At 42.0% G+C, this 57,671-nt stretch carries 55 protein-coding genes and 2 other annotated features (2 of these 57 cut by a window edge); of the genes, 47 read left to right on the forward strand and 8 right to left on the reverse strand.

Annotated elements, in window-relative coordinates:
• The 3 genes from pbp4b to argH all read left to right on the forward strand — a co-directional run.
• On the forward strand, positions 1–817 hold the 3' portion of the coding sequence (pbp4b, locus tag AC3WTL_RS11035) for a penicillin binding protein PBP4B (protein WP_492369429.1). Its footprint begins 572 nt before the window's first position; the window shows 817 of its 1,389 coding nt (coding positions 573–1,389); its start codon lies beyond the left edge, outside the window; the stop codon is at positions 815–817.
• Between the two features lie 192 nt (positions 818–1,009).
• On the forward strand, positions 1,010–2,218 hold the full coding sequence (locus tag AC3WTL_RS11040) for an argininosuccinate synthase (protein WP_197213128.1): 1,209 nt from the start codon (positions 1,010–1,012) through the stop codon (positions 2,216–2,218).
• A complete protein-coding gene (gene argH / locus AC3WTL_RS11045) occupies positions 2,215–3,612 on the forward strand; it encodes an argininosuccinate lyase (RefSeq protein ID WP_197213130.1) in 1,398 nt (465 codons plus the stop codon). Before AC3WTL_RS11040 ends, argH begins: the two co-directional genes overlap by 4 nt.
• Positions 3,613–3,649: 37 nt before the next feature.
• Here the strand turns inward: argH and AC3WTL_RS11050 are convergent, their stop codons facing one another.
• Positions 3,650–4,102 (reverse strand): universal stress protein, encoded by a 453-nt coding sequence (locus AC3WTL_RS11050; RefSeq protein ID WP_048008351.1) that lies wholly within the window; start codon positions 4,100–4,102, stop codon positions 3,650–3,652.
• Positions 4,103–4,213: 111 nt separating this feature from the next.
• Between AC3WTL_RS11050 and AC3WTL_RS11055 the strand changes: the two genes are divergently transcribed.
• Both AC3WTL_RS11055 and ald read left to right on the forward strand, forming a co-directional pair.
• Positions 4,214–4,381, forward strand: coding sequence for a hypothetical protein (locus AC3WTL_RS11055; RefSeq protein WP_197087582.1), 168 nt, complete (start codon positions 4,214–4,216; stop codon positions 4,379–4,381).
• 142 nt (positions 4,382–4,523) lie between these two features.
• Positions 4,524–5,645 (forward strand): alanine dehydrogenase, encoded by a 1,122-nt coding sequence (ald, locus tag AC3WTL_RS11060; protein ID WP_248348255.1) that lies wholly within the window; start codon positions 4,524–4,526, stop codon positions 5,643–5,645.
• A 100-nt stretch (positions 5,646–5,745) separates the two neighbouring features.
• On the opposite strand, the gene AC3WTL_RS11065 is transcribed toward ald, so the two are convergent.
• Entirely contained in the window at positions 5,746–6,843 is a 1,098-nt protein-coding gene (locus tag AC3WTL_RS11065) for a M24 family metallopeptidase (protein ID WP_248348256.1), read from the reverse strand.
• Positions 6,844–7,237: 394 nt separating this feature from the next.
• Here AC3WTL_RS11065 and AC3WTL_RS11070 point away from each other — a divergent pair, with 394 nt between their 5' ends.
• The 3 genes from AC3WTL_RS11070 (at position 7,238) to AC3WTL_RS11080 (ending at position 9,674) form a co-directional block, all read left to right on the forward strand.
• A complete protein-coding gene (locus tag AC3WTL_RS11070) occupies positions 7,238–7,918 on the forward strand; it encodes a metal-dependent hydrolase (RefSeq protein ID WP_197213138.1) in 681 nt (226 codons plus the stop codon).
• Between the two features lie 105 nt (positions 7,919–8,023).
• A complete protein-coding gene (locus tag AC3WTL_RS11075; RefSeq protein ID WP_197213140.1) occupies positions 8,024–8,272 on the forward strand; it encodes a hypothetical protein in 249 nt (82 codons plus the stop codon).
• Between the two features lie 82 nt (positions 8,273–8,354).
• Positions 8,355–9,674: a CBS domain-containing protein gene (locus tag AC3WTL_RS11080; RefSeq protein WP_248348258.1), complete on the forward strand. Its 1,320-nt coding sequence runs from the start codon at positions 8,355–8,357 to the stop codon at positions 9,672–9,674.
• A gap of 432 nt (positions 9,675–10,106) precedes the next feature.
• Here AC3WTL_RS11080 and AC3WTL_RS11085 read toward each other — a convergent pair whose 3' ends face one another.
• Positions 10,107–10,412, reverse strand: coding sequence for a YtpI family protein (locus AC3WTL_RS11085; protein WP_048008358.1), 306 nt, complete (start codon positions 10,410–10,412; stop codon positions 10,107–10,109).
• Between the two features lie 138 nt (positions 10,413–10,550).
• On the opposite strand from AC3WTL_RS11085, the gene AC3WTL_RS11090 reads away from it, so the two are divergent.
• Positions 10,551–11,489, forward strand: coding sequence for a DHH family phosphoesterase (locus AC3WTL_RS11090; RefSeq protein WP_222497599.1), 939 nt, complete (start codon positions 10,551–10,553; stop codon positions 11,487–11,489).
• A gap of 30 nt (positions 11,490–11,519) precedes the next feature.
• On the opposite strand, the gene ytrI is transcribed toward AC3WTL_RS11090, so the two are convergent.
• Both ytrI and ytrH read right to left on the reverse strand, forming a co-directional pair.
• Positions 11,520–12,020 (reverse strand): sporulation membrane protein YtrI, encoded by a 501-nt coding sequence (gene ytrI / locus AC3WTL_RS11095; RefSeq protein WP_048008360.1) that lies wholly within the window; start codon positions 12,018–12,020, stop codon positions 11,520–11,522.
• Positions 12,017–12,412, reverse strand: a complete 396-nt coding sequence (gene ytrH / locus AC3WTL_RS11100; RefSeq protein ID WP_309229251.1) for a sporulation membrane protein YtrH — start codon at positions 12,410–12,412, stop codon at positions 12,017–12,019. The genes ytrI and ytrH overlap by 4 nt, the downstream gene beginning before the upstream one ends.
• Positions 12,413–12,527: 115 nt before the next feature.
• Between ytrH and dnaE the strand changes: the two genes are divergently transcribed.
• From dnaE to AC3WTL_RS11140, 8 genes are all read left to right on the forward strand, one after another.
• Positions 12,528–15,887, forward strand: a complete 3,360-nt coding sequence (dnaE, locus tag AC3WTL_RS11105) for a DNA polymerase III subunit alpha (protein WP_222497600.1) — start codon at positions 12,528–12,530, stop codon at positions 15,885–15,887.
• A 189-nt stretch (positions 15,888–16,076) separates the two neighbouring features.
• Positions 16,077–17,315 carry an NADP-dependent malic enzyme gene (gene ystJ / locus AC3WTL_RS11110; protein ID WP_048008362.1) on the forward strand — a complete coding sequence of 413 codons (1,239 nt, stop codon included), beginning with the start codon at positions 16,077–16,079 and terminating at the stop codon, positions 17,313–17,315.
• An 8-nt stretch (positions 17,316–17,323) separates the two neighbouring features.
• Positions 17,324–17,947 carry a FadR/GntR family transcriptional regulator gene (locus AC3WTL_RS11115; RefSeq protein ID WP_082138924.1) on the forward strand — a complete coding sequence of 208 codons (624 nt, stop codon included), beginning with the start codon at positions 17,324–17,326 and terminating at the stop codon, positions 17,945–17,947.
• Positions 17,948–18,109: 162 nt separating this feature from the next.
• A complete protein-coding gene (gene accD, locus AC3WTL_RS11120; RefSeq protein ID WP_048008363.1) occupies positions 18,110–18,988 on the forward strand; it encodes an acetyl-CoA carboxylase, carboxyltransferase subunit beta in 879 nt (292 codons plus the stop codon).
• Positions 18,973–19,950, forward strand: a complete 978-nt coding sequence (gene accA, locus AC3WTL_RS11125; protein WP_048008364.1) for an acetyl-CoA carboxylase carboxyl transferase subunit alpha — start codon at positions 18,973–18,975, stop codon at positions 19,948–19,950. Before accD ends, accA begins: the two co-directional genes overlap by 16 nt.
• A gap of 397 nt (positions 19,951–20,347) precedes the next feature.
• Positions 20,348–21,307 (forward strand): 6-phosphofructokinase, encoded by a 960-nt coding sequence (gene pfkA, locus AC3WTL_RS11130; protein ID WP_035330297.1) that lies wholly within the window; start codon positions 20,348–20,350, stop codon positions 21,305–21,307.
• An 86-nt stretch (positions 21,308–21,393) separates the two neighbouring features.
• Positions 21,394–23,154 (forward strand): pyruvate kinase, encoded by a 1,761-nt coding sequence (gene pyk / locus AC3WTL_RS11135; RefSeq protein WP_248348261.1) that lies wholly within the window; start codon positions 21,394–21,396, stop codon positions 23,152–23,154.
• 122 nt (positions 23,155–23,276) lie between these two features.
• Positions 23,277–23,663: an FxsA family protein gene (locus AC3WTL_RS11140; RefSeq protein WP_248348262.1), complete on the forward strand. Its 387-nt coding sequence runs from the start codon at positions 23,277–23,279 to the stop codon at positions 23,661–23,663.
• 157 nt (positions 23,664–23,820) lie between these two features.
• Here AC3WTL_RS11140 and ytvI read toward each other — a convergent pair whose 3' ends face one another.
• A complete protein-coding gene (gene ytvI, locus AC3WTL_RS11145) occupies positions 23,821–24,942 on the reverse strand; it encodes a sporulation integral membrane protein YtvI (protein ID WP_048008368.1) in 1,122 nt (373 codons plus the stop codon).
• A gap of 224 nt (positions 24,943–25,166) precedes the next feature.
• Between ytvI and AC3WTL_RS11150 the strand changes: the two genes are divergently transcribed.
• The 26 genes from AC3WTL_RS11150 (at position 25,167) to AC3WTL_RS11275 (ending at position 52,919) form a co-directional block, all read left to right on the forward strand.
• The gene (locus AC3WTL_RS11150; protein WP_048008369.1) at positions 25,167–25,628 is read left to right on the forward strand and encodes a DUF441 domain-containing protein; all 462 of its coding nucleotides are present in this window, start codon (positions 25,167–25,169) and stop codon (positions 25,626–25,628) included.
• Between the two features lie 547 nt (positions 25,629–26,175).
• Positions 26,176–27,297 (forward strand): citrate synthase, encoded by a 1,122-nt coding sequence (gene citZ / locus AC3WTL_RS11155; protein ID WP_248348263.1) that lies wholly within the window; start codon positions 26,176–26,178, stop codon positions 27,295–27,297.
• 212 nt (positions 27,298–27,509) lie between these two features.
• Positions 27,510–28,778, forward strand: coding sequence for an NADP-dependent isocitrate dehydrogenase (icd, locus tag AC3WTL_RS11160; protein WP_009333235.1), 1,269 nt, complete (start codon positions 27,510–27,512; stop codon positions 28,776–28,778).
• 209 nt (positions 28,779–28,987) lie between these two features.
• Positions 28,988–29,929 (forward strand): malate dehydrogenase, encoded by a 942-nt coding sequence (gene mdh, locus AC3WTL_RS11165; protein ID WP_222497607.1) that lies wholly within the window; start codon positions 28,988–28,990, stop codon positions 29,927–29,929.
• 184 nt (positions 29,930–30,113) lie between these two features.
• A complete protein-coding gene (locus tag AC3WTL_RS11170) occupies positions 30,114–30,590 on the forward strand; it encodes a MaoC/PaaZ C-terminal domain-containing protein (protein WP_048008373.1) in 477 nt (158 codons plus the stop codon).
• A gap of 214 nt (positions 30,591–30,804) precedes the next feature.
• Positions 30,805–31,521 carry a response regulator transcription factor gene (locus AC3WTL_RS11175; protein ID WP_248348264.1) on the forward strand — a complete coding sequence of 239 codons (717 nt, stop codon included), beginning with the start codon at positions 30,805–30,807 and terminating at the stop codon, positions 31,519–31,521.
• Positions 31,518–33,278 (forward strand): two-component system histidine kinase PnpS, encoded by a 1,761-nt coding sequence (gene pnpS, locus AC3WTL_RS11180; RefSeq protein WP_222497608.1) that lies wholly within the window; start codon positions 31,518–31,520, stop codon positions 33,276–33,278. The genes AC3WTL_RS11175 and pnpS overlap by 4 nt, the downstream gene beginning before the upstream one ends.
• Before the next feature lie 395 nt (positions 33,279–33,673).
• Positions 33,674–34,639: an FtsH protease activity modulator HflK gene (hflK, locus tag AC3WTL_RS11185; RefSeq protein ID WP_222497609.1), complete on the forward strand. Its 966-nt coding sequence runs from the start codon at positions 33,674–33,676 to the stop codon at positions 34,637–34,639.
• The gene (gene hflC / locus AC3WTL_RS11190) at positions 34,632–35,564 is read left to right on the forward strand and encodes a protease modulator HflC (RefSeq protein ID WP_222497610.1); all 933 of its coding nucleotides are present in this window, start codon (positions 34,632–34,634) and stop codon (positions 35,562–35,564) included. Before hflK ends, hflC begins: the two co-directional genes overlap by 8 nt.
• A gap of 201 nt (positions 35,565–35,765) precedes the next feature.
• The gene (gene polA / locus AC3WTL_RS11195) at positions 35,766–38,399 is read left to right on the forward strand and encodes a DNA polymerase I (protein ID WP_492369430.1); all 2,634 of its coding nucleotides are present in this window, start codon (positions 35,766–35,768) and stop codon (positions 38,397–38,399) included.
• Positions 38,400–38,451: 52 nt separating this feature from the next.
• A complete protein-coding gene (mutM, locus tag AC3WTL_RS11200) occupies positions 38,452–39,279 on the forward strand; it encodes a DNA-formamidopyrimidine glycosylase (protein WP_222497612.1) in 828 nt (275 codons plus the stop codon).
• Between the two features lie 94 nt (positions 39,280–39,373).
• Positions 39,374–40,012 carry a sporulation membrane protein YtaF gene (gene ytaF, locus AC3WTL_RS11205; protein WP_222497613.1) on the forward strand — a complete coding sequence of 213 codons (639 nt, stop codon included), beginning with the start codon at positions 39,374–39,376 and terminating at the stop codon, positions 40,010–40,012.
• Positions 40,013–40,036: 24 nt separating this feature from the next.
• Positions 40,037–40,636, forward strand: coding sequence for a dephospho-CoA kinase (gene coaE / locus AC3WTL_RS11210; RefSeq protein ID WP_197213164.1), 600 nt, complete (start codon positions 40,037–40,039; stop codon positions 40,634–40,636).
• A gap of 246 nt (positions 40,637–40,882) precedes the next feature.
• Positions 40,883–41,914 (forward strand): glyceraldehyde-3-phosphate dehydrogenase, encoded by a 1,032-nt coding sequence (locus tag AC3WTL_RS11215; protein ID WP_048008382.1) that lies wholly within the window; start codon positions 40,883–40,885, stop codon positions 41,912–41,914.
• Between the two features lie 323 nt (positions 41,915–42,237).
• A complete protein-coding gene (gene speD / locus AC3WTL_RS11220) occupies positions 42,238–42,612 on the forward strand; it encodes an adenosylmethionine decarboxylase (RefSeq protein WP_048008383.1) in 375 nt (124 codons plus the stop codon).
• Positions 42,613–42,745: 133 nt separating this feature from the next.
• Positions 42,746–43,150, forward strand: a complete 405-nt coding sequence (locus AC3WTL_RS11225; protein ID WP_163142239.1) for a hypothetical protein — start codon at positions 42,746–42,748, stop codon at positions 43,148–43,150.
• A 102-nt stretch (positions 43,151–43,252) separates the two neighbouring features.
• Positions 43,253–43,714 (forward strand): transcriptional regulator NrdR, encoded by a 462-nt coding sequence (gene nrdR / locus AC3WTL_RS11230; protein WP_048008385.1) that lies wholly within the window; start codon positions 43,253–43,255, stop codon positions 43,712–43,714.
• Positions 43,715–43,854: 140 nt separating this feature from the next.
• Entirely contained in the window at positions 43,855–45,285 is a 1,431-nt protein-coding gene (locus AC3WTL_RS11235) for a replication initiation and membrane attachment family protein (protein WP_222497615.1), read from the forward strand.
• Positions 45,285–46,214, forward strand: a complete 930-nt coding sequence (gene dnaI, locus AC3WTL_RS11240; RefSeq protein ID WP_159344871.1) for a primosomal protein DnaI — start codon at positions 45,285–45,287, stop codon at positions 46,212–46,214. Before AC3WTL_RS11235 ends, dnaI begins: the two co-directional genes overlap by 1 nt.
• A 371-nt stretch (positions 46,215–46,585) precedes the next feature.
• Positions 46,586–47,470 carry a putative sporulation protein YtxC gene (locus AC3WTL_RS11245; protein WP_492369431.1) on the forward strand — a complete coding sequence of 295 codons (885 nt, stop codon included), beginning with the start codon at positions 46,586–46,588 and terminating at the stop codon, positions 47,468–47,470.
• A gap of 465 nt (positions 47,471–47,935) precedes the next feature.
• Positions 47,936–49,867: a threonine--tRNA ligase gene (gene thrS, locus AC3WTL_RS11250; RefSeq protein WP_492369432.1), complete on the forward strand. Its 1,932-nt coding sequence runs from the start codon at positions 47,936–47,938 to the stop codon at positions 49,865–49,867.
• Between the two features lie 622 nt (positions 49,868–50,489).
• Positions 50,490–50,613 (forward strand) — a sequence feature (ribosomal protein L20 leader region).
• Between the two features lie 176 nt (positions 50,614–50,789).
• The gene (gene infC, locus AC3WTL_RS11255) at positions 50,790–51,293 is read left to right on the forward strand and encodes a translation initiation factor IF-3 (protein ID WP_048008086.1); all 504 of its coding nucleotides are present in this window, start codon (positions 50,790–50,792) and stop codon (positions 51,291–51,293) included.
• 15 nt (positions 51,294–51,308) lie between these two features.
• Positions 51,309–51,509 carry a 50S ribosomal protein L35 gene (rpmI, locus tag AC3WTL_RS11260; RefSeq protein WP_009333215.1) on the forward strand — a complete coding sequence of 67 codons (201 nt, stop codon included), beginning with the start codon at positions 51,309–51,311 and terminating at the stop codon, positions 51,507–51,509.
• Between the two features lie 26 nt (positions 51,510–51,535).
• On the forward strand, positions 51,536–51,895 hold the full coding sequence (rplT, locus tag AC3WTL_RS11265) for a 50S ribosomal protein L20 (protein ID WP_009333214.1): 360 nt from the start codon (positions 51,536–51,538) through the stop codon (positions 51,893–51,895).
• Positions 51,896–52,013: 118 nt separating this feature from the next.
• A complete protein-coding gene (locus tag AC3WTL_RS11270) occupies positions 52,014–52,286 on the forward strand; it encodes a DUF1294 domain-containing protein (RefSeq protein WP_197248338.1) in 273 nt (90 codons plus the stop codon).
• Between the two features lie 63 nt (positions 52,287–52,349).
• Complete coding sequence (locus AC3WTL_RS11275) at positions 52,350–52,919, forward strand: TVP38/TMEM64 family protein (RefSeq protein ID WP_135148158.1); 570 nt, start codon at positions 52,350–52,352, stop codon at positions 52,917–52,919.
• Positions 52,920–52,947: 28 nt separating this feature from the next.
• Here AC3WTL_RS11275 and AC3WTL_RS11280 read toward each other — a convergent pair whose 3' ends face one another.
• Positions 52,948–53,361, reverse strand: a complete 414-nt coding sequence (locus tag AC3WTL_RS11280; protein ID WP_048008089.1) for a hypothetical protein — start codon at positions 53,359–53,361, stop codon at positions 52,948–52,950.
• A gap of 141 nt (positions 53,362–53,502) precedes the next feature.
• Between AC3WTL_RS11280 and AC3WTL_RS11285 the strand changes: the two genes are divergently transcribed.
• Together AC3WTL_RS11285 and AC3WTL_RS11290 are read left to right on the forward strand one after the other, a co-directional pair.
• On the forward strand, positions 53,503–53,994 hold the full coding sequence (locus AC3WTL_RS11285) for a dUTP diphosphatase (protein WP_048008090.1): 492 nt from the start codon (positions 53,503–53,505) through the stop codon (positions 53,992–53,994).
• Positions 53,995–54,101: 107 nt separating this feature from the next.
• A complete protein-coding gene (locus tag AC3WTL_RS11290) occupies positions 54,102–55,187 on the forward strand; it encodes a M42 family metallopeptidase (RefSeq protein WP_197213174.1) in 1,086 nt (361 codons plus the stop codon).
• Positions 55,188–55,611: 424 nt separating this feature from the next.
• Here the strand turns inward: AC3WTL_RS11290 and sspI are convergent, their stop codons facing one another.
• Positions 55,612–55,818 carry a small acid-soluble spore protein SspI gene (sspI, locus tag AC3WTL_RS11295; RefSeq protein WP_035330267.1) on the reverse strand — a complete coding sequence of 69 codons (207 nt, stop codon included), beginning with the start codon at positions 55,816–55,818 and terminating at the stop codon, positions 55,612–55,614.
• A 141-nt stretch (positions 55,819–55,959) separates the two neighbouring features.
• On the opposite strand from sspI, the gene AC3WTL_RS11300 reads away from it, so the two are divergent.
• Positions 55,960–56,709 (forward strand): TrmH family RNA methyltransferase, encoded by a 750-nt coding sequence (locus tag AC3WTL_RS11300; protein ID WP_048011920.1) that lies wholly within the window; start codon positions 55,960–55,962, stop codon positions 56,707–56,709.
• 76 nt (positions 56,710–56,785) lie between these two features.
• Positions 56,786–57,064: a binding site (T-box leader), on the forward strand.
• 65 nt (positions 57,065–57,129) lie between these two features.
• Positions 57,130–57,671: the 5' portion of a phenylalanine--tRNA ligase subunit alpha gene (gene pheS, locus AC3WTL_RS11305; protein ID WP_222497621.1), read on the forward strand. It continues 496 nt past the right edge of the window; the window shows 542 of its 1,038 coding nt (coding positions 1–542); it begins with the start codon at positions 57,130–57,132; its stop codon lies beyond the right edge, outside the window.

Here is a 57,671-nt window from a genome sequence, read left to right on the forward strand (position 1 = left end):
TTCGAGCGTCCATTATCACAATCCTGAAAGAGTGGGAGAATTGTATTCCCAGGAACGCAGTAAAACGCTTTCCATGATTCTAAAAACTCCCCTTCAGTATGAACCTGGCACCAAACAGGTTTACAGTGATATTGACTATATGCTGCTGGGATTTATTATTGAAAAAATAACTGGAGAGCAGCTTGACCGTTATACTGAGAATCATATTTATAAGCCTTTAGGGTTAAAGCATACTTTATTTAATCCTCTCCGCAAGGGATTCAAAGAAAAGGATTTCGCTGCAACTGAACTTCACGGCAACACAAGGGATGGCGTCATTTCCTTTCCTAATATCCGGACCTATACCCTCCAGGGAGAGGTTCATGATGAAAAGTCCTTTTATTCAATGGATGGAATATCCGGGCATGCAGGTCTCTTTTCCACGACTTCAGATCTTGCTGTTCTGATGCAGGTGATGCTTAATGATGGGGGCTATGGAAATATAAAATTATTTGATAAACAAACAATTGATAAATTTGTAGAACCTTATGATATGAATCCTACATATGGGTTAGGATGGCGTTTGAACGGAGATTCAAGTATGGAGTGGATGTTCAGCGAGTATGCCGGGAAAGAAGTATTCGGTCATACCGGCTGGACAGGAACAGTAACGGTGATAGACCGAGAAAATAATTTAGCAATCGCTCTCCTGACAAATAAAAAACATTCTCCTGTCATCGATCCATTAAAAGATCCGCATAAGTTTCAAGGTGACACATACAGTATCAGTCAATATGGAAGTGTAATTTCAGCGGTTTATGAAGCATTAAAACATTAACCTATACTGCAGGCAAAAGCTAAATACAGGGCTTTTGCCTTTTTTTATTGGAAAAATTGCATTTATTTTTATACATTTTTAAGAATAAGTATTGATTTTTAAATAAAAGGTTGTTAAAGTAAGAGAATAATAAATGAATAAAAACATAATTTGATTGTATATTTATACGTATATTCTAAGGAGGAAATATAAATGTCACAAAATAAAGTTGTTCTTGCATACTCAGGCGGTCTGGATACATCAGTTGCGGTTAAATGGCTGCAGGATCAAGGTTATGCTGTTGTTGCCTGCTGCCTTGACGTTGGGGAAGGAAAAGATCTGAACTTTATCCAGAAAAAAGCTTTAACTGTTGGAGCAGTACAATCTTATGTGATTGATGCAAAAGAGGAATTTGCTAATGAATATGCATTAATTGCACTTCAGGCACATGCTTTATATGAAAACAAGTATCCATTGATTTCTGCACTTTCACGCCCGCTGATCGCCAAAAAGCTTGTTGAAGTAGCAGAAAAAGAAGGTGCAGTAGCAGTCGCGCATGGATGTACCGGCAAAGGAAATGACCAGGTTCGTTTTGAAGTGGCAATTCAGGCTCTTAACCCTGATCTTCAGGTCTTAGCTCCGGTTCGTGAATGGAGCTGGTCACGTGAGGAAGAAATTGAATATGCAAAACAAAACAATATACCTATCCCAATTAACCTGGATTCTCCATACAGCATTGATCAAAACTTATGGGGCAGAAGCAATGAGTGCGGAGTTCTGGAAGATCCATGGGCTGCTCCTCCGGAAGATGCATACGATCTTACCGTTTCTCTTGAAAAAGCTCCTGATACACCTGATACGGTTGAAATCGGTTTTGAAAAGGGTGTGCCAGTCAGCTTGAATGGCAATAGCATGAAGCTTTCCGAACTTATTGCCGACCTGAATGAGCTCGCAGGCAAGCATGGGGTTGGGCGTATCGACCATGTGGAAAATCGCCTTGTCGGCATCAAATCCCGTGAAGTATACGAGTGCCCGGGTGCGATGACACTTCTGAAAGCCCATAAAGAGCTTGAGGACTTAACAATGGTTAAAGAAATGGCCCACTTTAAACCGGTTATTGAGAAAAAAGTGGCTGAACTTATATATGAAGGATTGTGGTTCTCTCAGCTTAACAATGCGTTAACGGCTTTCCTGAAAGAAACACAAACATTTGTAACAGGAACAGTCAGAGTAAAGCTCTTTAAAGGCCATGCAATTGTTGAAGGAAGAAAATCTCCTTATTCCCTATACGACGAAAATTTAGCAACATATACTTCAGATGATGAATTTGATCATAATGCGGCAGTTGGCTTTATTAAACTATGGGGGCTGCCGACAAAAGTGCAGAGCATTGTTCAAAACAGCAAGAAGGTGACAGTGTGAAAAAGCTATGGGGAGGCAGATTCACAAAATCTGCTGAAGAATGGGTAGATGAATTCGGAGCATCAATTTCTTTTGACCAGGAATTGGTTATGGAAGATATCGAAGGAAGCATGGCCCATGTTTCCATGCTTTCTAAAACAGGAATTATTACTGAGAAAGAAGCAGAAAAAATCAAAACAGGCCTTCAGCAGCTAAAAGAGAAAGCAGCCAAGGATGGACTGGATTACTCAGTAAAGCTAGAAGATATTCATTTAAATCTCGAGAGCCATTTGACTGAACTGACTGGACCTGTCGGCGGCAAACTTCATACAGCAAGAAGCCGAAATGACCAGGTGGCAACAGACATGCATTTATATCTCCGCAAGCAGGTGGAGCAAATTGTTGAATTGATTCAGGAAATGCAAGAAGAGTTAATCATCCAGGCTGAAAAGAATGTGGAAACCATCATGCCGGGCTATACTCATCTGCAGCGGGCACAGCCGATCTCTTTTGGCCACCATCTGATGGCTTATTTCTGGATGCTTGAGAGGGACAAAGAGCGCTTCACTGAAAGTCTAAAGAGAATTAACGTATCACCTCTTGGAGCTGGTGCGCTGGCTGGCACGACTTTCCCGATTGATCGTGAATATACGGCTGAGCTTCTCGGATTTGAAGGCATTTATGAGAACAGCCTGGATGCTGTCAGCGACAGAGACTTTATTTTGGAGTTCTTATCTTCAAGCTCCATCCTGATGATGCATCTGTCACGTTTAAGTGAAGAATTCATCCTTTGGTCAAGCCAGGAATTTCAATTCATTGAACTCGATGACAGCTTTGCAACAGGTTCAAGCATCATGCCTCAGAAGAAGAACCCCGACATGGCGGAGCTCATCCGCGGTAAAACGGGACGTGTCTACGGAAACCTCATGGGTCTCTTGACAGTATTGAAAGGTCTGCCCCTTGCCTATAACAAAGATATGCAGGAAGATAAGGAAGGGATGTTTGATACTGTAAAGACAGTCACAGGTTCCCTTAAAATCTTTGCCGGGATGATCCGCACCATGAAGGTTAAAACCGGGCAGATGGAAAAAGCGACTAAAAATGATTTTTCCAATGCTACTGAACTGGCGGATTATCTGTCTGATAAAGGCATTCCATTCAGAGAAGCACATGAGATTGTCGGGAAGCTGGTCCTTGTCTGTGTACAAAAGGGATGCTTCCTTGGAGATTTGCCGCTTGATGATTTCAAGAGTGCCCATCCATTGTTCGAAGAAGATATTTATGAAGTGCTGGATCCATATACAGCTGTCAAAAGAAGAAATAGTGCAGGCGGAACAGGATTCAAACAAGTATGCATCGCGATTGAAAAAGCGAAGGAATACGTCGTCAGCACTAAAGAGTTTTCCAATAAGTAATGTAAAAATGGCGCTGCAGCAGGCAGCGCCATTTTTTCTATTCTTCTTCTTTATCCGTTCTGACTACGAGGACATCACAGCGGGCATAGCGGGTGATATGTTCAGATACACTGCCGATGATGAAACGTTCAACCGCGTTCATGCCTGTTGCCCCGCAAATGATCAGGTCAACATTGTGCTTTCTGGCAATATCCTTTGGAACCTTCACTTTAGGAGAACCATAGTCAACTTCATATGTTACATTCTCGATGCCTGCATCCATAGCCGTTCTTTTGTATTTTTCCATTAATTCTGTTGCGAAACGGTCAGCCCTTTCAGCTATGGTACGGTCATAGGCTTCAACAGTGGCAAACGTGCGGGTATCAATGATATGTGCCAATACCAGAGAAGCGTTATTGCGCTTGGCAATTTCGATTGCCTTTTTAAAAGCCCATTCTGCTTCAGTTGAACCATCTACAGCGACTAATATGTTTTTATACTTCATGCCCATTTGAATCTCCTCCTTTGCCTATATTATACATCTATAAAAATTGAATATCTGTAACAGAAAATCGAACAATAATAAGGCTGATAAAAATTTTATGAAAAGGAGCAGATGAAGATGGAAAAGAGGGAACCACAAGCAGGATCCGCATATTTCTTTGATGAGCAGGGTACTAATGAAGTTAGCGCACAAATCATGAATGCTTATAACAGCGGGGTTATTGATCAGCCAAATGCCGAGTTTGACATGGAAGCTCACGAACGGAATGAAGGCGATCTGCAATAAGAAAAGCAAGCTCTCATAAATAAATGAGGGCTTTTTATATGCGGGTTGGGAGGGAAAAATAGGCGAAGGAAATGTTTACTTTTCCCTAAAATATCCATATAAAGTTAATAGCGGTATCACTAAAAATACGGAGGTATGCAGAATGCGGATCGGAGTTCCAAAGGAAATAAAAAACAATGAAAACAGGGTTGCCATGACTCCTGCCGGTATTATGAATCTTATCCAATTTGGCCATGAAGTCTATATAGAAACGGGTGCAGGGATCGGATCGGGCTTTTCAGACAGCGACTATATGAGTGCAGGCGCACATATTGTTCAGACTGCGGAAGAGGCATGGGCCATGGAAATGGTCATGAAGGTGAAGGAGCCGATACAGAGCGAATATGTGTATTTTCGGGAAGGGTTAATTCTCTTTACATATTTGCATTTGGCTGCTGAACCCGAATTGACTAATGCTTTAATAAATAAAAAGGTTGCAGGCATTGCCTATGAAACTGTCCAGCTTTCCAACCGGACTTTGCCTCTATTAACTCCAATGAGTGAAGTAGCGGGAAGAATGGCAGCTCAGGTAGGCGCACAGTTCCTTGAAAAAATACATGGCGGGAAAGGAATTCTCCTATCGGGGGTCCCCGGTGTACAGCGCGGGAAAGTTACTATAATCGGCGGCGGTGTAGCTGGGACCAATGCGGCAAAGATGGCAATTGGTCTTGGTGCCAAGGTGACTATGATCGATTTGAATCCTGATCGCCTTCGGCAGCTTGATGATATCTTTGGAAGAGAAGTAACTACTTTAATCTCAAATCCTTATAATATCGCTGAAGCTGTTAAGGATTCAGACCTCGTCATTGGAGCTGTACTGATTCCAGGTGCTAAAGCTCCTAAGCTTGTGACGGAGGAAATGATCAAAACGATGAGCCCGGGTTCTGTTATCGTGGATATCGCCATTGATCAGGGAGGGATTTTTGAAACAACTGATCGAATTACTACCCATGACCATCCCACATATGAAAAACATGGCGTTGTTCATTATGCGGTAGCTAATATGCCTGGGGCAGTTCCGAGAACATCAACTATTGCACTGACAAACGTGACGGTTCCTTATGCAGTTCAAATAGCAAATAAAGGCTACAAACAGGCTTGTCTGGATAATGAGGCTTTATTAAAGGGAGTCAATACATTAAATGGCTACGTGACATACAAGGCGGTAGCTGAGGCCCATAGCCTTGACTATTCAGATGCGAGAACACAATTGGAGCAGCAATAAGCTGAAGGCGCACGCTTATCTGCGATGCTGCTCTGATTCAGAATTTATATAAAAATCCGGGGCTGATTAGCCCCGGATCTTCTGAAATTTGTTCTGTTCTCTATTTAATAATTTGAAGTTCTTTCGGGAATTTGGTCAAAATTTCTACTCCGTCTGCTGTTACAGAAAGGTCATCTTCAATCCTCACTCCGGCAACACCTGGGACATAGATACCCGGTTCGATGGTGAAGACCATACCTTCTTCAAGCAAAAGCGGGTTTGTTTCTGTTAATGAAGGGTACTCATGAACGCTCACACCCAGCCCATGACCTAATCGATGAGGGAAATAGTCGCCGTATCCGGCTTCTGCTATCAGGTTTCTTGCTGTCAGGTCAATATCTGCGCAAGTGACTCCCGGCTTGCTCGCTTCCACCGCTGCAAGCTGAGCTTTTAAGACCGTATCATAAATTTCTTTCTGTTTATCATTGATATCACCGTAGGCTACAGTTCTTGTAATATCTGAACAGTAGCCATTCCAGACAACTCCGAGGTCAAACAGCACTAAGTCCCCTTTTTGAATCTTCGTCATTCCTGGTGTGCCATGAGGGGAAGCTCCGTTAGCCCCTGTCAGGACCATGGTAGAAAAAGACATTTCATTAACGCCTTTTTTCTTTAATGCGTACTCTACGGCAGCCAGAACATCCAGTTCTGTTTTTCCTTCCTGGATCTCGGCACAGCCTGTTTCAATCGCAAAATCAGCCAGTGCACATGCTTCGCGGATGATTTCCAATTCTTTTTCATCCTTAACCATACGAAGCTGGCGCAGCTTTGCTTCTGCCGAAACGAATGAAGCACCGCTGAACAGGCCGGAGATGGCTTCATAACGCTCCACATTCATATGCTCTTTTTCAATTGCTGTTTTATTTACTTTTCCAATTCTTTTATGTATGGATGTATGGATAAATTCCCAAGGGTTTTGAATATCGCTGTAGCCAATAATTTCATGGCTCCAGCCGGCATTCTTGGCATCTTCTTTTTCCATAGCCGGACATACGAGGAATGGCTCTTCCTCCTGGAAAACAGCCAGTCCAAGCAAGCGTTCATGAGGGTCGCTTAAAAAGCCGCTTAAATAAAATACATTATCCGGTGATGTGACAAAAGTGACTTGTATATCATTTTCCTTCATCCACTGTGACAGTTTCTGCAATCTGTTATTCATAGTGAACCTCCTTATATATTCATACTTTGAGAGTAGCAACTAAAAACGAAAAGCGCAAGCGCCTTGGTCACGATAGAACGCAGACTAAAAGCGCCGTCTTGTGGCGACATCTGCATGACCCCGAGTCCCTAGGAGCCGAAACTAGACAAGCTTGTGACCTCGAGGGGGCAGGCGCTCCTCCTAAAAGCTAACGCTTTTAGCCGTGCGATGATGATGCTGTCGAAGCGTCCTTGTGGAGCTAGACAGTTATCTAACTTCAGAAATATATCTTTAACCATAGATATTGTAAACTTTTTAAAGATTGCCAATTCGGGTATATATAAAAAGGAAGCAGGAATAACTTGTTTTTCGTTGAAGTAACTTACATAACTTAAAATAGGAGAGGAGCATCAAATTGAAAGTATCATTTCATGGCCATTCAGTAGTAAAAATCGAATCACAGGGAAAAACCATTTTAATAGACCCCTTTATTACCGGAAATGGTTTGACAGACTTAAAAGCTGAGGATCAGAAGCCGGACGTCATCATTGTCACCCATGGACATGGTGACCATCTCGGGGACACGATTGAACTGGCAAAACGCAATGATTCTCTTGTCATTGCCAACTTTGAGCTTGCCACCTATCTTGAGTGGCAGGGAGTAAAAGCGCATGGAATGTCGATCGGCGGCGGATTTAATTTTGACTTTGGAAGAGTCAAGCTGACACCGGCATTTCATGGAACAGGTCTCGAGACGGAAAACCAGGAAATCATCTACCTGGGGATGCCTGCCGGTGTGCTCGTCACATTAGAAGGAAAAACCATTTATCATGCAGGGGATACTGGACTTTTCTCTGATATGAAGCTAATTGGCGACCGCCATCCGATCGATTTGGCATTTCTGCCGATTGGAGACAATTTTACAATGGGGCCGGATGATGCAGCATACGCAGCAGAACTCCTGGGTGCCAAAAAGGTTGTTCCCATTCACTTCAACACATTTCCGCCAATCAGGCAGGATCCTCATAAATTCATCAGCATGCTCGAAGGTGGAGTCGGGCAGGTTCTCGAAGCAGGGGAATCAATCGAATTGTAATATGAAAACGCAGCTTCTATTGGAGGCTGCGTTTGTTTTTTTATAACTAAGTCCCTGCCTGTCCGCATACATTTTAGGGAGGACAGGATAAAGGAGGAAGCGAAATTGAACAAAAACCGATATTTGCTATGCTTGCTGCTTTGCGGCTTGATGCTTTATTATGCAGCTCCAAGAATGGGCGTATTTAATGGAGGGACGGAAGGGATCTTTGCCATCAGCTGGCTGGCCCTTGCCCTTTTTGTCATTGCCGGAAACCTGACTGCATTGCTGTATGCGCCGAAAAGAGCTGCTGTTTCGGGGAAGCAGGTGCGCAAATTGGCAGACAGGAAGCGGGCGCACTCCTTAGGCAGGTAATGAAGATTGCCGGAGTCAATTGTATCAAGGCCTCTTTACCCTTATAATGAAAATAAGGAATAATTTGTAGAGGGTGAAAGTCTTGGCTACTAAGCATGAGCAAATATTACAATATATTGATGAACTGCCAATTGGAGAAAAGATATCGGTCAGACAGATCGCCAAGGCGCTCGCTGTGAGTGAAGGGACGGCATACAGAGCGATTAAGGATGCTGAAAATAAGGGATATGTCAGTACAATAGAACGTGTTGGGACAATAAGAATCGAGCGGAAAAAGAAAGAGAATATTGAGAAGCTTACTTTTGCAGAAGTTGTTAATATCGTAGACGGCCAGGTGCTTGGAGGAAGAGCAGGGCTTCATAAAACATTGAACAAATTTGTTATTGGGGCGATGAAGCTTGAAGCGATGATGAGATACACGGATGCCGGAAATCTGCTGATCGTCGGAAACCGGACACAGGCACACGAATTAGCTTTGAAGGCTGGCGCTGCTGTATTAATTACCGGGGGATTTGATACCGAAGACCATGTCAAAAAGCTGGCCGACGATTTGCAGATGCCTGTGATCTCAAGCAGTTATGATACCTTCACAGTGGCGACTATGATCAATCGGGCTATTTATGACCAGCTGATTAAAAAAGAGATTGTACTTGTTGAGGATATCCTGACTCCTCTGCAAGAGGCGATTTTTCTGAAAACAACCGATACAATTGCAGATTGGATGACATATAACCGCGAAACCGGCCACAGCCGATTCCCGGTTGTCGATAATAATCTCAAGGTGCAGGGAGTAGTTACTTCCAAGGATATCATGGGACATGACAAGGAAACGCTTATCGAAAAAATCATGACTAAAAACCCAATGACAGTTGGCGGAAAAACGAGCGTTGCTTCTTCCTCGCATATGATGGTGTGGGAAGGAATTGAATTGCTTCCAGTGGTGGATGAAGCGAATAAACTCGAAGGCATTGTAAGCCGCCAGGATGTGCTGAAGGCACTGCAGATGATACAAAGGCAGCCGCAGGTGGGTGAAACAATTGACGATATTGTCACCAGCCAGCTGGTTATGACACGGGGGAAAACAAAAGGGGATGACGTCTATCGCTGCGAGGTTACTCCGCAGATGACCAACCACCTTGGAACAATTTCCTATGGAGTCTTTACAACCATTGTATCGGAAGCAGCAAACAGAGTGTTAAGAAGCTATAAAAAGGGAGATCTCGTAGTTGAAAATATGACAGTCTATTTTATAAAACCTGTTCAGATTGACAGTATGCTTGAAATCTGCCCCAAAGTCCTGGAAGTAGGGCGGAAGTTCGGTAAAGTGGATGTTGAAGTTTTTAACGAAGGTGTCCTTGTGGGTAAGGCGATGATGATGTGCCAGCTGATTGACAGACATTAAAAGAAATGCGTAAGCGCTTTGCCCTGGAAGGAACGCAGACTAAGATTGCCACGTCCTCCCAAAAGCTGCTGCTTTCGGTCGTGCGATGTTTGTGCTGACCAAGCCTTCCTTGTCCGCGGGCCCTCAAGTACAAGACGAGCCTTTCGGAAAGGCGTCCTTTGCCTTTTTGGGAGGATTGCCCGAAATGTGGAGGCGACTGCTCAGGGACGACAAGCATAAGACGAGCCCTGCAAGAAGGTGTTCTTTCGTTCTGGAAGGGATTGACTTATGTCCCGAGGAGCCGAAACAAGCCAAGCTTGTGACCTCGAGGGGGTAGGCGATGGAGCTAGACAGTAATCCACGTTCAAAGTTAAACTTTCATACTAATAAACAAAAAGCCGCTCAAAATTGAACGGCTTTTTTGCATGGCTTCTTCCAGATGTCCGGGTATCTTTAATCCTTCCTTGCTGCTTCAGCTTCTTTCACAGCATGAGGCGTGTAAAATTTGTATGCTTTTATGCCGCCCCATATGCTTAGACCGCCAATAAGAATAAACACAATCGCCACAATGAGAGCAGTTGTTGTATCGTATAAAAACAGCTGATTAAGGCCAAAAATGGCAACAAATGAACCCAGGGCAATTCTGGACTTGGCTGATATCCATTGTCTTTCAGCCGGCTGTCTGCTTCTGAAGAACTTTACTTTGTAGAAAATATAGAAAGAAAAAGAGAGTATGATCAGGATAACAAATATAGGCATTCCATAACCTCCAAGTTTCGACAATCTCTTATTATTCTACCTTCATTATTAAAAAAATGCCATAAGCGTGCAGTGTTTTCTTTTTCTTTTCATGGTGGTATGGTAAAAATATAGTATTCAGAATAAAAGGAGCGCGCCATGAAACAGAATATATTAGATGAAATAATAAAATATGAAACAATCATTATTCATAGGCATGTCCGTCCGGACCCGGATGCGTATGGTTCACAGGGGGGCCTTGCTGAAATCCTTAAGGCTTCATTTCCGGAGAAAGCGATCTTTACTGTCGGGCAGGAAGAAGAAACACTTCATTATATGAGAAGGCTTGATGAAATATCTGATGATACATATAAAGGTGCGCTGGTCATTGTCTGTGATACAGCAAATGCAGAGCGGATATGTGATGGCAGATATGGAACGGGCAGCAAGCTGATTAAAATTGATCATCACCCTAATATGGATCCGTATGGGGATTTAATGTGGGTGGATACAGATGCAAGCTCTACAAGTGAAATGATTTATGAGTTTTATCTTTTCGGCAAAGAACAGGGACTAAAAATGTCTGATGAGGCGGCTAGGCTTTTATTTGCTGGAATAGTTGGCGACACCGGCCGTTTTCTTTATCCTAGCACAACAGAAAAGACGTTTGCCTTTGCGGGTGAACTGATACATTATAATTTTTCACGTCCGGAACTGTTTGATAAGATGTACGAGCTGGACGCAAATATTGTTAAACTGAAGGGATATGTGCTGCAGAATTTTGAGATGAAACCCAGCGGGGCTGCTGTAATGGTCCTGAAAAAGGAATTGCTCGAAGAATTTAAGGCGGTACCTTCCAAAGCATCCCTGCTCGTAAGCACTCTTGGCGATGTGAAGGGAATAAAAGCATGGGTTTTCTTTATCGAGGAAAGCGATCAAATCCGTGTACGGTTCCGTTCTAAGGGTCCAATAATTAATGAAATTGCAAGGAATTATAAAGGCGGAGGTCATCCTCTTGCTGCGGGAGCTTCCATTTATTCATGGGATGAGATGGAATCCGTTGTAAGAGACCTTGAGGCTGTCTGCAGAGACAACTGACATATGATGCCCGGCAAAAAAAGCCGGGCATTAATCCAGCATTATATTCAATTCAATTGAGACAGTGGTATAGATGACCAATTCTTTAACTTCCACCCGGTACCTTTTTTCGTTTACGCGATGTGTCTTGTTCTCTATGATTTTTTTGATCAGTTCACTGCTTTTATATACAGTATCCATGTCTTTGGCAATCATCATGCTGATATCCTCTTTTATTTTATCTTCCAGCTGGAAAACACTGAAGGAATCCAGTTTATATTTTTCGCCGTTGACAATTTTAATGGAAATATCCTGGACAGTCAGTTTTTTCTGGTTTTCTTTATTTAATTTTTTGAATTCCTCCTGCCAGATTTCTTTATCTTTTTCCAATTCATAAATAGCATCCTGCTGAAGCTTGATTTCTTTGCTGTATCTCTCCTGCCATTGCCCAAAGATAAATAAAAAAATAAACCAGCTGATAATGCCTCCCAGCGCCATTCCTGCAAAAAAACGCTGCCAGGATGGCAATCGGTAGTAAGGCGGTATCCTCATGCTGAAATGTTCTCCTGAGTCAGCCAGTTAATGAGCATGGCGCCGGTCTGGGCCCCTCCGAGAGCAGAAAGAATCAGCATAAATTGCTTGAAGATGTCCTTAGTCTGTCCGTCCATAACGCCTCTTTCAAAGCTGTAAACTGTATCAAAGGTCCCTCCTATCGCTGCAATGATGGCCCAAATGCGAATCATATTGGAAATCTGGAAGATTTGATTTAAAGGAGGCTTTCCTGTCAGAAAAGCAGCCATGCCGCCAATGATTGAACCTCCAATCAAAACACCGAACGCAATGAAATAGCTCTCAATTAAAGTGGAGAAAAAGGGCTGGGTATTCATATCATCCATCCTCGCTGCAGGAATGGTCCTGCCAGAATTATCTTGATACTTCATCATATGGACAAACTTATTAAAATATGTTTTTTTAGGTGCTGTTAAAAAGAGAACATATTTTCTTTTTGGAAACGGGCGTTCTATAATGAAAATAGCAGAAATTAAGGGTGTGAGAAACATGTCATTTATTCACCTTCATGTATATAGCGCATATAGCCTGCTGTCGAGCACGGCAAGAATAGAGCAGCTTGTGACGAGCGCAAGGGAAAATAGGTTTCCTGCCCTGGCTCTGACGGACCGAAATGTCATGTACGGGGCAGTCGCCTTTTATAAAGAATGTCTTAAGCAGTCCATAAAGCCGATCCTGGGACTCTCTGTGGATGTACTAAGCGAGATATCTGAAGGCGAAGCTTATCCATTGGTCCTCCTGGCTAAAAACCGGCAGGGGTTTCAGAACTTATTAAAAATCACGAGCACGGTCCAGACAAAAACTCCTGAAGGCATTCCTGTTAAATGGCTTAAACACTATGCCGGAGGATTATTTGCTTTAACTCCAGGCATAAATGGGGAGATCGAACAATCTCTTTTGGCAGGTGAATACGGCCAGGCAAAAAGAACAGCTGACCTTTTCAGCAGCATTTTCGAGCCAAATTCTTTCTTCTTCGCTTTACAGGATCATGGGCTGCATGAAGAAAAAAAAATCCACGTCCCCCTGGTTAACCTTTCAGAAGAAACCGGAATTGGCATAGCGGCTTCAAATGGTGTCTGTTACATAAAAAAAGAGGAAGCTTTCGCCCATGAGTGCCTGCTGGCCATTAAAAATGCTGAAAAGCTTCAGGATGAAGATAGAGAACGGCTGAAGAGCAATGAGTATTACTTAAAGTCATCCGGGGATATGGCGGAACTGCTATCAGAGTATCCGGATGCTTTAGAGAATACGATTATGATTGCTGAGCAATGCAATGTAATGCTTGAGCTGGATAAACAGAATCTTCCTAAATACCCTGCTGCAGGAGGCATAAGTGCCGATGAGCTATTGGAAGAAGTGTGCTGGCAGGGCTTTGCTGACAGATATCCGGATGGAGATGATGAGCATAAGAATCGGCTGCGGTATGAGCTGAACATTATCAGAAACATGAAATTCAGTGATTATTTTCTAATCGTTTGGGATTTTATGAAGTTTTCGAGGGAAAATGGCATTTTAACCGGTCCGGGACGGGGATCTGCAGCCGGTTCGATGGTTGCTTATGTCCTCTACATAACAGATGTGGATCCCATTGAGCATCAGCTCCTATTTGAGCGGTTCCTTAACCCGGAAAGAATCTCCATGCCTGATATTGATATTGATTTCCCGGATCACAGAAGGGATGAGGTAATTCGGTATGTATCCCAAAAATATGGAGAATTGCATGTGGCTCAAATTCTTACATTTGGGACCCTTGCTGCCAAAGCGGCACTCCGGGATGTCGGCAGGGCATTTGGGCTTAATCCTAAAGAGCTGGACATGCTTTCAAAAAGAATACCTTCCAAATTGGGCATCACTCTCAAGGAGGCCTACAAAGAATCTGAGCCTTTAAGAAGATTTACCCAGGAATCCGATTTAAATCGGAGACTATTTGACACAGCTGTCAAACTGGAAGGACTCCCAAGGCATACATCGACCCATGCAGCCGGAGTTGTCATCAGCGAGCATCCGCTTGTTGAGGCCATTCCAATTCAAAAAGGGCATGAAAATGTTTATTTGACCCAATATTCAATGGAGCATCTCGAGGATGTCGGCCTTTTAAAAATGGATTTTCTCGGTCTTAGAAACCTGACATTAATTGAGAATATCCTAAGCTCTATACAGAGAAAGACAGGCATACAGATTGATATAAAACAAATTCCCCTGGATGATGAGGATGTATACAGTCTTTTGGGAAGAGGAGATACAACAGGTATTTTCCAGCTTGAATCTGATGGGATGCGCAGTGTCCTGACAAGGCTTCAGCCAACGCGGTTTGAGGATATTGTGGCTGTCAATGCTCTTTATCGCCCAGGCCCAATGGAAAATATCCCTCTTTTTATTGACAGGAAGCACGGAAGGAAGCCAATCATATATCCTCATCCTGACTTGAAGCCTATTCTAGAAAATACGTATGGAGTCATTGTGTATCAAGAACAAATTATGCAAATCGCTGCAAGACTGGCCGGATTTTCATTGGGTGAAGCAGATTTGCTTCGGAGGGCAGTCAGCAAGAAGCAAAAAGAAGTGCTTGACCGTGAACGTGTCCATTTTGTTGGGGGAGCAGTCAATAAAGGCTATCATGAGCAAACCGCTCATGATATATATGACTTAATCGTCAGGTTCGCAAATTATGGATTCAACCGGAGCCATGCTGTTGCATATAGCTTCATAGCCTATCAGCTGGCTTATTTAAAAACTCATTATCCGCTTCACTTTATGGCTTCCCTGCTGACTTCAGCTATCGGAAATGAAGGCAGGATTGCCCAATATATCGGAGAACTGAGGCAGATGGGCTTAACGCTCAGCCCGCCTTCCATTAATAAAAGCGGCTACTCCTTTCTGGCAGAGAAAAATTCTATCAGATATAGCCTGGCTGCTATAAAAGGAATCGGTGCTGCAGCTTTAAGAGATATTTTTCAGGCGAGAAAAAACAAGCGCTTTGAAGATCTGTTTGATTTTTGCATAAGAGTTTCAACAAAAGCAGTAAATCGCAAAATCCTTGAATCGCTGGTTCATTCAGGCAGCTTTGATGAATTTGGAGAAGATAGAGCTGTTCTTCTGGCCAGCCTGGATGTAGCTGCGGAGCATGCTCAGCTGGTTTTGCCTGAAGATGATCAAGCTGATTTCTTTGAGGATGATGAATTTTTTCCTAAGCCTAAATATACAGAAGTAGATCCGATCCGTTCCGAGGACAAGCTGAAATTTGAAAAAGATGTGCTCGGTCTGTATTTATCAGATCATCCTGTTTCAATTTACGAATCCTATTTTTCCCTGCTGGAAGCCTGTCCGCTGACTGAACTCGAAAAAACGGTTAAGAAGGCAAAAACTGTTGCTTATATATCCGAAGTAAAAAAAATCCGTACGAAAAAAGGCGAGCCAATGGCGTTTCTTTCCTTGAGCGATCAGACGGGAGATATGGAGGCAGTTGTGTTTCCAAAGGTGTTTAACCGGTTTTCAATGCTCTGCTCTCAGGGAAACATCGTCTTAGCGGAGGGAAAGCTGGAGGAACGGGACGGAAAAAAGCAGATGATTGTACAGCAACTCGATGATGTGAAGGAAGCCATTGAAAAAATGCAAAATAAAGATCCCGTATTGTATTTAAGGATTACTGAGGATCGGGAGACAACGGAAAATCTTCGTTTGCTCAAAGAATTATTTAAGAAAAATGAAGGCAGTGTTCAAGTGGTTTTGTATTATGAAACCTCCCGAAAAACCATTCGCCTGGGTGAAGAGGATCTGGTCTCTTCGACAGAGGATTTCCTTAATTTACTTATGCAGCTGCTTGGCCGGAATAACGTGGTTTTAAAGTAATTACCCTTTACAACAATAACAATTATGGTATATTTGTAAGAAGAAAAATAAACTGGTCTGACCACTGTGAGCGAAAGAAAAGCCCTGCTCATTCTGATTCTGAAACAGAACTGCAGCAGAGTTTAAAGCATGTATTCGTCAAGTCTATGTTTATATATAATCCTATCCGGAATATGAGGAGTGAAAATTTTGACCTTACGTGAAGAAGCTTTGCATATGCATAGAGCTAATAAAGGGAAATTGGAATCTAAATCTAAAGTACAGGTGCGAAATGCCAAAGACTTAAGTCTTGCTTACTCACCGGGGGTTGCTGAGCCCTGCAAGGAGATTTATGATAAGCCCGAAACTGTCTATGAATATACGATGAAAGGCAACATGGTCGCGGTTGTTTCCGATGGAACAGCAGTGCTGGGACTAGGAAATATCGGGCCGGAAGCTGCCCTGCCTGTAATGGAAGGTAAAGCTGTACTTTTCAAAAGTTTTGCAGGAGTGGATGCATTTCCAATTTGCCTTAATACGACAGACGTAGATAAAATTGTTGAGACTGTAAAACTTCTCGAGCCTACATTTGGAGGCGTAAACCTTGAAGACATTGCTGCTCCCAATTGCTTTTATGTAGAGGAGCGATTAAAGAAGGAAACAAACATTCCCGTTTTTCATGATGATCAGCATGGGACTGCTATTGTAACTGTTGCAGGCCTTGTAAATGCCCTGAAGCTTTCCGGGAAGAAAATGAATGAAATTAAGGTTGTCGCAAATGGTGCCGGTGCTGCCGGGATTGCCATTATTAAACTTTTATACAGCTACGGTGTTCGCGATATCATTATGTGTGACACTAAAGGTGCTATTTATGAAGGCCGCCCGCAGGGTATGAATGAAATTAAAAATGAAGTTGCAAAGTACACGAATCGCGAGAATGCGAATGGAAGCCTTGCAGATGTTATTAAAGGGGCTGACGTATTCATCGGGGTTTCTGCTGCCGGAGCCCTGACGGCTGAGATGATTGGCACTATGAATCAGGATCCGATTATATTCGCCATGGCTAATCCAACTCCTGAAATTATGCCTGAAGAAGCAAAAGCGGCTGGGGCAATGGTGGTTGGAACTGGAAGATCCGACTTTCCAAACCAGGTAAACAATGTGCTGGCTTTCCCTGGAATCTTCCGCGGAGCACTGGATGTCCGAGCAACTCATATAAATGAGAAAATGAAAGTGGCTGCTGTAGAAGCCATTGCTAATTTGGTTCATCAGGATGAATTGAATGCAGATTATGTCATCCCGGGGCCATTCGATCCCCGTGTCGCACCGGAAGTTGCAGCTGCTGTAGCAAAGGCAGCTATGGAAACGGGCGTTGCCCGCATTAAAGTTGATCCTGAAGAAGTGAAGGAAAAAACGAAGCAACTTGCAGTCATTGGAAAAGGTGAGTGATTCCATAAGTGAATCCACCTCAAAATAACACGAAGGTTTATATCGGCATTGTCAAACAGCTTAGGACCATGATTGAACATGATGGTCTTAAGCCTGGAGATCGATTGCCTTCCGAAAGAGAGCTGTCAGAGCGCCTGGGTGTCGGGCGCTCTTCCGTTCGGGAAGCATTAAGAGCTCTTGAACTTCTTGGCTTAATTGAGACAAGGAGAGGCGAGGGAACTTTTATGAGGGATTTTAGGGGGCATCAGCTCGTACAGCTGCTCAGCACGTTTATTCTTCAGGATAAGAAATCTATAAGAGATGTTAAAGAAACCAAGTTTCTTATTGAACTTGATTGTTTATGGCTAATTATTCAAAAGGCTGATGAAGATCGGCTACTGAGGTTCAAAAAATGGACCCTGGAATCAGACTGCACAGATGATGACTTTTTTCTTGAAATCGTCACACTTGCAGATAATCATCTTTTCCTCCGTATTTGGATCATTCTCAAAGATTATTACAATTCTTTGGATTTAGAGAAAATGATGATCACCAAGGAGCAATATGCAGAGCTGGTTGATACCTTGATTTCCAGAAAAGATTCCGAAGTTATTCGTGTATATAGAAATTTAAGAAATTTGTCGAAGGATTAACGACAATTTTTTGCAGAATTAATTTTGGATATCATCTATATTTAAATAATCAGACAAGCATAAATGAAGCCTAGAAAAGTTAGGCATTCATTTTTACATCAGTGGTCTGACCACTGATGAAATTAATGGAAATGATTTAGCTATTATCAGGGAGGTTTCATCTTGCTTAAAGATATTTTTACTAAGACGAAGAAGAAGAAATATGCTACCATTCCATCGGAAACGGCAAAGCAGGATGTGCCGGAAGGAATCATGACAAAGTGTCCTAACTGCAAGAAAATCATGTATACCAAAGAATTGGTTAAGAACCTTAAAGTGTGTTTCCATTGTCATTACCACCATACTATGAATTCAAAAGAGCGTTTAGCAAGCTTTTTGGATGCTAATAGTTTTGAAGAAATTAACGCGAACATGATATCTGAAAATCCTCTGAATTTCCCGGATTATATTGAAAAGCTGGAGAAGGATCGGGAAAAGACAAAGATAAATGAAGCGGTAGTGACTGGGACAGGCACTGTAAACGGCCAAAAAATTGCAGTAGCTGTTATGGATTCCACATTCAGAATGGGAAGCATGGGTTCAGTAGTCGGAGAGAAAATTACCCGTGCCATTGAAAAAGCTGATGAATTACAGGTTCCTTTTATTATATTTACCGCTTCAGGCGGTGCACGAATGCAGGAAGGAGTCTTGAGCCTGATGCAAATGGCCAAGACAAGTGTCGCACTAAAAAGATTCAGTGATAATGGAGGACTCATTATTTCAATCATGACTCACCCGACAACAGGCGGTGTATCTGCAAGTTTTGCTTCACTGGGCGACTATAATCTGGCAGAACCTGGTGCGTTGATTGGATTTGCGGGACGCAGGATCATAGAACAAACGATTCGTGAAGAATTGCCGGAAGACTTCCAGACAGCAGAATTCTTACTAAAATGCGGTCAATTGGATGCAGTAATACCTAGAACAGAGTTAAAAGAAAAAATATCAGCTATTTTATCCATACATCAACCAGGAGGTGACTTCCAATGGCAGGAGAATTAGAATTTGAGCGTCCGGTTATGGAACTGAAAAAAAAGATTGCTGAATTAAAAGAATTTACCAAAACAGCCGATGTAGACCTATCTTCTGAGATAGAGAAGCTGGAAGCCAGGTTGGAAAAATTAGAAGCCGATATATATGAAAATATGAAACCGTGGGATCGTGTGCAGATTGCAAGGCATCCCGCAAGGCCGACTACACTGGATTATATCTCTCACCTTTTTGAGGATTTTTTCGAGTGTCATGGGGATCGTGCTTTTGGTGATGATGAGGCGATTGTTGGCGGTATCGCAAAGTTTAGGGGAGTTCCGGTTACTGTCATCGGCCACCAGCGGGGAAAAGACACAAAAGAGAATATCCGCAGAAATTTTGGCATGCCGCATCCCGAAGGATACCGCAAAGCATTAAGGCTTATGAAGCAGGCCGATAAATTCAGGAGGCCTATTATCTGTTTCATTGATACAAAGGGTGCCTACCCAGGGAAAGCTGCAGAGGAACGAGGACAGAGTGAGGCAATTGCCAAGAACCTGTTTGAAATGGCAAGCCTCAGAGTCCCGGTTATTTGTATCGTCATTGGGGAAGGCGGAAGCGGCGGAGCTCTTGCTCTTGGCGTAGGAAACCATATCCATATGCTCGAAAACTCCACTTATTCGGTTATTTCTCCAGAAGGAGCGGCTGCTATTCTTTGGAAAGATGCAACCCAGGCAAAAAAAGCTGCAGAATCCATGAGAATCACTGCACCGGATTTAAAGGAACTGGGTGTGGTGGATGAGATTATTGAAGAAGTAAAGGGCGGAGCCCACAAAGATGTAAAGGTTCAGGCTGCGGAAATTGGAGAAGTCCTTACTCACTCATTGAAGGATCTGATGGATCTTACTGAAGACCAGCTGATCAATCACCGGTACAACAAGTTCAAATCTATTGGCGAATATTCGTTTTTAAAGGAATTTATTGGGGTAAAATAAAAGCGTGCTTTCGGGCACGTTTTTATTTTTTTCAAAGCTGGCTGTGCAGAAAGCGAGGGCCGGCTCAGGCGTTGGAGAGTCGCAATAATACTGTCTTTATAGTAAAAAAAAGCAGTTTTTTCTATATAAAACGCTTTCAGTATCCCGACAATTCTGTATTTCTTTGAAATTGTCTGATTAAGTTGAGATGCTCCCTTCTTCATGGTATTTTAGAAATATTCAATAGCGTTTTGTTCAATAATAAGATAAGCATAGAATGCTCTGCTTTACATATAGAGAGCCTATATTACATACAGAATTTTCGGGCAGGCATGTACATTCTTTATAGGCTGTTAAAATACAGCACAGCAAGAAAACACGCTTTCTTATGGTGATATAAAAATTTGAGGTGATTATTGTGAAGAAAATAGGAGTCTTAACAAGCGGCGGCGATTCTCCTGGCATGAATGCGGCTGTACGTGCAGTTGTCCGTAAAGCGATCTATCATAATATTGAAGTGTATGGTGTTTATGGCGGATACTCCGGCTTGATGTCAGGAAATATTAAGAAGCTTGACCTGGGTTCGGTTGGTGATATCATCCATCGCGGCGGTACAGTTCTGCATTCGGCAAGAAGCGAAGAGTTCAAAACAAAAGAAGGCCAGCAAAAGGGCATTGAACAAATGAACAAGCACGGAATTGAAGGACTAGTCGTAATTGGCGGGGACGGATCATACCGTGGAGCAAAAGCTTTGACAGAGCATGGATTTCCTTGTGTGGGCGTACCTGGCACCATCGATAACGACATTCCGGGAACGCAATATACTATTGGTTTTGACACAGCATTAAATACGGTTATTGATGCAATTGATAAAATCCGTGATACAGCTACTTCCCATGAACGAACATTTATCATTGAAGTTATGGGAAGAGATGCAGGAGACATCGCTTTATGTGCAGGATTAGCAGGCGGTGCGGAGACTATCCTCATTCCTGAAGCAGGCTATAGTATGGATGAAATTGCAGAGAGACTTAAAAAGGGACATGAACGAGGCAAAAAACACAGTATCATTGTAGTTGCAGAAGGAGTCTGCAGCGGCGTGGAATTTGCCAAGCAAATCAAAGAAACAACAAATTTTGATACACGTGTGTCCGTGCTTGGTCATATGCAGCGGGGCGGTTCCCCAACTGCATTCGACCGGGTGCTGGCTAGCCGCCTTGGAGCATATGCAGTAGAGCTTATTCTTGAAGGCAAAGGCGGACGTGCAGTAGGAATTCAAAATAATAAACTGGTTGACCATGATATAATAGAAATATTGGATAGAGAGCATACACTTGACCTGGATCTCTACAAACTCTCGAAAGAGCTGTCTATTTAATTTTGCCGCATATAAACCAGCACGCTGCTCTCAAAAGCCGCCCTGTGCCGGTAATCTAGCTGCATTAATTCAGGAGGTAAATTATAATGCGTAAAACGAAGATCGTTTGTACTATTGGACCTGCCAGTGAAAGTGTTGAAAAGTTAACACAGCTTATTGAAGCAGGCATGAATGTTGCCCGTTTAAATTTTTCTCATGGTGATTTCGAGGAACATGGCCAGCGAATTCAGAATATCCGTGAAGCTTCTGAAAAGACCGGCAAGACTGTAGCCATCCTTTTAGACACTAAGGGGCCGGAAATCCGCACAAACAATATGGTGGATGGCGCGATTGAATTGAGAGCTGGGGAAAACATTATTATTACCATGAACGAGGTTGAAGGAACAGCAGAAAAATTCTCTGTTACATATGCAGGCCTTATTGAAGATGTGCACACAGGAAGCAAAATTCTGCTTGATGACGGTTTAATTGGTCTGGAAGTGACAAAAATTGATAAGGCCAACAGTGAAATCCACACAAAAATTTTAAATAGCGGAACACTTAAAAATAAAAAAGGCGTCAATGTTCCAGGTGTTTCTGTGAATCTTCCCGGCATAACTGAGAAAGATGCACAGGACATCATCTTTGGAATTGAACAGGGCGTCGATTTCATTGCCGCTTCTTTTGTCCGCAGAGCTTCTGATGTTTTGGAAATCAGACAGCTGCTTGAAGAGCACAATGCATCTTATATCAACATCATTCCTAAGATTGAAAATCAGGAAGGTGTAGATAATATTGAAGAAATTCTTGAAATTTCTGACGGACTAATGGTAGCGCGCGGAGACCTTGGAGTGGAAATTCCAGCAGAAGAGGTTCCGCTCGTACAAAAGCAATTAATTAAAAAATGCAATGCACAGGGGAAACCAGTCATTACTGCAACACAAATGCTCGATTCGATGCAGCGCAACCCGCGACCTACACGCGCAGAAGCGAGTGATGTAGCAAATGCCATTTTTGATGGTACTGATGCGATCATGTTGTCCGGTGAGACGGCTGCGGGCTCTTATCCTGTCGAGGCTGTGCAGACAATGCACAACATTGCATCAAGAGCGGAATCTGCATTAGATCATAAAGAAATTCTGTCAAATCGCAGCAAAGATAATGAGCATAACATTACTGATGCAATTGGAGAATCAGTGGCACATACAGCTCTAAACCTGGATGTCAACGCAATTATCACTCCGACTGAAAGCGGCCATACAGCTAGGATGATTTCCAAGTATCGTCCTAAAGCACCAATCGTTGCCGTTACTTCTAATGACCATGTGTCACGGCGTTTATCTTTAACATGGGGTGTATACCCTCAAATTGGCCAGAAAGCATCTACAACAGACGATATGCTTGATATCGCCGTTGAAGAAAGCTTGAACAGCGGAATTGTTGCTTCAGGAGATTTAGTTGTAATCACAGCAGGAGTTCCTGTGGGTGAAGCAGGTACCACCAACTTAATGAAAATTCATGTAGTGGGGGACATTCTTGCTAAGGCACAAGGAATCGGGCGTAAATCAGCCTTTGGAAAAGTCGTTGTGGCAAGAAATGCAGAGGAAGCATTAGCGAAGGTAACAGAAGGCTCTATTCTGGTTACAATTGGCTCAGACCGTGAAATGGTGCCTGCGATTGAGAAATGCAGTGCGCTTATTACAGAAGAAGGCGGGCTTACAAGCCATGCCGCTGTTGTCGGCCTTAATATTGGTATACCTGTCATTGTAGGGGTTGAAAATGCAACAAGCCTTTTAAAAGATGGACAGGAAATCACAGTTGACTCTCAGCGCGGTGTAATTTACAACGGCCATGCAAGCGTATTATAATTTGAATTTGTAGAAGGAAGGGGGCTCCCTTCCTTTTTTTACTTTGCGGGACAAATAGTTATATTCTCAGTGCCTTGTCTGATATAATAATGGTAAGTCTTAAACAAAATAGAGGTGGCTTAATGCGCTACATTCTTTTGCTGATGATAATCGTTCCAGCTGCTGAAATTGGAGTTTTACTTCTTTCAGGCAACACCATTGGGCTATGGCCTACACTTGCGATTATCCTGCTTACAGGTGTTCTCGGTGCTTATCTCGCTAAAAAGCAGGGTCTTGAAGCAATCAGAAAAATTCAGGATCAGATGCGATACGGTCAAATGCCTGGTGACGCTATTCTTGAAGGGGCCTGCATCCTTATTGGCGGGACGCTGCTTCTGGCACCCGGTTTCATTACAGATGCATTAGGCTTTACTATGCTTCTTCCTTCAACAAGAAAAGTCCTTAAAAACATGCTTTATATAGGGCTGAAAAAATGGATGAACAAGGGAACGATCACGATAATCAGGTAAAAATAGCTATATATAAAGCCGCTCCAATTCATAGGAGCGGCTGGTTTAATTTACTGGAATATGACAATCCCATGGTTATTACTCTTTTGGTTAGGCAAGTGCCCTGTATCCAATCCTCAGCATAGCATGACTTAAGGGGATGCCAAAATTTATGACCCTAATCGGCTTTTTCATTGCCTTTTATAAATAACCAGATATCTCTGAATACCCCAGCTTTATGAAGAGTAGTGAGGAGGACAAGAGTAACCGGACCTGCAATCAGGCCCAGAAAGCCAATCAGCTTAAAACCGGCAAATAAAGCAATCAGGGTTGCTAAAGGATCAAGCCCGATGCTTGATGAAAGAATCTTTGGCTCCATTATCTGGCGCTGGACCAAAACGATGATATAAAGAATGCCCAGCCCGAGTGCCCTGCTCATTTCTCCGCCGATTGCCTCATATATAATCCACGGCACAAAAATCAGCCCTGTTCCGAGATAGGGAATAATATCGACAAGGCCAGTCACAAGTGCAATTGTGATGGCATAATCGACACGCAGAATCAGAAGTCCGGCAAGTATGATAACCGTAGTAATAGATACTAAAGTAGCCTGTGCCTTGACGAAACCAAATAAAGCCTTCTGCAGATCGGCAAATACGGTTCTGCCGCTTTTTTTTGCGCGGCTGGGCAGCATGCGGCTGAAAATACCTGAAAGCCTGTGCCAATCCTTGCTTATAAAAAAAGTGGCCAGCAGCGAGAAGATCAGGACAGTTGCAGCATTGGGAAACCATGAAAGAATGTTTGGGATTTTCTCGAAAAATGCCTGGATAAAGTCTCCCAGTGTAGACCCAAATTGCTTCCCGACATTTTCTATATTCGTCATAATGGTATCCTGCTGTCCTGTTCCCAAGTTATTAAATAAACTTGCCAGCTGGTTATAAAGAGGAATGATTTGCCCTGCAAAGAATTGCTCAACAAAGCCTATTAAGGTATCAAGGTGCTGAGGTACTACTTTTGCTAAATAATCCGCACCTGATACGATCTCTGCCACCAGCAATGTGATTAATCCGGCAAAAATGGCAAAGATAATAATCAGTGCAATGAGCACTGCAAGAGCCCTTGGTAATTTCCATTTAACCTCCATTATATTGACCAAAGGGTTAATTAGAAAGGCAATGGCCAGTCCAATAATGAAAGGATAAGTCACTTTGGATAAATATAGGAAAGCATAGAGACTTAAGATCACCACTCCAATGACAAAGAAAAATCTTACGGTCCGATAGATATATGCCGGGTTCAAGTAATAGCCTCCTTATTAAATTTGAACAGACTAAGTCATTGCAGCTTTACTTTATGTAATGTTATTAGTCATATCATACATCATTTTATCAAGAGCTAAAAATAATTAGATATATTCTATTAGTACTTATTCTATTTTTAAATATCCGGCAAAGAACCCGGAAATTATTAAATTGCTTTAAATTATGTTACGATAATATAGAAAGCTGGCAGGTGAATTAGCAGATGTTTTCCCAATCACTCATTTTTTTGTTTCTATTGCTGGGGATAGGTGTAATAGCAAAAAATCAATCACTGATCATTGCTGTCTTTGTTTTGATTGTCCTTAAAGCAGCCGGCCTGGATTCAAAAACTTTTTCATTTCTGCAGTCCAAGGGAATTAACTGGGGTGTAACCATTATTACCATTGCTGTCCTTGCACCTATAGCCAGTGGTGAAATCGGCTTCCGGGATTTAGGCGGGGCATTTAAATCTCCTTATGCGTGGGTTGCTCTAGTCTCAGGGATTGCAGTTGCGCTTCTGGCAAAAGGCGGCATCGTATTGCTGGCTGAAGATCCCCATATTACAACTGCTCTTGTTCTGGGGACCATTCTTGCTGTCTCCTTATTTAAAGGCATTGCCGTCGGTCCTCTCATAGGAGCAGGGATTGCGTATATGGCAATGAAAGTCTTTGAGCTTTTTAAATGAAATGTTCTTAGATCCTTCATTGCCTTTGGGCAATAATGCAAATAAACTTTTCTTGAAAAATAATATTTTTTAACAAATTAAGTGCTTTTCATTCACAAAAGTCAGATAATTGTTTATAATAGGACTTGTAAGCGTAACCTATTTCACGGTACCTATTAAATTCAGTTAAGCTCTATTAAAATGTTATTAATATATTTATTTTTTCATTTTTGGAAAAATGTAAGCATTTTCTTTTTTTTAAGTGAGTACCGAGCAACCGCTCGATTAATGCATGCCAAGAGAAAGTTTATTTCTTCCATATATCGGGAGTTCACCAAATGAAGGTTTCACCTTTCGTAAATTTGGTCTGTAGATCGGCTGATAAAAGCCGGCTTTTAAATGGCTGTCCTGCAGTCCTATAAAAGTGTCCCAAAAAGATAAAGCAGAATGTGGACATGACGAGGAAGCTTTTCTGAAAAGATGAAAAATCAGGTTCGGCTTACTTTTGTTTAATGTACAGACAAAAATGGGTATGGGGAAATTTTATTATGTAAAGGAGAGATTCGGTATGACAGTAACACGCGGTCTTGAAGGGGTAGTAGCTACTACTTCGTCTATCAGCTCCATCATAGACGATACATTAACATATGCTGGCTACAATATTGATGATTTGGCTGAAAATGCAAGCTTTGAAGAGGTTATTTATCTTTTATGGCACAGAAAGCTTCCTGCTAAAGCCCAACTGGATGAGTTAAAGAGTCAGCTTGCAGCAAACTACTCTCTTCCAGAGGAAGTTCTGAACCATTTTAAAACATATCCAATTGACAAAGTGCATCCAATGGCTGCCCTTCGTTCTGCAGTGTCTCTATTAGGACTTTATGATGAAGAAGCAGACCAGATGGATGAAGAAGCAAACTATAAAAAAGCAGTTCGCCTTCAAGCTAAAATGCCTGCTATCGTAACGGCATTTGCAAGAGTAAGAAAGGGCCTTGAACCAATTGCTCCTAGAACAGATCTTGGATTTGCAGCCAACTTCCTATACATGCTTACAGGCGAAGAGCCTGAACCAATCGCAATTGAAGCATTTAATAAAGCGCTGGTTCTTCATGCGGACCATGAACTGAATGCCTCCACGTTCACTGCACGGGTATGTGTAGCTACTTTGTCAGATATTTATTCAGGAGTTACAGCAGCTATTGGCGCATTGAAAGGACCATTGCATGGCGGTGCCAATGAGGCGGTAATGAAGATGCTTACTGATATCGGCACTCTTGAAAATGTAGAGCCGTATATCCGTGAAAAGCTTGAAAAGAAAGAGAAAATCATGGGCTTTGGCCATCGTGTTTACCGTCAGGGCGATCCTCGTGCCAAGCACTTAAGGGAAATGTCTAAAAAGCTTACAGAACTTACTGGAGAACCACACTGGTACGAAATGTCCACGCAAATTGAAGCGATTGTTACCGGAGAGAAAAAACTTCCGCCAAATGTCGACTTCTATTCTGCTTCTGTTTACCATAGCCTGGGAATCGACCATGACCTGTTCACGCCGATTTTTGCTGTAAGCCGTGTATCTGGCTGGCTGGCTCATATTCTCGAACAATATGAAAATAACCGTTTGATCCGCCCGCGTGCAGACTATACAGGTCCGGGAATGCAAAAATACGTTCCAATAGAGCAAAGAGGTCTATAATAGGCTGAAAAAACAGATTAAAAAGACTAAAATTACTACTCAGCATTTTACTTTTTATCAAAAAATTGCTGTAATAGAGAGAGCAGGGAAAAGGTTAGGGGCATATGCCTTCTAACCTTTGAATCTGATATACTGATGCAGCATTGCGCCGACCGAAGACTATATAAATAAAAAGGCTGATGCTTGCACTTTTCAAAATGGAGGGTATAACAATGCAAGGTGAAAAAATCACAGTTACTAATGGTGTACTAAACGTACCAAACAATCCAATCGTTCCTTTTATCGAAGGAGACGGAACAGGACCTGATATTTGGGCGGCAGCTTCCCGTGTATTGGATGCATCTGTAGAAAAAGCATATAACGGTGAGCGCAAGCTTGTCTGGAAAGAAGTGTTAGCAGGAGAAAAAGCCTTCAACCAGACTGGAGAGTGGCTTCCTTCTGAAACACTTGACGTGATCAATGAATATCTTATTGCCATTAAAGGTCCATTAACAACACCAATCGGCGGCGGAATCCGTTCTCTAAACGTTGCGCTTCGCCAGGAGCTTGACCTGTTTGTGTGCCTGCGTCCGGTTCGCTGGTTTGAAGGTGTTCCTTCTCCAGTCAAACGCCCTCAGGATACTGATATGGTTATTTTCCGTGAAAATACTGAAGATATTTATGCCGGCATTGAGTATGCTAAGGGCTCTGATGAGGTTAAAAAGCTAATTTCATTCCTTCAGGATGAGATGGGTGTTAATAAAATCCGCTTCCCGGAAACTTCAGGCATCGGCATTAAGCCTGTTTCAGAAGAGGGAACCAGCCGCCTTGTACGTGCTGCTATTGAGTATGCCATTAAAGAAGGCCGTAAATCTCTAACACTTGTACATAAAGGCAATATCATGAAATTTACTGAAGGTGCCTTTAAGAACTGGGGTTATGAGCTTGCTGAAAGAGAGTACGGAGAAAAAGTATTCACTTGGGCTCAATATGACCGCATTAAGGATGAGCAGGGTGTTGAGGCTGCAAACAAAGCTCAGGCAGATGCAGAAGCAGCCGGCAAAATTATTGTTAAAGATGCGATTGCTGATATTTTCCTTCAGCAGATCCTTACCCGTCCAAAAGAGTTTGATGTTGTTGCAACAATGAACTTGAACGGTGATTATATTTCTGATGCCCTTGCTGCACAGGTAGGCGGAATTGGTATTGCTCCTGGAGCAAACATTAACTATGAAACAGGACATGCGATCTTCGAAGCAACACATGGTACAGCTCCGAAGTATGCTGGCCTTGATAAGGTTAATCCTTCATCTGTTATTCTTTCAGGTGTATTAATGCTTGAGCACCTCGGATGGAACGAAGCTGCAAACATGATCGTTAAATCTATGGAAAAATCTATTGCTTCTAAAGTCGTAACATATGACTTTGCGCGTCTAATGGATGGAGCAACAGAAGTAAAATGCTCTGAATTTGCCGACGAACTAATTAAAAACATGGAATAAAAAAGTAAAAGCGCCTTTAATAAAAGGCGCTTTTGACTAATATACTATTCATGCAGTGCTATTTTGTGTGCTTCCCTGAGGAAACTTCTTTTGCCGGGCAGCTGGCGATTCTCTGAAATTGTGTATATAGGAAGGCTGTTCCTTGTAACAGCCTCTTACATAAAGGATGCAAATCCTGAAACTTTTATTTCCAAAAGGAGGAACTGCTCATGTCATTGAAACGCAAAAAGATTTCTGTAATCGGTGGAGGATTTACTGGAGCAACAACTGCATTCTTACTGGCTCAGAAGGAACTTGGTGATGTCGTTCTGGTCGATATTCCGCAAATGGAAAACCCTACAAAGGGAAAAGCTCTTGATATGCTTGAAGCTAGTCCTGTTCAGGGATTCGATGCGAATATCACAGGTACTTCAAGCTATGAAGATACACAAGACTCTGACATTGTAGTTATTACAGCAGGCATTGCACGGAAGCCGGGCATGAGCCGGGATGACCTTGTACAAACGAACCAGAAGATTATGAAAAGTGTAGCGCAGGAGATTGCAAAACATTCTCCAAATAGCTATATTGTTGTGCTGACTAATCCAGTGGATGCGATGACTTATACAGTTTTCAAGGAATCAGGCTTCCCGAAAAACCGTGTAATCGGCCAGTCAGGTGTTCTTGACACAGCTCGCTTCCGGACATTTGTCGCGCAGGAACTGAATTTGTCTGTTAAAGACATTACAGGATTTGTACTTGGCGGACATGGTGATGACATGGTTCCGCTAGTCCGCTATTCATATGCTGGCGGCATTCCTTTAGAATCATTAATTTCAAAAGATCGTCTAGATGCCATTGTCGAGCGTACACGAAAAGGCGGAGGAGAGATCGTCAACTTATTAGGGAACGGAAGTGCCTACTATGCTCCAGCTGCTTCCCTTGTGGAAATGTGTGAAGCTATCCTTAAAGATCAGCGCCGCGTACTGCCTTCCATTGCTTACCTTGAAGGAGAATATGGCTACGAAGGAATCTATCTGGGTGTGCCTGCAATTCTTGGAGCAAATGGAATAGAAAAAGTAATAGAGCTTGAACTGACAAGTGAAGAAAAAGCTGCCCTAGATAAGTCGGCAGATTCAGTTCGCAAGGTAATGGAAGTATTAGCTTACTAGGATGTTCTAATCTATGTGAAGAAAATCCGGGGATTTTTTCCCGGATTTTTTTACTGGAAGCCCTTTTGGGAAATAGTATAAAATGATATCATATAGAAAATAGACTGAATAATTTAAAATATTGAGCAGTCTATTTTTTTACAGTGATTATGTAAACGGTTACAACACTCGGAGGTGCTTAGCTATGCTGCTTGGAAAGAAAAGAAAACTGGGAAGAACCATTGAAGAAATATCTGTGGGCGAAAAATTGACGCTGACAGAAAAAATAGAAGACAAGGATCTATTGCTGTACCTGGGGCTGACAAACGATGCAAACCCTTTATATATTCAGCATGATTATGCTTCACAAACACCTTATAAAAAACCAATTGTACCAAGTGTTATGCTGAATGGCATTATAAATTCTGCCATATCAAAATATTTGCCGGGCCCTGGAAGCCATGTTTTAAAACAGGACATCGAGTACTCAAAGCCTGTCTATCATTATGGTACGGTTCAATTTTTATTTGAAGTAATAGAAGTGAACACCTCAAATCATACCGTGCAAATTAAGGTACAGGGAACAAATGAGGAGGACCAGACAGTTATTAATGGACAGCTCCTTGTATGCCCGCCATACAAGCCTCAGCCAATGGATGGAAATGCCTTGGACAATTTCTGATAGTCAAAAGATGTGCAGCATATGCACATCTTTTTTTGATGAAATCCATCCTTTCCAGCAATTGACCCGAAAAACATCATGAAATATATTATAATAAAGATGTATGGCAAATAGGGGTTGATAGGCAGGAGGGATACCTGCTTTTTTAAAAAAATCGCTGACAATCAATCAGCTGAAGTTCAAACAGGGGTAATTCATTCACTCGGAGGATCGTATGGATAAGAAAATTCTAGTTGTAGATGACGAACAATCTATCGTAACTTTACTTCAATATAACCTGCAGCAGGCAGGCTATGAAGTAATTACAGCCATGGATGGCCAGGAAGGCAAAGATCTGGCCATTTCTGAAAAGCCGGATCTTATTGTACTTGATCTTATGCTGCCAAAGCTTGATGGAATAGAAGTATGCAAACAGCTTAGACAGCAGAAAATAGCGACGCCTATTTTAATGCTGACGGCCAAGGATGATGAATTTGATAAGGTTCTTGGTCTTGAACTGGGTGCAGATGATTACATGACAAAACCTTTCAGCCCACGGGAAGTGGTTGCCAGAGTTAAAGCTATCTTACGGAGAACACAATTTGTGCCTGAAGCTGCCGAGGAAAAAGCAGAAGATGGAGATTCTTTTAAAATTGGCGGCCTTAAGATCTTTCCACAGCATTATGAAGCCTATTTTGAAGAAGGACTTCTTGAATTAACTCCGAAGGAATTTGAATTGTTATTATATCTTGCCAAGAATAAGAGCCGTGTCCTTACAAGGGATCAGCTGCTTAGTGCAGTCTGGAATTATGATTTTGCAGGAGACACGAGAATCGTTGATGTACATATTAGCCATTTAAGAGAGAAAATTGAAGCAAACACCAAAAAACCTATATATATTAAGACCATTCGCGGACTGGGCTACAAATTGGAGGAGCCTAAAGGAGAATGACAACCTTTCGCACCCGCCTGCTTTTCGCATTGCTTTCTTTGATTCTGATTGTTTTAGTTGCATTAGGCCTTCTTTTAGGCCAGCTTTTTAAAAGCTATTATTTAAATACATTTGATGCACGTCTGCAAAAAGAGACTGAAATGGCGGCGAGTTATATTGAGGGCAATGGAGGCATTGGATCCATTACTATTGAGAGAATCAATGAGCTGGGTGACATACTTGATGTGCGTGTAACTGCTACTGATAGCAAGGGCAGAATATTAATGGATAGCAGCGTGAAAAGTGAGACATCACAAAGCAGGCACCAGGAAATCATATTAGAAGTATTAAAAAAGAAATCTGTATATGAATCAGGATGGGAAGTGGCCGGAGGGTTTAATCTGCACTATTATTGGCAGCCTGTCATGATAAATGGCGAGAAGGAAGGCTATATTTTCTTGAGCACGAAACTTGCTGAATTCCAAAAGGCCTATCAGCAGATTTGGTGGATTTTAGCTGTCAGTCTTGGTCTGTCTTTATTTCTGATTATTCTGCTCGGGTCAAGAATTACGGCCCGATATACAAAGCCTATTGAGTCAGCAACACAGGTTGCGATTGAACTTACTAAGGGAAACTATCGGGCAAGAACATATGAAGATCAGGAAGATGAAACAGGTATGCTGAGTAAGTCTATCAATGTACTGGCGAGGAATCTTCAGGAAATGGTGAAATCCCAGGAAATGCAGCAGGACCGACTGGGTGCTCTTATTGAAAACATGGGAAGCGGTTTGATTCTTATTGACAGCAGAGGCTATATTAATTTAGTGAACCGGCCATATAAAGAGGTTTTCAATGTAAATCCTTCCGAATACCTTTACAAGCTCTATTATGAAGTGATAGAACACAAAGGTATTACCGAAGTGGTTGAAGAAATTTTTATGACCGAGCAGAAAGTAAAAAAGCAGCTCATTATTCCCGTCAATATCGAAAGACGTTATTTTGAAGTATATGGAGTTCCGATTATCGGCACGAATGATGAATGGAAAGGGATACTGCTTGTTTTTCATGATATTACAGAACTGAAGAAGCTTGAGCAGATGAGGAAGGATTTTGTAGCGAATGTTTCTCATGAATTGAAAACACCTATTACCTCTATAAAGGGCTTCTCTGAAACTCTCTTGGATGGTGCAATGGAAAACAAACAGACTCTTAATGATTTCCTCAATATCATTTTGAAGGAAAGTGATCGTCTGCAATCTCTTATTCAGGAATTATTGGATCTGTCGAAAATTGAAAAGCAAGGCTTTAGCTTGTCCATTCAGCAGCTGGATCTGGCTGATGTGCTCGAAGATGTGGTGGCCATCATGAAAGGGAAAGCGGCGGAAAAGGAAATCGTTTTGGAATATAAGAGAGAGGATAAACCAGTATATATTGAAGGTGATGTTCACCGGCTTAAGCAGGTGTTTATAAATATCATATCAAATGCAATTTCTTATACGCCAAATCAGGGGGTCGTCTATATTTCGTCGGCAAAGACCGGCAGAACAGTTTTAACCGAAATAAGGGATACGGGGATTGGAATTGAAGCCAGTGAAATTCCGCGTATTTTTGAACGTTTTTATCGGGTTGATAAAGCCAGAAGCAGGAACTCCGGCGGAACAGGGCTGGGGCTTGCAATCGTAAAGCATCTCGTTGAAGCACATAAGGGAACCATCTCGGTAAAAAGCGAGGTCGGCAAAGGCACCGCCTTTATTATTGAACTTCCGAATAAAATATAGAAAAAGATGGATGAAGCGGCAGAATTAACTTTACATTATTTTTACAGGAGATTTATGCTCCCTTTACATTTCGCTGATAAAATCATAATTGTTAAACCCCTTCATCCAAGGAGCCATAGAAAAAGGTGAAAGCTGACCCCGCTTTCGCCTTTTTCGTGTAATAAGAAATTTAAAATTTTGAATTTCGATAACTGTCTAGCTCCAGCGCCTACCCCCTCGAGGTCACAAGCCAATCCACCCAAAAAGGCAAAGAACGCCTTTCCGGAAGGCTCGTCTTGTGCTTGTCGGGGGTGGGCAAGGCGCTTCCGCTTTTCTAATTTTGTCATATTTATGAAACCTTTACGTAAATAAATCGTATGAAAAGGTATAGAAAGTGCCAGGAAGGGGAGAGAGAAATGATCAGCTTAAAGCGGATTTATACAATCGCAGGCCTAATTATCGCAATTGTTATTTTAAGTATAGTTGCCTTTACAACATGGTATACCGTGGATGAATCGGATCAGGCAGTCATTTTAACATTTGGAAAGGTTGAGGAAGGCATTACGGAGCCGGGACTTCACTTTAAATTGCCGTGGCCTGTCCAAAGCGTGGAGAAGCTTTCGAAGGAAACATTTTCGCTGCAGTTTGGATATGAAGAAAAAGATGGGGAAATAAAGGATTTTCCCGATGAGACAAAGATGATAACCGGGGATGAAAATATCGTTCTTGCAGATCTGGTTGTACAGTGGAAAATTACTGATCCGGAAAAATACCTTTATAATGCTGAAGAGCCGGAAGAAATTCTATATGATGCTACTTCCTCATCCTTAAGAAGTATTATTGGAGGATCGAAGATAGATGACGCGCTGACCTCAGGTAAAGCAGATATCGAAGCGGATGTCAGAGAGCTCCTAACCTCTTTAATTGGCAAATATGATATTGGCATATCAATTCTTGCAGTAAAACTCCAGGATGTCGAGCTGCCGAATGATGATGTAAGAAAAGCTTTTACGGATGTAACCGATGCGAGGGAAACCGCAAATACTAAAAAAAATGAAGCAGATAAATATAAGAATCAGAGAATGAATGAAGCAGAAGGTGAGAAGAAAGCCCTTATCTCTAAAGCGAATGGGGAAAAGGCAGCCCGTCTTGAAAGAGCACGTGGAGATGTAGCAGTCTTTAATAAATTGTATGGGGAATATAAAAATAATCCTGATATAACAAGAGAGCGTCTTGTCATTGAAACGCTTGAGCAAGTTCTTCCAGGTGCAGAAATTTACATTATGAATGACGATGGAAACACTATGAAGTATTTCCCGATCAGGCCTCTGGAGAAAGAACAGGCCAAACCGAAAGAGGAGGGAGGCGCGGATAATGAGTGATCAAAATATTGTGAATATCAATGAACGGGGCGGAAATTTCAAGTGGAGAAGCTACACCAAACTAGGAATCATCCTGGTGCTCATCATTGCAGGACTAGGGATATTGTTCAGCAACCTGTTTATTGTAAAGGAAGGGGAATACAAGGTTATCCGTCAATTTGGAGAGGTGGTAAGGATTGAGAGTGAACCTGGATTAGCGTATAAAATACCATTCATCCAAAGTGTCTCTACGCTCCCAAAATATCAAATGACTTATGACGTGTCTGAAGCTGAAATCAATACAAAGGACAAAAAAGTTATGATTATCGATAACTATGCTGTCTGGAAGATTGATGATCCCAAGAAAATGATTTCAAACGCCAGAACATTGGAGGGAGCGGAGGCCAGAATGGAAGAGTTCATCTACTCCGTGACCCGCTCCGAACTGGGTCGGCTGAATTATGAAGAAATCATCAATGATGAAAAATCTTCACGAGGATCATTGAATGATCAAATCACCACAAAAGTGAATGAACTGCTTGCAAATGATAATTATGGAATCGCAGTAACAGATGTTCGCATTAAACGGACTGATCTACCGGCTGAAAATGAACAGTCTGTGTATACCAGGATGATTTCCGAGCGCCAGTCGACAGCCCAGGAATATCTGTCCAGGGGTGATGCCCAGAAGAATGTTATTATTGCTGAAACAGACAGGACCGTCAGGGAAATGCTTGCGAAGGCCCAGGCAGATGCTGAAGTCATTCGGGCAGAAGGGGAAGCGGGAGCCGCGAAGGTCTACAATGAAGCCTTCTCAAAAGATCCTGAATTCTATTCCTTATTCCGCACACTTGAATCCTACAAAAAGACTATCAATGGCGAGACTGTAATTGTTCTGCCTTCTGATTCACCATATGCCCGTCTGCTGATGGGGAATACAAATTAGATAGCATTTAAATGGAAAGCCGTTATTTTTCTTTCTCTATCTGCTCATGATAGAATAAAGGAAAATAACGGCTTATTTATTGTGGGCAAGGGCACTTGTGCTTTTCAAGTTAGACAACTGTCTAGCTGCAGCGCCTGCCCCCTCGAGGTGTCGGGGGTGGACAAGGCGCTTCCGCTTTTCTTAATAAGGAGGAGATATTAGTTGGATAAAAAAAAGCTTGTTCTGATAGACGGCAACAGCATTGCTTATCGGGCATTTTTTGCTTTGCCGCTCTTAAACAATGATAAAGGAATACATACCAATGCTGTATACGGATTTACCATGATGCTGCAGAGGATTCTGGAGGATGAAAAACCGACGCATCTCCTTGTGGCGTTCGATGCCGGAAAAACAACATTCCGCCATAAAACCTTTAGCGAGTATAAAGGCGGCCGGCAGAAAACTCCACCTGAGCTATCAGAGCAGTTTCCTTATATTAGAGAGCTTCTTGATGCTTATGGAATCTCCAGATATGAACTGGAAAATTATGAAGCGGATGATATCATTGGAACACTATCCCTCCATGCTGAAAAAGATGGCTATGAAGTTAAAGTTATATCAGGGGATAAGGATTTAACACAGTTAAGTTCTGATTCTGTCACAGTCAGTATCACCCGCAAAGGAATTACAGATATTGAAGAATACACGCCAGCTCATATAGAAGAGAAATACGGAATCACACCTGACAGGATTATTGATATGAAAGGCCTGATGGGTGATAGTTCAGATAATATTCAGGGTGTGCCGGGAGTGGGCGAAAAAACAGCCCTTAAATTGCTGAAAGAGTTTGGAACCCTTGAAGAGCTCTTGGAGTCTGTTGATGACGTGAGCGGAAAAAAACTGAAAGAAAAGCTGGAAGAATTCAGGGACCAAGCTTTAATGAGCAAAGAACTTGCTACTATCACAAGGGAAGCTCCCGTTGAAATCAAAATTGATGACATTGAATATGAAGGTTTTGAAAAAGAAAAAGTTATAAGCATCTTTAAAGAACTTGGCTTTAACTCGCTGCTGGAAAAAATCGGCGGGGACACTGAAGCAATCGAAGAGAATCTGGATGAAATTGAATTTATCATAGCAGATGAAATTAAAGAAGATATGTTTTCTGATGAAAATGCATTTTATGTTGAGCTTTTAGAGGATAATTACCATTATGCAGACATCATTGGTTTTTCCGTTGCGAATGATAAAGGGAATTTCTACTTCTCCAAAGATAAGGCTTTAGAATCAGATATTTTTAAAAGATGGGCTGAAGATGAAACGAAAAAGAAGACAGTGTATGATGCAAAAAGATCTGAAGTGTCACTCCGGCATCATGGGATTCATCTAAAGGGAGCAGACTTTGATCTCTATATTGCTTCATATATTATTAACCCATCTCAGAGTATTGAGGATATAGCATCTATAGCAAAAAATCATGGCTATCATGCGATTCAATCTGATGAAGCTTTCTACGGCAAAGGAGCAAAAAGGCGGATTCCGGAAGAAAAAGAACTTGGCGGACATTTGGCAAGAAAAGCAGCAGCTTTGATGACATTGAGGGAAAAGCTTGATAGTGATTTAAAGGAAAACCAGCAATCTGAGCTGTTTTATGACCTGGAAATGCCACTTTCTTTAATATTAGCAGATATGGAGTCAACTGGAGTTAAAGTGGATTTAGGACGCTTGAGGACAATGGGACAAGACCTGCTCTCCAAATTGGATGAAATTGAAAAGCGGATACATGAGCTTGCCGGGGAAGCTTTTAATATCAATTCTCCTAAACAGCTCGGTGTAATTCTTTTTGAAAAATTAGGGCTGCCAGTCATTAAAAAAACGAAGACAGGCTATTCCACTTCGGCGGATGTACTTGAAAAACTTGAGAATGACCATGAAATAATCCGGGACATCCTGCACTACCGCCAGCTTGGCAAGCTTCAGTCCACTTATATTGAAGGCCTGTTGAAGGTAGTTAACAATGAAACAGGTAAAGTCCACACCAGGTTTAATCAGGCACTTACCCAGACAGGAAGATTAAGCTCAACTGATCCAAATCTGCAAAATATTCCAATCCGTCTGGAGGAAGGGCGAAAAATCAGGCAGGCATTTGTTCCTTCAGAACCGGGATGGGCTATCTTTGCTGCAGACTATTCGCAGATTGAACTGAGAGTACTGGCTCATATTGCAGATGATGAAAAGCTGATTGAAGCCTTTAATGAAGATATGGATATCCACACCAAAACGGCAATGGAAGTATTTCATGTAAAAGCCGATGAAGTTACGTCCAATATGCGGCGCCATGCAAAGGCCGTTAACTTCGGAATAGTCTACGGAATCAGTGATTATGGCCTTTCCCAGAGCCTCGGAATCACACGGAAAGAAGCCGGAAAATTTATTGACCGGTATCTTGAGAGCTATCCTGGTGTTAAGCAGTACATGGATGATATTATCCATGAAGCAAAACAGAAAGGTTTTGTCTCGACGCTTCTTCACAGAAGAAGATATCTGCCAGAAATCACTAGCCGAAACTTCAACCTGCGAGGTTTTGCAGAGCGGACAGCTATGAACACTCCAATTCAGGGAAGTGCAGCAGATATTATTAAAAAAGCCATGATTGACATGGCTGACCGCTTAAGAAAAGAAGAACTCAAAGCACGGCTTCTGCTGTCAGTTCACGATGAACTAATCTTTGAAGCACCTGAGGATGAAATAGAGAAACTCAAAAAAATCGTGCCGGACGTAATGGAAAATACAGTAGAATTGAAAGTTCCGCTCAAAGTGGATTATTCCTATGGCCCAACATGGTTTGATGCGAAATAATAGTACATTGTATTTTTGAATGCAGAAAATTCATGATAAAGGAGGAATAACCATGCCGGAACTTCCTGAAGTTGAAACGGTCAGAAGAACATTGCAGCAATTGGTGATCGGCAAAACCATTTCACATGTTTCGGTTTTCTGGCCTAAGATAGTTAAGCATCCCGAAGAGCTTGCTCAATTCAAGGATGCTTTAGCAGGCCAAACCTTTCAGGACATTGGCAGGAGAGGGAAATTCCTAATCCTCTACACCTTTGACTATGCACTTGTGTCCCACCTGAGAATGGAGGGCAGATACGGCCTTTACTCCAAAGAAGAACCTGCTGAAAAACACACTCATGTCATTTTTCATTTTACAGATGGCACTGAACTCAGATACAAAGATGTTCGTAAATTTGGAACGATGCACCTATATGCAAAGGGTGAAGAACTTAAGGCACTTCCTCTGGCACATCTGGGACCGGAACCATTTGCAGAAGAATTTACGGTGGACGACCTTGCTGCCCGGCTTGCCCGGACCTCCCGCCATGTAAAAACTGCGCTTCTAGATCAGAAAACGATCGTAGGGCTTGGCAATATATATGTGGATGAAGCTTTATTCCGTTCTCGAATTCATCCTGAAAGAGCGGCAAATAGCTTAACAAGAAGCGAATTGGAGACACTTCACAAAGAAATTGGAGATACCCTGAGAGAAGCGGTAGATAAAGGAGGAAGCACCATTCGCTCCTATGTTAATTCCCAGGGGCAAATTGGCATGTTCCAGCTTGAGCTTTTTGTTTATGGGAGAAAAGGGGAAGGTTGCAAAGTGTGCGGAAGCACACTTGAGCGGATCGTAACCGGGGGCAGGGGTACAGTATTCTGTCCGGCTTGCCAGAGAAAATAATAATCCGGAATAGAGCTAAAATGCGTTTCGAATAACATTGGATGGGCTTCTTCCATATACTATCGTAGCGATTGACAGGGAGGAGCTCTATTCTATGGCGCATATATTCTCACTTTTGATACTTGCTTTTGCTGTCAGTCTTGACAGTTTCAGTGTCGGTTTAACCTATGGTTTAAGGAAAATGAGCATACCATTTAAATCGATCAGTATAATCGCTTGCTGTTCAGCTCTCACATTAATGGCCGCCATGACAATCGGCCATTTAATAGAAGCCTTTTTGTCCCCGGCTTTAGCTGAAAGTTTAGGAGGAGTCATTCTGATTTTTCTCGGTGCCTGGGTTCTATATCAATTTTTCAGGCCGGAAAAGGTGAAGGATGTTGTCCTCCCGCATGAAAAGACAATTGTAAATCTGGAAATCAAATCTCTTGGGCTTGTCATTAATATTCTGAAAAAGCCCATGTCCGCCGATTTTGACAAATCCGGTGCCATCACAGGAATTGAAGCACTAATGCTTGGGCTCGCCCTATCACTTGATGCTTTCGGAGCGGGGATCGGTGCAGCTATGCTGGGGTACTCACCTTACTACCTGGCAATGACGGTCGCCGTTATGAGCTCTCTGTTTGTGTTTATGGGAATGCAGGTGGGGGCTGTTTTCTCAAAAAGCGGATGGGTCCATAAGTTCTCATTCATTCCAGGCATTATTTTGATCGTAATTGGGATTCTGAAAATCTAGCATTTTATTAGAAAGGAACACACTATGTCACTGACTGTAGGTTTGACAGGCGGGATTGCAAGCGGGAAAAGCACCGTTTCATCTCTCCTAATTAAAAAAGGGTACACTGTAATAGACGCGGATATAGAAGCGAGGTTAGCTGTTGAAAAAGGTGAGGAAGCTTATCAGGAAATTCTCCGTCATTTTGGGGAAAGAGTTCTTCTCAAGGACGGTTCAATTGATCGTGCAGAACTGGGCTCCATTATATTTCATAATGAAACAGAGCGGAAAGCCTTAAATAGCATTGTACATCCTGCCGTCCGCAAAAGAATGACAGCCAAGAAGGAACAAGCTATCAGCCGTAAGGAACAGCTGATTATTCTTGATATCCCGCTTTTATTTGAAAGTAAATTACAATACATGTGCGACAAAACCTTATTAGTATATGCAGATGAAGATATACAGCTGCAAAGGCTGATGCAAAGAAATCAGCTATCCGAAAAAGAAGCGATGGCAAGAATTCAATCCCAGATGCCTTTAAAAGATAAGAAGGCATTGGCCGATGCTGTAATTGATAATAATGGCACAATTGAAGAAACAGAAAAACAATTGTGGGGTATTTTAAAAAAATGGAATGCTGTCTGAGGAGCCTTTGATAGGCTCTTTTTTGATGTGCTTAAAGCCTAATTAGTATGACAAAAATAATCAGCCATGCGACTGTAAGATAGACCATTACCATATAAAAAGCAGAAAGTGCCTGGGCTGATATTTCTGAATTGTTGAACATTAAAAAATCCGCATTTTATTCATCACAAATGATCTTCAATATGTTATACTAATTACATCTTAAGGTAATAAAAAGTATAACACTAATGCGGAAGGGGCCGTAACATGAAGGCGAAAATAGCGATTAATGGTTTTGGAAGAATTGGACGTATGGTTTTTAGAAAAGCCATCCTTGATGAAAATCTTGAAGTGGCTGCCATAAATGCAAGCTATCCGGCTGAAACTTTGGCACACTTAATTAAATATGATACCAACCATGGACCATTCGAGGGAAGCGTTGTTCCGGAAGACAATGCTATTGTTGTGAACGGTAAAAGGGTTCAGCTTGTAAGCAGCCGGAATCCTGAAGAACTTCCCTGGAAAGAAATGAATATCGATATCGTTATTGAAGCTACAGGAAAGTTTAATTCCCGTGATAAAGCGGCTCTTCATCTTGATGCCGGAGCTAAAAAGGTCATACTTACTGCTCCTGGAAAAAATGAAGATGTGACTATTGTTATGGGCGTAAATGAAAGCGCATTAAAAATCGAAGAACATGATATTATTTCAAATGCATCCTGTACAACAAACTGCCTTGCACCTGTTGCAAAAGTCCTTGATGAACAATTTGGCATTGAAAACGGACTTATGACAACAGTTCATGCATATACAAACGATCAAAAAAATATTGATAACCCGCATAAGGATTTACGCCGTGCACGTGCCTGCGGACAGTCGATCATCCCGACTTCCACTGGTGCTGCCAAAGCTTTGTCGCTGGTATTGCCTCATTTAAAGGGCAAATTGCATGGTATGGCACTGCGTGTGCCGACTCCTAACGTTTCCTTAGTGGATCTCGTGGTAGACTTAAAGCGGGACGTTACAATTGAAGAAGTGAATGCGGCATTTGCTACAGCTTCACAAGGATCGCTGCATGGTATCCTGGATATTACTGACGAACCGTTAGTGTCAATCGATTTCAACACAAATGAACACTCTGCCATCATTGATGGATTATCTACAATGGTAATCGGCACCAGCAAAGTGAAAGTGCTTGCCTGGTACGATAATGAGTGGGGCTATTCTTGCCGTGTCGTAGACTTGACAAAATATGTTGCACAGGAACTTTTTCAGGCATCTGCCGTAAAAGTTGGATAATTGCCAATCTCTTTTAATATAAAACTACCCATACCCTTAAAGCCTGCCATTCCCCGGCAGGCTCCTTTTATTGGACAAAACTAAATCCTGAGAAGGAAAATTCTTCAGAAATTTTGCCAAAAAAAATGTAAAACAATGTGTTGCAAAAAGAAATTAAACAAAGTATACTAATCCTCGTGAACTTCTTCGAGGTTTTGGTATGGTAGCTACTTAAAGGGTTAGGACCTCTCTGGACTAACTTTCCCCCGTGGTAGTTATAGACCAGTATAAATCTGGAATTTCATTAATTAATAGCTTAAAAGTTTAAAGGGGGAAATTTGAATATGGAAACTATGGGTCGTCACGTAATCTCAGAACTTTGGGGATGCGATTTTGAAAAGTTAAATGATATGGATTTTATTGAGCAGACATTCGTAAATGCTGCATTAAAATCTGGTGCTGAAATTCGCGAGGTTGCATTTCATAAATTTGCGCCACAGGGTGTAAGCGGAGTGGTGATCATCTCTGAATCTCATTTAACTATTCACAGCTTCCCGGAGCATGGCTATGCCAGCATTGATGTGTATACGTGTGGAGATCTTGACCCTAACATTGCTGCAGACTTTATTGCAGAAGCGTTAGGAGCTCAAACGCGTGAGAATATCGAAATTCCTCGCGGTATGGGTCCAGTTCAAGTTAAACAAGCTCAAGTACTTTAATACAGAATGACTCTTAGGCAATCCAGAGGTGTATCTAATACACCTCTTTTTATTTTGCCTAAAATCCATTGCCTTTAGTATCTCTATAAAAAATAGTACAATAAGGATACAAAAAATATATGGAGGAAAGAGAATGTCAATTTTCAGGCAGCTTGCCAGCCGCTATAAAAAGCAGTGTGAAACAAACGAAAATCACTCTGACCCTGAGCTCACTACAAGATACTATAGAACCAATACAGCACAAATGCTTCAGACGATTGAAGAGTTATTCAGAGCAGATCATAATGTAAACATTCTCAGCATTTCCAAAGAACACGGCGAGATTGCAGCAGAACTTAAAAAAGACAAATCCTGTTTTGCCATTGTGACAGTCGTGACTGTCAAGCCTTTTGAAACAGCTGTAGATATCAATATTTCAACTGAGCAGTCCTCACCGGCAGGTGTGCATCCATTTCTTAAAAGAGAAGTACTTTCGATATATGAAAAGTTAAATAAACGGCATGATTTTCTCGGTTCTGCAAGAAACGCAGATAAATAGTTGTACTTGTACTGTCAACTCCTTTTTTATAAGATAAGAGTATCAAATAATATTCGGTAATTAGTCTAAAGCCAACTTATAAAAAAATTCGGAGCTGATTGTATGAGATGCCCTTCATGCCAAAACAATAATACCCGTGTACTCGATTCCCGTCCTGTGGATGACAGCCGATCCATCCGCCGCAGAAGGGAATGCGAGAAATGCGGATACCGGTTTACGACTTTTGAGAAAGTGGAAGAAATTCCGTTAATCGTTGTGAAAAAAGAAGGTACGAGAGAGGAATTCAGCCGGGAAAAAATTCTGAGAGGCCTTATTAAAGCATGTGAAAAGAGGCCGGTAGCCCTTAAAGATCTGGAGGACATTACTTTTGAAGTGGAGAAAGAACTCCGCAGCAATGGTGTCTCTGAAATAAAAAGCGATGAAATTGGCGAAATGGTCATGGACAGGCTCGCAAATGTGGACGAGGTCGCATATGTCCGTTTCGCATCAGTATACAGGCAATTTAAAGATATCAATGTGTTTATTGATGAACTCAAGGAACTAATTAAAAAAGAACAATCATAATCAGGTCAGTTTTGCCGCTGCCGCTGATTTTTGATGAATTAGGCTGAGGGGCTGAAGGTTTTTCTTTGGCTCTTTTTTTTGCTGGATATGCTTTTGATGAACAGCCTAATAAAAAATTTAAATAGAAAAAGGTGAACACCATGGCCCAGCATTGGCAGGAGATGCTCCCCATTGATCGATATACAGTAGCAGCCAGCGGGCTTTTGCATGATTATGACCGGAAAGTGCTGACACTGTTATACCAGCCGCTCATTGGCTCTGTGTGCTTCAGTTTGTATATGACTTTATGGGCAGAGCTTGAAGAAAACCGGCTATGGTCATCTTCAAATTCACACCATAGTTTAATGAATTTCATGGGGATGGGGCTTAAGGATATTTATGAAGCCCGTCTCAAGCTTGAAGGAATAGGACTTTTAAAGGTATATGTTAACAAGGATGAAGAGACAAGGTCATTCATTTACGAACTTCTTCCACCGCTGACACCTGAACAATTCTTCCTTGACGGTATGCTCAATATCTATCTTTATAAGAAGTTGGGGAAGAATCAATTTATGAGGCTGAAGCGCTTCTTCTCGGATCAGAAGGTGCAGCCGGCAAGAGGGTATAAGGAAGTAACGAAGGCTTTCCAGGATGTATTTCAATCCGGGCACCCTGGTTCGTTTGACGATGAAGTGATACAGCTGATGAATGAAACAGATGAGGCAGGGTATATTGGAAGGCGGGAGCAGGAAGGCATTCAAATCGGCAGTGAAGGTTTTAATTTTGAATTGCTTCAGGCAGGGCTGAATGAATCGCTTGTACCAAAAAAAGCCCTTACAGTTAAAGTAAAGGAATCTATCAGCAATCTTGCCTTTTTATATGGAATTGACCCTATTCAGATGAAAAATATTGTCATCAGCGCCGTGAATGAAGATAATGAGATAAACATTGATGAATTAAGAAAATCGGCACGGGATTGGTATCAATTCCAAAACCAGGATATGCTGCCATCCCTGATTGACAGGGTTCAGCCTGCCATCCATCAGGCTCATAAAAAACAGCCAGTAACACAGGAAGAAGAATTGATCCGTTATTTGGAAATTACCTCACCAAGGCAGCTTTTAAAAGATATATCCGGAGGAGCGGAGCCTTCGAAAGGCGATCTGCAGATTATAGAAGATGTCATGTTCCAGCAAAAGCTTTTGCCTGGGGTAATTAATGTGCTGATTCAATATGTTATGCTCAAAACAGATATGAAGCTGACCAAAGGGTATGTAGAAAAAATAGCAGGCCACTGGGCAAGAAAGAAGATTAAAACACCCCAGGAAGCTATTGAATTAGCTAAAAAAGAACATCGCCAATACCTTGATTGGGCAGAAGGGAAAAAAACAGCAGGCCCTACGGGGAACAAAAAGAAGCCGATCAGGACAGAGATGCTTCCGGACTGGTTTGATGAAAATAGCAGCAAAGCCGCCAAGAAGGAACAGACCGGGCAGCAAAACAGCGAAAAGGAACAGTATGAGCGGGAATTGAAAAAAAGGGAACTTAAAGAAAAATTAAAAAAACTGCGATCACAGGAGGTGACTGATTGATGAAAAAAATTAATGAAACACTAAGACGCCTTGCAGGCAATGAAGGTTTTCAAAAAAGATATGAAATGATGAGGAGCCAAACGCTTAATCACCCTGAAGTGAAGGCTTTTATCCAAACTCATCGGGATGAATTGACATCTGAAATGGTTGAAAAGAGTCTTAGCAAGCTCTTTGAATATACACAGCAGAGCAAGGAGTGCAATAAATGTCCAAGCTTGGAGGGCTGTGTGAATTTTATGCAGGGCTATCATCCGGAACTGGTGATTCAAAGAGGATCAATCGATCTGAAGTATGATAAGTGCCCGCGCAAGATCATGCACGATGAAAAGCGGAGAAATGAAAAATTAATTCAGAGTTTATATGTGCCATCTGATATCCTTCATGCCACTTTTGATTCGATATATGATGATGACGACCGCATTGAGGCTGTGGATAAAGCAGCATCTTTTGTAATGGACTACCAGCCGGGGTCCAAGCAAAAAGGGATCTATTTTTATGGGAAATTTGGTGTAGGCAAATCTTATTTGCTTGGTGCTATTGCCAATAAGCTTGCAAGCCGGAAAGTATCCTCCATGATTGTCTATGTTCCAGAATTATTCAGGGAATTGAAAAATTCAATTGGTGATCAGACCCTGAACAGCAAGATGGAAACCATTAAAAAAGCACCTGTTTTAATGTTTGATGACATTGGTGCAGAAACCATGTCCAGCTGGACAAGGGATGAGATTTTAGGGCCGATTCTGCAGTTTCGCATGCAGGAAAGCCTCCCAACCTTCTTCACTTCCAATTTCGACCTCCAGGGCCTTGAACATCATCTATCCTACAGCCAGCGCGGCGAGGAAGAGAAAATGAAGGCAAGAAGAATCATGGAACGCATTAAATACCTTGCTGAACCGGTGCTTGTAGAAGGACCGAACAGGAGAGTATAATCTGAAAGCTGCCGATGAAATGTCCGGCAGCTTTTTTTGTTATAGCTGTTTTCGCAAGGTGAGTTGCTGTTTGTATATTATTCGCTGAGTTGATTGTAGCGGAAGGTGCGAGACTCCTGCGGGAGTAGTGGGATAGGTGAGACCCCGCAGACGCGGAGCGTCGAGGAGGCTCACCGCCCGCCCCGCGGAAAGCGAGCAGCCTGGAGCGGAAATCAACGGACAACATTGATAGGCGGAAAACAACAATTTACCCGAAAAGAGGCATATAATATTTATCATAGTTTAATATACTAAAAGACCAAACCCCACTTCTAAATTGGCCAAGTCCGCCATATACATAGAACAGAGATTTGTATAAAGGGGGGATTTGGTTGATCGAAATCATTTTCCAGAGCAGCACAGATGCGAGGAATTTCTATGAGCATCTTTTTGAACAGCTGCAGTCTTTTTGTCAATGTGATAATAATATTCTTCATTTTGAAGATCAACATATAGTCAGAGTTTCTGCTGAAAATAGCGGCAATGTCCTGAATACTGTTAAAACAGCATTCTTTCAATTTATCGTGAACCAGAAGCAGGATGATTGGTTTAAACGGATATTGATGGAGCATTATTATTATGATGATGAAGGCGAGCAGCAGCAGATCCTTGAAATTATTCACTCTATCCTGGAAGGAAGCCGTGAGGATCTTGCTGCGTTTGTCAGTGGACTGGATGTAAAAGAAAGCTTAAAAAACGCAATTGATCAGTTGTTTCAAAATAACATTTCCTTTTCTTTTGATTCATTCGTAAAATTCCGGATGCGCCCGCTTATGATTGAAATGACCAAGTATGTGGAAGTCTCCATCGATGAGTACAAAATGGAACAGGAATATCAGATGTTTATTCATACATTGAGAGATTTCCTGTCAGGCAAGCAGCCAAAAATGAATACGATCCATGTCCTTATGGATGAGGGTGTTTATTTTTATGATGATCAATTGTGTGAAATTAAACGCGGAGAGCTCATAAGGATGATTGACCGCAAGCTATTATCCAATCATCCTGTATATGTGGATTCTGTTACAATTGCGCCGCTGCTCTCTATAGCGCCTTTAGCTATTTATCTCTATTCAGATGATTTTGACCAGCCGCTGGTCAGAACAATCCGCAATATTTTTGAAGAAAGGCTTCAATTAAGCCCTCTTGCAGCTTTTTATCATTATCAAAACGTCCATTCTTATGCCGATGATGAAAAATGTAAAAGATACCCTTGATTTTCCTGAAATAACAAACTATAATAACGTACATATTACAATAATCAAGCAAAAGTTTTGATGAGGATACGGGCATTCTAATACGGTTGAAAGAGAGGGAAGGCAAGGCTGAAACCTTCCTAACACGATCTGAATGCTTACCGCCTCTGAACTCCAGCCAGGAAATGGGCTGGCGGGAAAAGACCGTTATCTTACTACAGAGTCGTTTGTCTTCTATGAAAGCGAGAAGTAGGGTGGAACCGCGTGTTAATAATAACTCGTCCCTTTTTTAGGGACGGGTTTTTTTATTTTTCAAGTGTAAAACGCGTTTTAGGAGCAAAATCTGAATCCAGCTCCAGCGCCTAGCCCCTCGAGGTCACAAGTCAATCCTCCAAAAAAGGAAAGAACGCCTTTTTAGGAGGCTCGCCTTGTGCTTGTCGGGGCTGATCGAGGCGCTTGCGCTTTATAAAAAAGGGAGGAAATATCATGTCAGAAGTTGTTAAAGTTTCGTTTCCAGATGGAGCTGTAAAGGAGTTTCCAAAGGGAACGACAACAGAAGATATTGCAGCTTCGATCAGCCCGGGCCTTAAGAAAAAGGCAATTGCCGGCAAGCTGGATGGAGAAATGTATGATCTTCGCCGTCCAATCGAAAAGGATGGAGCTATTGAAATTGTAACACCCGACTCAAGCGATGCGCTGGAGGTTCTTCGCCACAGCACTGCCCATTTGATGGCTCAGGCGATCAAGCGTTTATATAAAAATGTAAAGCTTGGAGTAGGACCAGTCATTGAAGGCGGATTTTATTATGACATCGACCTGGAAGAATCACTTTCACCAGAAGATCTTCCAGTGATTGAAAAAGAAATGAAAAAGATTATTAATGAAAACCTTGATATTGTCCGCAAAGAGGTCAGCCGCAATGAAGCTGTAGAGATTTTCAAGGAAATAGATGACGAATATAAGCTTGAACTGATCGAGGCTATCCCTGAAGAGGAAACAGTGACAATCTATGAGCAGGGCGAATTTTTTGACCTCTGCCGCGGTGTTCATGTTCCTTCTACAGGCAAATTGAAAGAGTTCAAACTATTAAGCATTGCCGGAGCGTATTGGAGAGGCGACAGTGACAATAAGATGCTACAGCGGATCTATGGAACAGCTTTCTTCAAGAAAGAAGACCTGGCAGAGCATTTGCGTCTCCTTGAGGAAGCAAAAGAGCGTGACCACCGTAAAATCGGCAAAGAGCTTAACCTGTTCATGAATTCGCAAAAAGTAGGCCAGGGCCTGCCAATGTGGCTTCCAAAAGGGGCAACAATCCGCCGCAATATCGAGCGCTATATCGTGGATAAGGAAGAAAGACTGGGCTATGACCATGTCTATACTCCAATCATGGGAAGCGTGGATCTTTATAAAACATCCGGCCACTGGGATCATTACCAGGAAGACATGTTCCCTGTAATGGAGATGGATAACGAACAGCTTGTTCTGCGTCCAATGAACTGCCCGCATCATATGATGATCTACAAGAATGGCATCCACAGCTACCGCGAACTGCCAATCCGTATTGCAGAGCTTGGAACAATGCACCGCTATGAAATGTCAGGAGCCCTATCCGGCCTTCAGCGTGTACGAGGCATGACTTTGAATGATGCACATATCTTTGTAAGACCTGACCAGATCAAGGAAGAGTTTAAGCGCGTAGTACATTTGATCCTCGAAGTATATAAAGACTTCGATATCAGTGACTACTCATTCCGTCTTTCCTACAGAGATCCGCAGGATACTGAGAAGTACTTTGATGACGATGAAATGTGGGAAAAAGCACAGGCAATGCTTAAAGAAGCGATGGATGAAATCGGCCTCGATTATTTTGAGGCAGAAGGCGAAGCTGCTTTCTACGGTCCTAAATTGGATGTACAAGTTAAAACTGCGCTTGGCAAGGATGAGACACTATCCACAGTCCAGCTGGACTTCCTGCTTCCAGAACGATTCGACCTGACATATGTAGGGGAAGATGGAAAGCCTCATCGCCCAGTCGTTATCCACCGCGGAGTAGTTTCCACTATGGAGCGTTTTGTGGCATTCCTGATTGAGGAGTACAAGGGTGCGTTCCCAACTTGGCTTGCCCCAGTTCAAGTCCAGGTCATTCCGGTATCTCCTGATATTCACTTTGATTATGCGAAAAACGTCCAGGAGCAGCTTCAGGCTGAGGGCTTCCGCGTTGAGCTGGATGACCGAAATGAAAAAATAGGATATAAGATCCGTGAAGCGCAAATGCAAAAAACTCCATACATGCTTGTTGTTGGAGACAATGAAGCAGCTGAAAAAGCTGTCAATGTCCGCAAATATGGAGAGCAAAAGTCAGAAACTGTTTCATTTGAGGACTTCATTTCAGCACTAAAAGCTGAAGTTAAACGATAATAATAAAGTGAAACTTCAATCAGTGGGGGTTTTCCTTATCCCCACTGATTGTTAGTCGCGTTCAAGTGTCGCTAAGATCTCCGCTAACGCTTCGATCAATCGACACTACGAACCCGATTGGTTCAACTAAGCCTCTGCCTGTGCATCGGCAAGTTTCACTGTATCTCACCAATCGGGCCTTTACATTATAAAGCGAGGCGACTTGCCTTGGGGTGACAAGCATAAGACGAGCAGATGGTGGGGAGTGCTTTTCTTCCCATCAGCTGATTGGCTTATGACCTCGAGCCCCTAGGAGCCGCAGCTAGATTGGGCAGTTTGACCCCCGCTTATCCTCCTTTGATTCCTCTGAGTATTGACGTGGGGGTCTTACTGCCCGTTAGACTGCGATCAAAAAGGGCTGCAAGTGCTGCAGCCCTTTTTGATTAGTTATTCCATAGAACATTTAAGATCTGGATGAGACATACGAAAGAGCTGGCATTAAATTCATTTTGAAAAAATATTAAAATCGTATTGCCAAAAGCGATTAATTTTGTTATGCTTTTCTTCGTTGTGATAAAAGTTATTCGTTTGACACGGAATCATTCTTTGTGATATAGTAGCTAAGGTAAATTGAATACAGTTTGAGGAAAAGAAGAAGCACCCGCTTCTCACCTGATTGACGCAAAGCGCAGTTGGCAGGTTTTACGTGAACATTTTCTGTTTATATACGTAAGTGTGGGTGTTTTCATCCGCACTTTTTTATTTGGTTAAAAACAGCTCTGATTCCGTCACGGAAGAGAAATGTTTCATAACTTGCGATTCAGCTTTGGTCCGGTGCAGCTTACAGCTTTAAAGTTGTCTGCTAAGCAGGCGCTTGCGCTTTTCTTGACCCAAACGTTGTGTTCGCATTAAACCTTGGAGGTGTCTAGCTATTAGCAAAGATATGTTGTTAAACGAGGGCATTCGCGCCCGCGAAGTCCGTCTTATTGACCAAAACGGCGAGCAGTTAGGTATTAAATCAAAATTCGACGCACTTGAAATCGCTTCTCGTGCCAATCTTGATCTTGTTCTGGTTGCACCGAGTGCGAAGCCTCCGGTAGCCCGTATCATGGACTACGGAAAGTTCAAATTCGAGCAGCAGAAGAAAGATAAAGAAGCTCGCAAAAACCAGAAGATTATCAGTATTAAAGAAGTTCGTCTTAGCCCGACTATTGAAGAGCATGACTTTAATACTAAACTTCGCAATGCTATTAAATTCCTTGAAAAAGGCGATAAAGTAAAAGCATCGATCCGATTCAAAGGTCGTGCCATTACGCATAAGGAAATTGGCCAGCGTGTATTAATTCGATTCGCACAAGCATGCAATGAAGTTGCAATAGTGGAATCACATCCAAAAATGGATGGCCGAAGCATGTTTATGGTCTTAGCACCGAAAAACGACAAGTAAGAGGAGGAATTCCCAATGCCAAAAATGAAAACTCACCGCGGCGCTGCTAAGCGTTTCAAAAGAACAGGTTCTGGTAAACTGAAGCGTTCTCACGCTTACAGAAGCCATATGTTCGCGAACAAATCTCAAAAGCAAAAGCGTAAGCTTCGCAAAGGAACTCTTGTTTCTTCAGGCGATTACAAACGCATCCGTAACTTATTAGTAAATCTTAAGTAATATCTCGAAATTAGGAGGGAAATAATATGCCACGTGTAAAAGGCGGTACAGTTACTCGCAAACGTCGTAAAAAAGTCATCAAATTAGCTAAAGGTTATTTCGGTTCAAAACATACATTATACAAAGTTGCTAACCAGCAGGTTATGAAATCCCTAATGTATGCTTACCGCGACCGTCGCCAGAAAAAGCGCGACTTCCGCAAACTTTGGGTTACTCGCATTAACGCAGCAGCTCGCATGAACGGTCTTTCTTACAGCCGTTTAATGCACGGTTTAAAGCTTGCTGGCATCGAAGTTAACCGCAAAATGCTTGCTGAATTAGCAATCGCTGACGAAAAAGCATTTGCTGAATTAGCATCAGTTGCAAAGCAGCAGCTTAGCAAGTAATAATTTATACAATAGCCATTCCCTAGGGGGATGGCTTTTTAATTTGCTTTTGATGGACAGAAAGCTTCTATTTCATTTAAGCTCAATACAGAATTAATACATATAAAGGAGAAAGCTCATGATTAAAACAATTGCTCTTATCTATCTGATCATGAATGTGATTGGCTTTTACCTGATGAAGCTTGATAAAGAAAAAGCAAAACGGAATGAGTTCCGTATAAGCGAGAAAAACCTCTGGATCACAGCCTTTTTGAGCGGAGCAGCGGGAATGACTTTGGGTATGAAGGCCTTCAGGCATAAAACGAAGCATGTTCAGTTTAAATGGGGACTGCCTTTTTTGGCATTGCTTGAAGCAGGCCTGCTATTGTACCTGGTTATTCAATTGTCATAAACAGTCAGTGCCATCCATAAGCTTTAGGGAACAGCAGGAAAGTCATCGGGGAGAGGTGAAGGCATGAATGATCAATTGACTTTATTGTTTGCTATGGCAGAGACTGCTGGAATTCTTGCTCCCATTGCTTTTATCTTTTTTCATATCATCCGGCAGTTTCTATTTATTCCGGTCCCGCTTGTCTGCATAACAGGGGGAGTTCTTTTTGGCAGTTTTTTTGGCTCTGTTTTCTCTCTTGCAGGGTTAATGATCAGCAGCATTCTATTTTATTTTCTAATCACAAAAATGCCGGGGACGCATGAAAAGCTTTCTTTATTAAAGAAGCGGTGGTTTGGAGAGTATCGGAATTTAACTGTCGGCCAGGTTGCAGTTTTAAGGCTTATCCCTTTTATTCATTATCATTTGCTGAGCTTTTGCCTGATGGAAAGAAACAAGGGATTTAATCAGTTTCTTAAAAATTCATGGATCACTAATTTGCCGCTGGCTGTTTTTTATACCGTTTTCGGAGAATTCATCAGCAGATTTACTCCTTCAATGATTGTCCTGATTTTGCTGTCACTTTCTGTTTTAGTATTTGTACTGAGGGAAAAGGTTACAGTTATTAAATGGAAGGAATTCTTCAAAACAGCATAAAAAAACGTTCGGGGCTGCCGAACGTTTTTTAAAGATGATCTTTAATTTCCTCGCCTGGAGAAGCTGTTTTGTGCATGAACTCCTTCACAGGGCTTTTCCAGTCAATTTTTGCAGTAGGATAGGCCTCGGTTATCTTTCTTTCAATAAAAAGAAAATCCTCCCTTACCATCCCTTTAAGGGCCGATGTATTGTGCGGCCAGAGGAAAATGGAGACCACATCAAAAGCATTATCAGTGGTACCCAAATACTTTTCACCTTCAAACAAAACCCCTTTATACGTAATCAGGAAGTTCTTCCTGACATTTTCCTGGTCATCCCAAAAATAATATCGTTTCTGTTCGTGGGCAAGCTCTAGCTTTCTCTTGGAATTGAGCAGATATTTTACCGCTGTGTATATAAGAAAAAGAATCAGAGCAAACAATAGCATACGCAGGAGCCACATAGTAACCAGCCCTCCATCTTTATTTTCCTTACTATACGGATGAGATTAAAAAAAGTTTCAACTTTTTTTCGATTTGTTATAATTTTTTTGATGGGCATTATAATGTAAGTTAATCATTAATTTCAAATAGGACGGTGGAAAATGAATTATCAGCAATTATTCCAAATGCAAAAAGGGCTGGACAGCCATATAGAATCAAACCATGGTTTAGAGGAAGCAGATTTATTTGACCGTAAGATACTGGCGCTGCTTGTTGAATTGGGAGAGCTTGCTAATGAGACAAGATGCTTTAAGTTTTGGAGCCTTAAGCCTTCCTCCCCTCAGGATACAGTATTGGAGGAGTTTGTTGACGGTATACATTTCATTTTATCGCTTGGAATTGAATGCGGATTTGACGGGGATAAGGACCTTACTGTTCCTGTGGAAAAGACGGTTTCAGTGAATGGCCAGTTCTTGTCTGTTTATGAAGCTATCGGAAAGTTTCGGACCAGCCGTTCTTTAACAGATTATAAAGAGCTTATTGCAGTTTACTTACATCTGGGGGAAATGCTTGGATTTAACTCTTCGCAAATAGAAAAAGCATATATAGACAAGAATGAAGTAAATTATAAGAGGCAGGCTGAAGGATATTAAGTAATTTTTCCGCCTGCAGCCTGAGGGATTATCCGTCTGATAATTCTTTATATTGAATCCGATGTTCGGTATAATATGATTAAATAAATATTAAGGGAGTCGAAATGATGGCTAAATTAGATGAAACATTAACGATGCTTAAAGAATTAACAGATGCGAAAGGAATACCGGGAAATGAGCGCGAACCGCGCGAGGTTATGAAAAAATACATAACAGCCTATGCTGATGAAGTGACAACAGATGGACTGGGGAGTCTCATTGCTAAAAAAACAGGCAAAGAAGGCGGCCCGAAGATTATGGTAGCCGGCCACTTGGATGAAGTTGGATTTATGGTAACAAACATTGATGATAAAGGTTTCATCCGCTTCCAGACAGTTGGCGGCTGGTGGTCACAGGTTATGCTGGCACAGCGGGTGACGATTGTAACATCGAAAGGAGATGTTACCGGGGTAATTGGTTCAAAACCGCCGCATATTTTATCTCCGGATGCTCGCAAGAAACCTGTTGAAATTAAAGACATGTTCATTGATATTGGTGCTTCAAGCCGTGAAGAAGCGAAAGAATGGGGCGTAAAACCTGGTGACATGGTGGTTCCATATTTTGAGTTTACGGTTATGAATAATGAAAAAATGCTTCTGGCGAAAGCCTGGGATAACCGCATTGGCTGCGCAATTGCCATAGACGTGCTCAAGCAATTGAAAGATGCTGAACATCCAAATGAAGTTTATGGTGTAGGAACGGTACAGGAAGAAGTTGGTCTTCGCGGAGCCCGTACTTCTGCGCAAAAAATCGAGCCGGATATCGCATTTGGTGTAGACGTTGGAATCGCAGGCGACACACCGGGAATTTCTGAAAAAGAAGCCATGAGCAAAATGGGCAAAGGTCCGCAAATTATCCTTTATGATGCATCAATGGTCTCTCACAAAGGCCTGCGTGACCTTGTAACAGACACTGCAGATGAACTGAATATCCCTTATCAATTTGATGCCATTGCTGGTGGAGGAACAGATTCAGGAGCCATTCATGTTACGCATAATGGAGTTCCATCCCTTTCAATCACCATTGCAACACGGTACATCCATTCCCATGCAGCAATGCTTCACCGCGATGACTATGAAAATGCAGTAAAGCTGATTGCTGAAGTGATTAAGAAGCTTGACAGGGAAACTGTTGATAAGATTACATTTGAATAAAATGAAAAAACTCCGGCTCTTTCCGGAGTTTTTTTCGTTTTATCGCAGTCTAACGGGCAGTAAGACCCCCACTTCAAAACTCAGAGGAATCAAAGGAGGATAAGAGGGGGTCAAACTGCACAATCTAGCTGCGGCTCCTAAGGGTTCGAGGTCATAAGCCAATCAGCTGATGGGAAGAAAAGCACTCCCCACCATCTGCTCGTCTTATGCTTGTCACCCTAAGGCAAGTCGCCTCGCTTTATAATGTAAAGGCCCGATTGGTGAGATACAGTGAAACTTGCCGACGCGCAGGCAGAGGCTTAGTTGAACCAATCGGGTTCGTAGTGTCGATTGATCGAAGCGCTAGCGGAGATCTTAGCGACACTAGAACGCGACTAACAATCAGTGGGGGATAAGGAAAACCCCCACTGATAGAAGTTTCACTTTATTTAAGACTGCTCTCCAAGGTTTGAAGCATTTCCAGCTTGTCTTCTTCAGAGGAGTTTTTCCAGATTACCTCAAATAATACACCTAAGCCAGGCAGCATTTTTTCTTCCCCATTTTGAATGGCATCCACGATTGTATCTTTCAGTTCATCTTGAGAGTTGCCTGATACATTGTGTAAAATGGCATTGCGCAGGTTTAAATTCACCTTAATGCACTCCTTCCAGATTTAATTCGTTATTATCTTCTCTAATTTTGCTTTTATTATGTATTTCAAATAAGCTATAATGAAAAAACTGTACAGAAAAATTCCGGTGGTACGGGATTTTCTTTAAAAGGAGAGACCGTGTTGAAGCATATACAATCTGCAAAAAATCCAAAAGTTAAAGAATGGAAAAAACTTCTGGCCAGAAAAGAGCGTGACAAAACAGGCACCTTTTTAGTTGAAGGTTTTCATTTGGTGGAAGAAGCACTTAAAGCCAATCAAATAGCAGAAATAATCATTAGTGAAAATAAAAATATGCCTCCTGGCTGGGATTATGGCGACATCCCTGTAACAATGGTTACTGATGACATCATCGGACTGCTGGCGGATACGGAAACACCACAGGGAATTTTTGCTGTCTGCAGCCAGGAGCCATCCACTGAGGAAGTGAAAGGAAAACAGTTTTTATTAATTGATGCCGTACAGGATCCCGGCAATCTGGGTACGATGATCAGGACGGCAGATGCTGCTGGAATTGATGCTGTTATTGTGGGTGAAGGCAGCGTTGACGCATATAACCCAAAGGTGCTCCGCTCTGCACAGGGCAGCCACTTTCATTTGCCGATTTTAAGAGGAAATCTTTCTGACTGGGTCGTCAGATTGAAAGAAAGTAATGTACCTGTCTATGGAACCGCTTTGGAAAATGCCCGGGAATACACACGATATGAGTCCTCTGATTCCTTCGCACTTCTCGTTGGAAATGAAGGGAACGGGGTAAATAAAGAACTCCTCGCTAATACAGCAGCAAACCTTTATATACCGATATTCGGGAAAAGCGAATCACTCAATGTGGCGGTGGCTGCAGGAATTCTTCTTTATCATCTAAGAAAATAGAAAATGGGCGGCAATTTTATGAAAACCGTTTGAAACAGCCTTGAGAATGTAATATAATTAACAGCAAAATTATAAAAATAAAACGATGACGGAGACCAGTACCTTGCAGTCAGCCTTTTCAGGGAGAAAATGCCTAAGACTGAAAGCATTTTTACAGGAAAATGCAAGAGAAGTTTCACCTCCTGAGTTGGCATCGGGACCATTGAAAAGTAATGTTGGCGCTCTGCTGAGCGAGCCGCTTCCCTTTTCGATGTAAAGATGTACCGGCATAAGCCGTTATCCCAATGAAGTGAACACGTGCATGAAGTACATATATGTGTTAAAAAGGGTGGTACCGCGAAACCTCGTCCCTTTATGGGGATAGAGGTTTTTTATTTTGGCCAAAAAAGTAAAAGTATTAATTTCAAGGAGGATTTTTAGATGCAAGAGCGTTTAAAGGAACTGCAAACTGAAGCGTTAGAAAAGATCAGCACAGCCGCTGATTTAAAAGAGCTAAATGATATCCGTGTATCCTATTTAGGCAAAAAAGGCCCGATTACTGAAGTGCTTAAAGGAATGGGGAAATTGTCTGCGGAAGAGCGTCCAAAAATGGGGGCCCTTGCGAATGAAGTCCGGGACAGCATTGCTGCCGGAATTGAGAAAAAGCAAAAGTACCTGGAGGAAGCGGCTGTTCAGGAAAAACTGGCTGCAGAAAAAATTGATGTCACTCTTCCGGGAAGACCTGTTAAGTCAGGAAACCACCATCCGCTGACACGAATAATTGAAGAAATTGAAGATTTGTTCATTGGAATGGGTTATACAGTAGCTGAAGGCCCTGAAGTTGAAAAAGATTATTATAATTTTGAGGCATTGAATCTTCCTAAAGGCCATCCTGCCCGGGATATGCAGGATTCCTTCTATATTACAGAAGACATTCTTCTTCGAACCCATACTTCGCCGGTACAGGCAAGAACAATGGAGAA

This window comes from Cytobacillus sp. EB106-05-05-XG126, from assembly GCF_058791715.1.

Bases quoted from the DNA above. Each gene is read 5' to 3' on its own strand.
- AC3WTL_RS11040 (WP_197213128.1), top strand. From the start codon at position 1,010: ATGTCACAAAATAAAGTTGTTCTTGCATACTCAGGCGGTCTGGATACA.
- AC3WTL_RS11050 (WP_048008351.1), bottom strand. From the start codon at position 4,102: ATGGGCATGAAGTATAAAAACATATTAGTCGCTGTAGATGGTTCAACT.
- AC3WTL_RS11055 (WP_197087582.1), top strand. From the start codon at position 4,214: ATGGAAAAGAGGGAACCACAAGCAGGATCCGCATATTTCTTTGATGAG.
- ald (WP_248348255.1), top strand. From the start codon at position 4,524: ATGCGGATCGGAGTTCCAAAGGAAATAAAAAACAATGAAAACAGGGTT.
- AC3WTL_RS11065 (WP_248348256.1), bottom strand. From the start codon at position 6,843: ATGAATAACAGATTGCAGAAACTGTCACAGTGGATGAAGGAAAATGAT.
- AC3WTL_RS11085 (WP_048008358.1), bottom strand. From the start codon at position 10,412: ATGCCTATATTTGTTATCCTGATCATACTCTCTTTTTCTTTCTATATT.
- AC3WTL_RS11090 (WP_222497599.1), top strand. From the start codon at position 10,551: ATGAAACAGAATATATTAGATGAAATAATAAAATATGAAACAATCATT.
- ytrI (WP_048008360.1), bottom strand. From the start codon at position 12,020: ATGAGGATACCGCCTTACTACCGATTGCCATCCTGGCAGCGTTTTTTT.
- ytrH (WP_309229251.1), bottom strand. From the start codon at position 12,412: ATGATGAAGTATCAAGATAATTCTGGCAGGACCATTCCTGCAGCGAGG.
- dnaE (WP_222497600.1), top strand. From the start codon at position 12,528: ATGTCATTTATTCACCTTCATGTATATAGCGCATATAGCCTGCTGTCG.
- accA (WP_048008364.1), top strand. From the start codon at position 18,973: ATGGCAGGAGAATTAGAATTTGAGCGTCCGGTTATGGAACTGAAAAAA.
- pyk (WP_248348261.1), top strand. From the start codon at position 21,394: ATGCGTAAAACGAAGATCGTTTGTACTATTGGACCTGCCAGTGAAAGT.
- AC3WTL_RS11140 (WP_248348262.1), top strand. From the start codon at position 23,277: ATGCGCTACATTCTTTTGCTGATGATAATCGTTCCAGCTGCTGAAATT.
- AC3WTL_RS11150 (WP_048008369.1), top strand. From the start codon at position 25,167: ATGTTTTCCCAATCACTCATTTTTTTGTTTCTATTGCTGGGGATAGGT.
- citZ (WP_248348263.1), top strand. From the start codon at position 26,176: ATGACAGTAACACGCGGTCTTGAAGGGGTAGTAGCTACTACTTCGTCT.
- icd (WP_009333235.1), top strand. From the start codon at position 27,510: ATGCAAGGTGAAAAAATCACAGTTACTAATGGTGTACTAAACGTACCA.
- mdh (WP_222497607.1), top strand. From the start codon at position 28,988: ATGTCATTGAAACGCAAAAAGATTTCTGTAATCGGTGGAGGATTTACT.
- AC3WTL_RS11170 (WP_048008373.1), top strand. From the start codon at position 30,114: ATGCTGCTTGGAAAGAAAAGAAAACTGGGAAGAACCATTGAAGAAATA.
- AC3WTL_RS11175 (WP_248348264.1), top strand. From the start codon at position 30,805: ATGGATAAGAAAATTCTAGTTGTAGATGACGAACAATCTATCGTAACT.
- pnpS (WP_222497608.1), top strand. From the start codon at position 31,518: ATGACAACCTTTCGCACCCGCCTGCTTTTCGCATTGCTTTCTTTGATT.
- hflK (WP_222497609.1), top strand. From the start codon at position 33,674: ATGATCAGCTTAAAGCGGATTTATACAATCGCAGGCCTAATTATCGCA.
- hflC (WP_222497610.1), top strand. From the start codon at position 34,632: ATGAGTGATCAAAATATTGTGAATATCAATGAACGGGGCGGAAATTTC.
- mutM (WP_222497612.1), top strand. From the start codon at position 38,452: ATGCCGGAACTTCCTGAAGTTGAAACGGTCAGAAGAACATTGCAGCAA.
- ytaF (WP_222497613.1), top strand. From the start codon at position 39,374: ATGGCGCATATATTCTCACTTTTGATACTTGCTTTTGCTGTCAGTCTT.
- coaE (WP_197213164.1), top strand. From the start codon at position 40,037: ATGTCACTGACTGTAGGTTTGACAGGCGGGATTGCAAGCGGGAAAAGC.
- AC3WTL_RS11215 (WP_048008382.1), top strand. From the start codon at position 40,883: ATGAAGGCGAAAATAGCGATTAATGGTTTTGGAAGAATTGGACGTATG.
- speD (WP_048008383.1), top strand. From the start codon at position 42,238: ATGGAAACTATGGGTCGTCACGTAATCTCAGAACTTTGGGGATGCGAT.
- AC3WTL_RS11225 (WP_163142239.1), top strand. From the start codon at position 42,746: ATGTCAATTTTCAGGCAGCTTGCCAGCCGCTATAAAAAGCAGTGTGAA.
- nrdR (WP_048008385.1), top strand. From the start codon at position 43,253: ATGAGATGCCCTTCATGCCAAAACAATAATACCCGTGTACTCGATTCC.
- AC3WTL_RS11235 (WP_222497615.1), top strand. From the start codon at position 43,855: ATGGCCCAGCATTGGCAGGAGATGCTCCCCATTGATCGATATACAGTA.
- dnaI (WP_159344871.1), top strand. From the start codon at position 45,285: ATGAAAAAAATTAATGAAACACTAAGACGCCTTGCAGGCAATGAAGGT.
- thrS (WP_492369432.1), top strand. From the start codon at position 47,936: ATGTCAGAAGTTGTTAAAGTTTCGTTTCCAGATGGAGCTGTAAAGGAG.
- infC (WP_048008086.1), top strand. From the start codon at position 50,790: ATGTTGTTAAACGAGGGCATTCGCGCCCGCGAAGTCCGTCTTATTGAC.
- rpmI (WP_009333215.1), top strand. From the start codon at position 51,309: ATGCCAAAAATGAAAACTCACCGCGGCGCTGCTAAGCGTTTCAAAAGA.
- rplT (WP_009333214.1), top strand. From the start codon at position 51,536: ATGCCACGTGTAAAAGGCGGTACAGTTACTCGCAAACGTCGTAAAAAA.
- AC3WTL_RS11270 (WP_197248338.1), top strand. From the start codon at position 52,014: ATGATTAAAACAATTGCTCTTATCTATCTGATCATGAATGTGATTGGC.
- AC3WTL_RS11275 (WP_135148158.1), top strand. From the start codon at position 52,350: ATGAATGATCAATTGACTTTATTGTTTGCTATGGCAGAGACTGCTGGA.
- AC3WTL_RS11280 (WP_048008089.1), bottom strand. From the start codon at position 53,361: ATGTGGCTCCTGCGTATGCTATTGTTTGCTCTGATTCTTTTTCTTATA.
- AC3WTL_RS11285 (WP_048008090.1), top strand. From the start codon at position 53,503: ATGAATTATCAGCAATTATTCCAAATGCAAAAAGGGCTGGACAGCCAT.
- AC3WTL_RS11290 (WP_197213174.1), top strand. From the start codon at position 54,102: ATGGCTAAATTAGATGAAACATTAACGATGCTTAAAGAATTAACAGAT.